This is a genomic window from Pseudomonas chlororaphis subsp. piscium, assembly GCF_003850345.1.
Lineage (GTDB): Bacteria > Pseudomonadota > Gammaproteobacteria > Pseudomonadales > Pseudomonadaceae > Aquipseudomonas > Aquipseudomonas piscium.
The window spans coordinates 6061237-6117001 of sequence record NZ_CP027707.1 but is presented as its reverse complement, the minus strand read 5'-3'; the positions used below and the strand labels follow the sequence as shown (position 1 = coordinate 6117001).

At 62.1% G+C, this 55765-nt stretch carries 53 protein-coding genes and 4 tRNA genes (2 of these 57 running past the window's edge); 30 read left to right on the top strand and 27 right to left on the bottom strand.

Annotated features, from left to right (window positions below; translation table 11 throughout):
- From C4K38_RS27750 to C4K38_RS27735, 4 genes are all read right to left on the bottom strand, one after another.
- Positions 1 to 86, bottom strand: partial view of a GreA/GreB family elongation factor gene (locus C4K38_RS27750; RefSeq protein WP_053281000.1) — the beginning only. Its footprint begins 409 nt before the window's first position; the window shows 86 of its 495 coding nt (coding positions 1–86); the start codon lies at positions 84 to 86; its stop codon lies off the left edge, out of view.
- A gap of 71 nt (positions 87 to 157) precedes the next feature.
- Complete coding sequence (locus C4K38_RS27745) at positions 158 to 514, bottom strand: hypothetical protein (RefSeq protein ID WP_053280999.1); 357 nt, start codon at positions 512 to 514, stop codon at positions 158 to 160.
- Positions 515 to 608: 94 nt separating this feature from the next.
- Positions 609 to 2462 (bottom strand): Lnb N-terminal periplasmic domain-containing protein, encoded by a 1854-nt coding sequence (locus tag C4K38_RS27740; protein ID WP_053280998.1) that lies wholly within the window; start codon positions 2460 to 2462, stop codon positions 609 to 611.
- 94 nt (positions 2463 to 2556) lie between these two features.
- Positions 2557 to 3045, bottom strand: coding sequence for a DUF3015 domain-containing protein (locus C4K38_RS27735; protein ID WP_053280997.1), 489 nt, complete (start codon positions 3043 to 3045; stop codon positions 2557 to 2559).
- A 273-nt stretch (positions 3046 to 3318) separates the two neighbouring features.
- On the opposite strand from C4K38_RS27735, the gene C4K38_RS27730 reads away from it, so the two are divergent.
- Positions 3319 to 5757, top strand: a complete 2439-nt coding sequence (locus tag C4K38_RS27730) for a Lon protease family protein (protein WP_053280996.1) — start codon at positions 3319 to 3321, stop codon at positions 5755 to 5757.
- Positions 5758 to 5966: 209 nt separating this feature from the next.
- Positions 5967 to 6278 carry a PA4575 family protein gene (locus C4K38_RS27725; protein ID WP_007924756.1) on the top strand — a complete coding sequence of 104 codons (312 nt, stop codon included), beginning with the start codon at positions 5967 to 5969 and terminating at the stop codon, positions 6276 to 6278.
- A gap of 32 nt (positions 6279 to 6310) precedes the next feature.
- On the opposite strand, the gene C4K38_RS27720 is transcribed toward C4K38_RS27725, so the two are convergent.
- Positions 6311 to 8143, bottom strand: coding sequence for a hypothetical protein (locus C4K38_RS27720; protein ID WP_053280995.1), 1833 nt, complete (start codon positions 8141 to 8143; stop codon positions 6311 to 6313).
- A 159-nt stretch (positions 8144 to 8302) separates the two neighbouring features.
- On the opposite strand from C4K38_RS27720, the gene C4K38_RS27715 reads away from it, so the two are divergent.
- The 3 genes from C4K38_RS27715 (at position 8303) to bamJ (ending at position 9975) form a co-directional block, all read left to right on the top strand.
- The gene (locus tag C4K38_RS27715) at positions 8303 to 8791 is read left to right on the top strand and encodes a TIGR00645 family protein (RefSeq protein ID WP_053280994.1); all 489 of its coding nucleotides are present in this window, start codon (positions 8303 to 8305) and stop codon (positions 8789 to 8791) included.
- Positions 8792 to 8926: 135 nt separating this feature from the next.
- Positions 8927 to 9229 (top strand): DUF6482 family protein, encoded by a 303-nt coding sequence (locus C4K38_RS27710; RefSeq protein WP_053280993.1) that lies wholly within the window; start codon positions 8927 to 8929, stop codon positions 9227 to 9229.
- Positions 9230 to 9357: 128 nt separating this feature from the next.
- Positions 9358 to 9975, top strand: a complete 618-nt coding sequence (gene bamJ / locus C4K38_RS27705; RefSeq protein ID WP_007924751.1) for a BamJ family beta-barrel-assembly machinery protein — start codon at positions 9358 to 9360, stop codon at positions 9973 to 9975.
- A gap of 98 nt (positions 9976 to 10073) precedes the next feature.
- Here the strand turns inward: bamJ and C4K38_RS27700 are convergent, their stop codons facing one another.
- The 3 genes from C4K38_RS27700 to C4K38_RS27690 form a co-directional block, all read right to left on the bottom strand.
- A complete protein-coding gene (locus C4K38_RS27700) occupies positions 10074 to 10346 on the bottom strand; it encodes a PA4570 family protein (protein ID WP_009045712.1) in 273 nt (90 codons plus the stop codon).
- 207 nt (positions 10347 to 10553) lie between these two features.
- Positions 10554 to 10895 (bottom strand): zinc ribbon domain-containing protein YjdM, encoded by a 342-nt coding sequence (locus tag C4K38_RS27695; RefSeq protein WP_053280992.1) that lies wholly within the window; start codon positions 10893 to 10895, stop codon positions 10554 to 10556.
- A gap of 145 nt (positions 10896 to 11040) precedes the next feature.
- Positions 11041 to 12009, bottom strand: coding sequence for a polyprenyl synthetase family protein (locus C4K38_RS27690; RefSeq protein ID WP_009045711.1), 969 nt, complete (start codon positions 12007 to 12009; stop codon positions 11041 to 11043).
- A 241-nt stretch (positions 12010 to 12250) separates the two neighbouring features.
- On the opposite strand from C4K38_RS27690, the gene rplU reads away from it, so the two are divergent.
- The 5 genes from rplU to C4K38_RS27665 all read left to right on the top strand — a co-directional run bounded on the left by rplU (position 12251) and on the right by C4K38_RS27665 (position 16018).
- A complete protein-coding gene (gene rplU, locus C4K38_RS27685; RefSeq protein WP_007924746.1) occupies positions 12251 to 12562 on the top strand; it encodes a 50S ribosomal protein L21 in 312 nt (103 codons plus the stop codon).
- 35 nt (positions 12563 to 12597) lie between these two features.
- Entirely contained in the window at positions 12598 to 12855 is a 258-nt protein-coding gene (gene rpmA, locus C4K38_RS27680) for a 50S ribosomal protein L27 (RefSeq protein WP_003228360.1), read from the top strand.
- A 195-nt stretch (positions 12856 to 13050) separates the two neighbouring features.
- A complete protein-coding gene (gene cgtA / locus C4K38_RS27675) occupies positions 13051 to 14274 on the top strand; it encodes an Obg family GTPase CgtA (protein WP_007924745.1) in 1224 nt (407 codons plus the stop codon).
- A gap of 150 nt (positions 14275 to 14424) precedes the next feature.
- Positions 14425 to 15543 carry a glutamate 5-kinase gene (gene proB, locus C4K38_RS27670; RefSeq protein ID WP_007924743.1) on the top strand — a complete coding sequence of 373 codons (1119 nt, stop codon included), beginning with the start codon at positions 14425 to 14427 and terminating at the stop codon, positions 15541 to 15543.
- Positions 15544 to 15553: 10 nt separating this feature from the next.
- Complete coding sequence (locus C4K38_RS27665) at positions 15554 to 16018, top strand: CreA family protein (protein ID WP_053280991.1); 465 nt, start codon at positions 15554 to 15556, stop codon at positions 16016 to 16018.
- Positions 16019 to 16171: 153 nt separating this feature from the next.
- Here C4K38_RS27665 and rpsT read toward each other — a convergent pair whose 3' ends face one another.
- Positions 16172 to 16450, bottom strand: a complete 279-nt coding sequence (gene rpsT, locus C4K38_RS27660) for a 30S ribosomal protein S20 (RefSeq protein ID WP_009050949.1) — start codon at positions 16448 to 16450, stop codon at positions 16172 to 16174.
- A gap of 253 nt (positions 16451 to 16703) precedes the next feature.
- Here rpsT and murJ point away from each other — a divergent pair, with 253 nt between their 5' ends.
- From murJ to ispH, 6 genes are all read left to right on the top strand, one after another.
- On the top strand, positions 16704 to 18242 hold the full coding sequence (gene murJ / locus C4K38_RS27650) for a murein biosynthesis integral membrane protein MurJ (protein WP_053280990.1): 1539 nt from the start codon (positions 16704 to 16706) through the stop codon (positions 18240 to 18242).
- A 129-nt stretch (positions 18243 to 18371) separates the two neighbouring features.
- Positions 18372 to 19316 carry a bifunctional riboflavin kinase/FAD synthetase gene (ribF, locus tag C4K38_RS27645; RefSeq protein WP_053280989.1) on the top strand — a complete coding sequence of 315 codons (945 nt, stop codon included), beginning with the start codon at positions 18372 to 18374 and terminating at the stop codon, positions 19314 to 19316.
- Positions 19317 to 19329: 13 nt separating this feature from the next.
- On the top strand, positions 19330 to 22161 hold the full coding sequence (gene ileS, locus C4K38_RS27640) for an isoleucine--tRNA ligase (RefSeq protein ID WP_053280988.1): 2832 nt from the start codon (positions 19330 to 19332) through the stop codon (positions 22159 to 22161).
- A complete protein-coding gene (lspA, locus tag C4K38_RS27635; RefSeq protein ID WP_025807545.1) occupies positions 22154 to 22666 on the top strand; it encodes a signal peptidase II in 513 nt (170 codons plus the stop codon). The genes ileS and lspA overlap by 8 nt, the downstream gene beginning before the upstream one ends.
- Positions 22667 to 22673: 7 nt before the next feature.
- The gene (gene fkpB / locus C4K38_RS27630; RefSeq protein ID WP_172833189.1) at positions 22674 to 23111 is read left to right on the top strand and encodes an FKBP-type peptidyl-prolyl cis-trans isomerase; all 438 of its coding nucleotides are present in this window, start codon (positions 22674 to 22676) and stop codon (positions 23109 to 23111) included.
- 123 nt (positions 23112 to 23234) lie between these two features.
- Positions 23235 to 24182, top strand: coding sequence for a 4-hydroxy-3-methylbut-2-enyl diphosphate reductase (gene ispH / locus C4K38_RS27625; RefSeq protein WP_025807544.1), 948 nt, complete (start codon positions 23235 to 23237; stop codon positions 24180 to 24182).
- On the opposite strand, the gene C4K38_RS27620 is transcribed toward ispH, so the two are convergent.
- The gene (locus C4K38_RS27620) at positions 24183 to 24707 is read right to left on the bottom strand and encodes a GspH/FimT family pseudopilin (RefSeq protein WP_053280987.1); all 525 of its coding nucleotides are present in this window, start codon (positions 24705 to 24707) and stop codon (positions 24183 to 24185) included.
- Positions 24708 to 24840: 133 nt separating this feature from the next.
- On the opposite strand from C4K38_RS27620, the gene C4K38_RS27615 reads away from it, so the two are divergent.
- The 7 genes from C4K38_RS27615 to thiO are packed head-to-tail and all read left to right on the top strand — an operon-like array spanning position 24841 to position 31583.
- Positions 24841 to 25311, top strand: coding sequence for a GspH/FimT family pseudopilin (locus C4K38_RS27615; RefSeq protein ID WP_053280986.1), 471 nt, complete (start codon positions 24841 to 24843; stop codon positions 25309 to 25311).
- Complete coding sequence (gene pilV / locus C4K38_RS27610; RefSeq protein WP_053280985.1) at positions 25308 to 25760, top strand: type IV pilus modification protein PilV; 453 nt, start codon at positions 25308 to 25310, stop codon at positions 25758 to 25760. Before C4K38_RS27615 ends, pilV begins: the two co-directional genes overlap by 4 nt.
- Entirely contained in the window at positions 25757 to 26467 is a 711-nt protein-coding gene (locus tag C4K38_RS27605) for a PilW family protein (RefSeq protein ID WP_053280984.1), read from the top strand. The genes pilV and C4K38_RS27605 overlap by 4 nt, the downstream gene beginning before the upstream one ends.
- An 11-nt stretch (positions 26468 to 26478) precedes the next feature.
- Positions 26479 to 26955 (top strand): pilus assembly PilX family protein, encoded by a 477-nt coding sequence (locus C4K38_RS27600; protein ID WP_231998589.1) that lies wholly within the window; start codon positions 26479 to 26481, stop codon positions 26953 to 26955.
- Positions 26942 to 30013 (top strand): pilus assembly protein, encoded by a 3072-nt coding sequence (locus C4K38_RS27595; protein WP_053280982.1) that lies wholly within the window; start codon positions 26942 to 26944, stop codon positions 30011 to 30013. The genes C4K38_RS27600 and C4K38_RS27595 overlap by 14 nt, the downstream gene beginning before the upstream one ends.
- 13 nt (positions 30014 to 30026) lie before the next feature.
- A complete protein-coding gene (locus tag C4K38_RS27590) occupies positions 30027 to 30428 on the top strand; it encodes a type IV pilin protein (RefSeq protein ID WP_025807536.1) in 402 nt (133 codons plus the stop codon).
- Between the two features lie 54 nt (positions 30429 to 30482).
- Positions 30483 to 31583, top strand: coding sequence for a glycine oxidase ThiO (thiO, locus tag C4K38_RS27585; protein WP_053280981.1), 1101 nt, complete (start codon positions 30483 to 30485; stop codon positions 31581 to 31583).
- Here thiO and C4K38_RS27580 read toward each other — a convergent pair.
- The 3 genes from C4K38_RS27580 to C4K38_RS27570 all read right to left on the bottom strand — a co-directional run bounded on the left by C4K38_RS27580 (position 31580) and on the right by C4K38_RS27570 (position 34572).
- Positions 31580 to 32908 carry a sigma-54-dependent transcriptional regulator gene (locus C4K38_RS27580; protein ID WP_053280980.1) on the bottom strand — a complete coding sequence of 443 codons (1329 nt, stop codon included), beginning with the start codon at positions 32906 to 32908 and terminating at the stop codon, positions 31580 to 31582. The two genes, thiO and C4K38_RS27580, sit on opposite strands and share 4 nt — an antisense overlap.
- A gap of 273 nt (positions 32909 to 33181) precedes the next feature.
- Positions 33182 to 33415, bottom strand: coding sequence for a PP0621 family protein (locus tag C4K38_RS27575; RefSeq protein ID WP_038575645.1), 234 nt, complete (start codon positions 33413 to 33415; stop codon positions 33182 to 33184).
- A 134-nt stretch (positions 33416 to 33549) separates the two neighbouring features.
- Positions 33550 to 34572 (bottom strand): outer membrane protein assembly factor BamD, encoded by a 1023-nt coding sequence (locus C4K38_RS27570; RefSeq protein ID WP_009050934.1) that lies wholly within the window; start codon positions 34570 to 34572, stop codon positions 33550 to 33552.
- Positions 34573 to 34724: 152 nt separating this feature from the next.
- Here C4K38_RS27570 and rluD point away from each other — a divergent pair, with 152 nt between their 5' ends.
- From rluD to C4K38_RS27535, 7 genes are all read left to right on the top strand, one after another.
- Positions 34725 to 35687, top strand: a complete 963-nt coding sequence (gene rluD, locus C4K38_RS27565) for a 23S rRNA pseudouridine(1911/1915/1917) synthase RluD (protein ID WP_053280979.1) — start codon at positions 34725 to 34727, stop codon at positions 35685 to 35687.
- Positions 35684 to 36409, top strand: a complete 726-nt coding sequence (gene pgeF, locus C4K38_RS27560; RefSeq protein WP_053280978.1) for a peptidoglycan editing factor PgeF — start codon at positions 35684 to 35686, stop codon at positions 36407 to 36409. Before rluD ends, pgeF begins: the two co-directional genes overlap by 4 nt.
- 130 nt (positions 36410 to 36539) lie before the next feature.
- Positions 36540 to 39104, top strand: coding sequence for an ATP-dependent chaperone ClpB (gene clpB / locus C4K38_RS27555; protein WP_025807527.1), 2565 nt, complete (start codon positions 36540 to 36542; stop codon positions 39102 to 39104).
- Between the two features lie 314 nt (positions 39105 to 39418).
- Positions 39419 to 39494, top strand: a tRNA-Asn gene (locus C4K38_RS27550).
- A 9-nt stretch (positions 39495 to 39503) separates the two neighbouring features.
- Positions 39504 to 39580 (top strand) — tRNA-Pro (locus C4K38_RS27545).
- 5 nt (positions 39581 to 39585) lie between these two features.
- Positions 39586 to 39661: transfer RNA gene (locus tag C4K38_RS27540), tRNA-Lys, on the top strand.
- 93 nt (positions 39662 to 39754) lie between these two features.
- A tRNA-Pro gene (locus C4K38_RS27535) sits at positions 39755 to 39831 on the top strand.
- A gap of 328 nt (positions 39832 to 40159) precedes the next feature.
- Here the strand turns inward: C4K38_RS27535 and C4K38_RS27530 are convergent.
- The 14 genes from C4K38_RS27530 to C4K38_RS27465 all read right to left on the bottom strand — a co-directional run.
- Positions 40160 to 42652: a fimbria/pilus outer membrane usher protein gene (locus C4K38_RS27530; protein ID WP_053280977.1), complete on the bottom strand. Its 2493-nt coding sequence runs from the start codon at positions 42650 to 42652 to the stop codon at positions 40160 to 40162.
- Between the two features lie 109 nt (positions 42653 to 42761).
- Positions 42762 to 43487, bottom strand: coding sequence for a fimbrial biogenesis chaperone (locus C4K38_RS27525; protein WP_053280976.1), 726 nt, complete (start codon positions 43485 to 43487; stop codon positions 42762 to 42764).
- A 50-nt stretch (positions 43488 to 43537) separates the two neighbouring features.
- Positions 43538 to 44131 carry a fimbrial protein gene (locus C4K38_RS27520; protein ID WP_009045689.1) on the bottom strand — a complete coding sequence of 198 codons (594 nt, stop codon included), beginning with the start codon at positions 44129 to 44131 and terminating at the stop codon, positions 43538 to 43540.
- 646 nt (positions 44132 to 44777) lie between these two features.
- On the bottom strand, positions 44778 to 46076 hold the full coding sequence (locus tag C4K38_RS27515; RefSeq protein WP_053280975.1) for an NAD(P)/FAD-dependent oxidoreductase: 1299 nt from the start codon (positions 46074 to 46076) through the stop codon (positions 44778 to 44780).
- Positions 46077 to 46136: 60 nt separating this feature from the next.
- Positions 46137 to 46310, bottom strand: a complete 174-nt coding sequence (locus tag C4K38_RS27510; protein WP_009050926.1) for a DUF3094 family protein — start codon at positions 46308 to 46310, stop codon at positions 46137 to 46139.
- Between the two features lie 209 nt (positions 46311 to 46519).
- The gene (locus tag C4K38_RS27505; protein ID WP_007924708.1) at positions 46520 to 47149 is read right to left on the bottom strand and encodes a DUF1780 domain-containing protein; all 630 of its coding nucleotides are present in this window, start codon (positions 47147 to 47149) and stop codon (positions 46520 to 46522) included.
- Positions 47150 to 47264: 115 nt separating this feature from the next.
- On the bottom strand, positions 47265 to 48671 hold the full coding sequence (locus C4K38_RS27500; protein ID WP_053280974.1) for a lipid II flippase MurJ: 1407 nt from the start codon (positions 48669 to 48671) through the stop codon (positions 47265 to 47267).
- Entirely contained in the window at positions 48671 to 49492 is an 822-nt protein-coding gene (locus C4K38_RS27495) for an acyltransferase (protein WP_025807516.1), read from the bottom strand. Before C4K38_RS27495 ends, C4K38_RS27500 begins: the two co-directional genes overlap by 1 nt.
- Positions 49489 to 50886, bottom strand: a complete 1398-nt coding sequence (locus C4K38_RS27490; protein ID WP_053280973.1) for an O-antigen ligase family protein — start codon at positions 50884 to 50886, stop codon at positions 49489 to 49491. Before C4K38_RS27490 ends, C4K38_RS27495 begins: the two co-directional genes overlap by 4 nt.
- Positions 50886 to 51989, bottom strand: a complete 1104-nt coding sequence (locus C4K38_RS27485) for a glycosyltransferase family 4 protein (protein ID WP_053280972.1) — start codon at positions 51987 to 51989, stop codon at positions 50886 to 50888. The genes C4K38_RS27490 and C4K38_RS27485 overlap by 1 nt, the downstream gene beginning before the upstream one ends.
- The gene (locus C4K38_RS27480) at positions 51980 to 53194 is read right to left on the bottom strand and encodes a glycosyltransferase family 4 protein (protein WP_053280971.1); all 1215 of its coding nucleotides are present in this window, start codon (positions 53192 to 53194) and stop codon (positions 51980 to 51982) included. Before C4K38_RS27480 ends, C4K38_RS27485 begins: the two co-directional genes overlap by 10 nt.
- A 25-nt stretch (positions 53195 to 53219) precedes the next feature.
- A complete protein-coding gene (locus tag C4K38_RS27475; protein WP_053280970.1) occupies positions 53220 to 54569 on the bottom strand; it encodes a glycoside hydrolase 5 family protein in 1350 nt (449 codons plus the stop codon).
- A complete protein-coding gene (locus tag C4K38_RS27470) occupies positions 54566 to 55747 on the bottom strand; it encodes a glycosyltransferase (protein WP_053280969.1) in 1182 nt (393 codons plus the stop codon). The genes C4K38_RS27475 and C4K38_RS27470 overlap by 4 nt, the downstream gene beginning before the upstream one ends.
- Positions 55747 to 55765: the 3' end of a GumC family protein gene (locus tag C4K38_RS27465; protein WP_053280968.1), read on the bottom strand. 1964 nt of this gene lie beyond the right edge of the window; 19 of the gene's 1983 nt are visible here — the last part of the coding sequence; its start codon lies beyond the right edge, outside the window; its stop codon occupies positions 55747 to 55749. The genes C4K38_RS27470 and C4K38_RS27465 overlap by 1 nt, the downstream gene beginning before the upstream one ends.

The window sequence follows — 55765 nt, the reverse complement described above, 5'->3', positions numbered from 1 at the left end:
TAGTTGGGTTGCGCGCTGATCTGCCGTTCCACGGGTTGGTCGGCCTGGGGGGCAGACAGTTCCTCATTGACGAAGGCTCGGCTCATGGGAGTTTTCCCGTAATGGAGTTTGGGCCATGGTCGCAGCCTTTTGGTTTCGGGCCATGTCTGAAAACGACTTACTGCGAGCGATAGGCTCGCGCGGCGTCGCGGTCTTTTTCCTGTTGCCAGGCACGTTCGCGTTCGTCCCAGTGACGCTGCCGATAGTCATTGCGATCCTGGTTTTCCAGCATGGCCTGGCACTGGCGAAAACCGTCGCTCCAGCCCTCGGCGTATTGCGGGTCCTTGAGGTAGCGCGGCACGTTCTTGCGAAATTCGCCGTTGATCGCCCCGGCGGCCTGGCGACCGCTGGCGCAGCCATCATCGAAGCCGTCGGCGAAGGCCGGTGGATAACCCTGCTTGAGCAACTGCTCGTGGGTCGTCTCACAACCGGCCATCAACGCCAGCAACGCTGCCACTACCGCATACCGCCACATCTCTGACTCCCGCACCGCTCAACGGCTGATAGAGAAAGTCTAGAAGGGGATTCGTCAGTGGTTTGTGAAAGCGCAGTAAGAATGCTACCGGGGGTCAGTAGTGGTACCACTTCAGTTCCAGCATCACCTCGTTTTCCGCCGTGGCCAGGTGGCTGAACTCGCGCTGGGCGCTCAGGCGCAGGCCCAGGTTGCGCGACAGCTCCCATTGCTGGTTGAGGCTCAGGCTGCGGCGCACCTCGCCGTTGGTGAAGTAATCGCCCTTGGCCTCGACGCTGAAGTTGCCCAGCGGGTTTTTCCACAGCAGGCCGGTGTTGAAGCCGGCCGCCGGGGTGATGAAGGCGGCGAAATCGGCGTTGTGCTCGACGCGTACGGTGCCCAGGGCGAAGCCGAGCATATTCTCGCTGAGCTGCCAGGTGCCGCCGCCACCACCGTTGACATGGCTGACCAGGGTTTCATCGTCGTGTTTGCCCGGCACCCGCTCCAGGCCCCCGGTGACCTGCCAGGACCAGGGTTGCAGCAGATCGTTGCGCGGCGTCAGCGAACGGATGGTCGCCAGGTCCAGTTGCTGCAGCTGCCAGTGGTTGCCTTCGTACTGGCGCAGCTTCATCTGCAGGATTTCGATCTGTGCGCCCAGGGGGAAACCTTCGGCGTTGTCGTTGAGGTCGTGATAGGCCATGCGCAGCCCGTATTCGCCAAAGGCCTGATCACCGCGGGTACCCACGCCGACCTGCCAGGTGCGCGACTCATGGCCGTCTTCCGGCAGGCCAGGGCGGGCGATGGACAGTTCGGGCGGCGGGTTGCGGTTGATCGCCCGCAACAGCTCGAAACTGCGCTGCGCCCGTTGCGGGTCGCGTTCCTGGCCGTTGGCCCGGTAGCGCTCAAGGCGATAGGCCGCATCGATGATCAGCGCCTGGCGGTCCCGTGACAGGGCCTTGAAGGCTGGCTCGTGCAACTGTTGCTGGTTGGCGCTGACCTTCAGCACCCATTGCTGTTCGTCGTTGCTCAGCGGCTTGGCGCGCTCCAGCAGCTCACGTTCGCGGGACGGGCGGTACTCGATCTTCTCCACCAGGCCGGCTTCCTTGACTGCCTTGACGGTGTCGGTGGGAATTGCCGTCAGCGGGAACTGTTCGGTCAGGCGCAGGCTGGGGCGTGCCACTTGCAGCAGTTCGAGCAAGCGGTAGGAGCAGTTCTCGTCGAAGAAGAAGTAGTCGAACTTGATCTGCTTCAGTTCCCAGACGTGCTCGACCATGCGTTCGGTTTCGGCCTGGGTCAGGTTCAGCCGGTACTCCCACAGGTCGCGGTTCTCCAGGCTGCGGTACTCCGAGAGCTTCTCCTGGTAGGGCACCAGGGCGAACAGCCCGGGGTAGCCGCCCATCAGGCCTTTCCAGGCGTAGAGAATGCTGTTGTCCGAGCCTTCGATATAGGCGCCGAAGTTGATCGCGTAGCTGAGCAGGGCGGTGTGGTTGCTTTGCACGTCGGCCTGGTCGATGCGCAGCAGGGTATGGCCGAACATCGACGACGGGCTGTTCAGGTAGGCCGCCGGGAAAATCATCACCGTGCTGTGGGGCGCGACGTCCTTGAACCACTGGTTGAACTCATTGCAGTCCACCGTCGGCAGATCGCTCAGGTTCAACTGGGCCTTGAGCCAGCGGGTGCGGGCGGGGTACACGCATTGGGCATGCTGGTTGCCGCTGCTGGCAGGGGCGTAGAGCGCGTCAAGGGTGGCCTTGAGCTCGGCGTCCGGGTGTTCGGCGCCGTTGCCGGCGAGGAAAAACTTCGGGTCGCTGACATAACTGCGCCAGCCACCGAGCTTGGCGGTTTCGTAGTGGCCAAGGGAAATCCAGAACGGATCGTTGGCCAGTTGCTGCAAACGTGAGTGGTCGATATGTGGCGCGGCGGACAGCGGGGCGCAGACACAGAGCGCCAGGGAGGCAAGGCGTTTGAGCATGGTGGGCAACTTGAGTCGGAAAAAACAAAGATCCGGGAGGGGTCATGTCCGAAAAACAAAAGCCCGCTCCTCGAAAAGAGCGGGCGGGTCGAGATTAAGCCGGGGTGGCGTACTTGGCCAGGCGTGCATCGTTTTTCAGCACGGCCAGGGTGTTGGTGTGCACATCGTCCGCGGTCACGTCGGCTTTGCTGAAGATCTGCTGGAAGTGCTCGTGGGTGACGGCGGCGAAGTGCGCGCGGTCTTCAGGAGCGACGCCCAGAACCACGGCGTAGGTGGTCAGCGCTTCGCCTTCACCTTTGGCCATGTCTTCGGAGAGCTCGTTCATCATGCCATTCATGGCAAACCAGGATTTGCCGCCGTAAGTCAGCGCGCTGTTGGTCGAGCAGCCGTTGGTGCCGGAAGTCATACCGAAGGTCGCGTTACCGGAGGTGCCGTTGGTGGTGGAGGCCAGGAAGTGAGCCGGAGTGCCGCGCTGCCCTTCGAACAGCAGGTTGCCCCACCCACAATCCGGACCGCCTGGCGCCTGGGCCATTGCATTGATGGAAACAGCGGTGAAGAGAGTACCGAGAAGAATCCGTTTCATAGCTTTGTTCTCTTTGTGTGCAAACCAATGGACAAGGGTTCTGGCCCATGTCGGCGCCAGTGGGCCGGTTATTAGTCCAGCCGCGCAGCTTGGAGTTTAGGCAGATTCCAAGGGTTCCGTGTTTTTTTGCATGACATTCCTTGAAATAGACGGTTTTTATGCTGTCTGCGTAGCGCCTGGGGTCTGTCCGCGCTTTCGCTTTCTCGCGCCTTGCCAGCCGCTGTACCCGGCGCCAGAATGCCCCATCTGCCCCGCCTGATGTAAGGAAGCCCGATGCCTGATCCTGTTGCTGCCAGCTTGCGTCTAGCGCCCGAAGCGCTGACCCGTCCGTTTTCCGCTGAACAGTTCAGCTTCTCGACCACCAATGATCTGGAGCCCTTTCGCGGTGTGCTTGGCCAGGAACGTGCGGTCGAAGCCTTGCAGTTCGGTGTGGCCATGCCGCGCCCCGGTTACAACGTCTTTGTCATGGGCGAGCCCGGCACTGGCCGCTTCTCTTTCGTCAAACGCTACCTGAAGGCTGAGGGCAAACGCCTGCAGACCCCGTCCGACTGGGTCTACGTCAACAATTTCGATGAGCCGCGCGAGCCTCGCGCGCTGGAGCTGCCTTCGGGGGCCGCGGGTGCGTTCATCAGTGACATCAACGGCCTGATCGACAACCTGCTGGCGACCTTTCCGGCAGTCTTCGAGCATCCCTCCTATCAACAGAAGAAAAGCGCCATCGATCGCGCTTTCAACCAGCGTTACGACCGTGCCCTCGATGTGATCGAGCGCCTGGCGCTGGAGAAGGACGTCGCGCTGTACCGCGACAGCAGCAATATCGCCTTCACCCCGATGATCGACGGCAAGGCGCTGGACGAGGCCGAGTTCGCGCAATTGCCCGAGGCCGATCGCGAGCGTTTCCATGAGGACATTTCCGTCCTGGAAGAGCGCCTCAACGAAGAGCTGGCGAGCCTGCCGCAGTGGAAGCGCGAGTCGAGCAACCAACTGCGTCACCTCAACGAAGAAACCATCACCCTGGCCTTGCAGCCGCTGCTGGCGCCGCTGTCCGAGAAGTACGCGGAAAACGCCGGTGTGTGCGGCTACCTGCAAGCCATGCAGGTGTACCTGCTCAAGACCGTGGTCGAGCAACTGGTGGACGACAGCAAGACCGACGCCGTGGCCCGCAAGCTGCTGGAAGAACAGTACGGCCCGAGCCTGGTGGTCGGTCACCCGGCCAGTGGCGGCGCGCCAGTGGTGTTCGAGCCGCACCCGACCTACGACAACCTGTTTGGCCGCATCGAATACAGCACCGACCAGGGCGCGCTCTACACCACTTACCGGCAGCTGCGTCCGGGTGCCCTGCATCGGGCCAACGGCGGTTTCCTGATTCTCGAAGCCGAGAAGATGCTTAGCGAACCCTTTGTCTGGGATGCCCTCAAGCGTGCCCTGCAATCGCGCAAGCTGAAGATGGAGTCGCCGCTGGGCGAACTGGGGCGCCTGGCCACCGTGACCCTGACCCCGCAACACATCCCGTTGCAGGTCAAGGTCGTGATCATCGGTGCCCGCCAGCTGTACTACACGCTGCAGGACCTGGATCCGGACTTTCAGGAAATGTTCCGCGTGCTGGTGGATTTCGACGAAGACATCCCGATGGTGGACGAGAGCCTCGAACAGTTCGCCCAGCTGCTGAAAACCCGCACCTCTGAAGAAGGCATGGCGCCGCTGACCGCGGACGCAGTGGCGCGCCTGGCGACCTACAGCGCCCGGTTGGCGGAACACCAGGGGCGCTTGTCGGCGCGTATTGGCGACCTGTTCCAGCTGGTCAGCGAGGCGGACTTCATCCGTCACCTGGCTTCGGACGAGATGACCGATGCCGGGCACATCGAACGGGCGCTCAAGGCCAAGGCCACGCGCACCGGGCGGGTCTCGGCGCGGATTCTCGACGACATGCTGGCGGGGATCATTCTGATCGACACCGATGGTGCTGCCGTGGGTAAGTGCAACGGCCTGACGGTGCTGGAAGTGGGCGACTCGGCCTTTGGTATTCCGGCGCGGATTTCCGCCACGGTGTATCCGGGAGGCAGCGGTATCGTCGACATCGAGCGCGAGGTCAATCTCGGCCAGCCGATTCACTCCAAGGGCGTGATGATTCTCACCGGCTATCTGGGCAGCCGTTATGCCCAGGAATTCCCCCTGGCAATCTCGGCGAGCATCGCCCTGGAGCAATCCTACGGTTACGTCGACGGTGACAGTGCATCGCTGGGCGAGGCGTGCACGCTGATCTCGGCCTTGTCGAAAACCCCGCTCAAGCAATGCTTTGCCATTACCGGATCGATCAACCAGTTCGGCGAGGTGCAGGCGGTTGGCGGGGTCAACGAGAAGATCGAAGGCTTCTTCCGCCTCTGCGAAGCGCGGGGCCTGACGGGCGAGCAAGGCGCCATCATTCCTCACGCCAACGTCGCCACCCTGATGCTCGACGAGAAGGTGCTGGCGGCGGTCCGCGCCGGGAAATTCCACGTGTATGCCGTGCGCCAGGCTGACGAGGCCCTGAGTCTGCTGGTCGGCGAGCCCGCGGGCGAGCCGGATGCGGATGGCCAGTTCCCGGAAGGCAGTGTCAACGCGCGGGTGGTGGAGCGTCTGCGGGTTATCGCGGAAATGATCAGCGAGGACGATCTCAAGGAAGCGGAAAAAGAGCAGGCGCAAGAAGCATTGGCGCAAACCAAGCCGGCATGAGCCATGCCGCGGCGAGGGCTCGGCCTTCGTCGCGGCGCCGGTCCGCTGGCGTCAATTTTGCGAATAGACCATTCGGCGCCTGTTCAGCCGGTCAACTTTGCTTCTCAGTCTTTTCTTCCTATTCTCAGGGCAGGAGAACGACAGTCGTCACTGGATCGAAACAGTCTTCACATGAGGGCTGAATACCGGATCTACCGAGGGTCGCCGCCATGTCGCGCAACCTCTGCCTTACCCGCCAGTGTCTTGGCCTGGTCACCCGTATCGAGTGCAGTATCCGCCCGCTGGCGGGAGATAACGGAATGTGGACCCTACTGTTCGCGGCTGGAATGGCCGGTGAGCAACCTTCGGCCATCAAGGCCCAGGGACCTTTCTGCGGTCCCAGCGTGGCCGAATCCATCCTTGATTCCATCGTCGAAAGCCTGACCACCCACGGCTATGAGCTGGCCGACGACCCGCAGATCTGGTGCCTGCACCTTCAGGCGCAACTACGGCAGATCAATGGCGAACGCTGCCGCCATTGACGCGATTTCCCGTTTCCCCCTACCGCTGAGTCCTACTCGGCGGGTGGTGGGTTCTCCAGCTTGTCGAGCTTGACCTCAAAGCCATATTCGACGGTGTTGAGCTCGCTGCGCTGGTAGGTTTCCAGTTCGCTGGGCTGCCCATAGAAGTAATGCACGTCGAACGAGGCCGGACCCTTTGCCGGCGCCTCATGGCTGACCGCAAGAATTTCCTTCAAATACTGGCCGCTGCCGTCCTTGGCATAGAAGCGCCAGGCCTCGGCCGGGAACAGGCGTTGGTCGACGATCAGCGCATTGCCCCGCAGCTCCAGCCCTTTGGGCAGTTGGCTGACCGGCAAGGCTTTCTTCTCGATGCTGGCCAGAAACAGTGGGATCGCACCGACGGCGTAAGCCGGGGTTTCCGGAAACAGGGTCAGGTCGTAAGTGATCGAGCTACGCAACGGATCGACCTCGACCGCCTCCGATGGCAGTTCGATGGGCTCGCCGCGTTTGCCATTTTCGTTCTGGGTGAAGAAGGTCACCGGGCTGTCGCTGGTAGAGAAGGACGTGCCCAGCAACTCGTCATTGAAGGTTTTCGGGTGGTCGAACTCGATCCGCGCCGCGCTGGCGTCCTCGGTGGATTGATGCACGACCACGCTTTTCTTCAAGGTTTCTTCGTCGAGGTTGGCGCCCTTGAGGTAGTTAGGCGCCTGATCGTCATACACCACTACCGGCATGGGCAGGGGCTGGATCTTGCTGTCGGTGGTCAGAGGGTCGAAGCGGCGCACCGGCAGATTGAGGTCTTTACGGGTGACGGTGGCAGCGGAGAAATCCAGCACGTTGACTTCGAGCTTGTCGATCAGGCCGTTGAAATACACCTTGGTGTAATGGCTGTGCTGCTCGCGCTCGAAGGTTTTGCGCTCCTCTTCAAGCTGCTGCTCGAACGCTTGGCTCCAGGCCTTCTGCTTCTGCATTTCGGCGAGCTGCTTGGCGTAGAAGGCGATCTGTTGGCTGTTCTCGTTGATCGAACCGGAGCGCGAAAGGATCTGGCCGGTAGTGTCGCGTGCCTGCACTAGCAATGGGTTGAGCGGTGTCTCGCTGAGCTCGGGCGGCAGTGGGGCGCTGTTGGTCAACTCGATTTCGGCGCTGTTCTTGTCCAGGGACAGCAGTTTCACGCTGACGTTCTTGTCGCTGCGTTGCTGGCCGATATTGGCCTTGCTCAGCTCGAAGGTGAGAACCTGATGTGGCGCGATCACTTCGGCCTTGCCTTGCAGCGTCACGGGTTGGGGCTGGTTCTTGTTTTCGATTTCCAGGCCTTCGATGAATGGGTAGGTCACCGTCAGGTCATCCGGATTGGTCAGGTTGGAGCTGGACGGGCTCAGCTGGATGCCGGGATTGGTTTCCGACCATTCGGGCTGGAAGGCGATGACCTTGCCGTTGCTCAGGGTCACGGACTGCCATTCCAGGCCATGGGGGAATGGGAATTGTGCCGGCATGTTGAAGCTGAAGGGGAACACCGGCTGCAGGTCGGTCAGGTAGTCGGAATTGGAGGTCTTGCGCAGTACGAACAGACCGTTGAGGTAGGTGTCGACCAGGGCCTGCGGGCTGGGGTAGTGCTTGAGCAGGGCCAGGGCGTCATCGCCGTATTCGGTCTCGATGGGCTTGTTCTTGAGCCGCAGTTGCGCGCGTTCGAGCAGTAGCAGCGAACCGCCCAGGTCGGCGATGGCGTCCTTGAGCTTGGGGTCCTGGATGGCGTCCAGGGATTGTTCGAACTGTGCGGTTTTCTGTTCCAGGCTGACTTGCTGCTTCTCGTCGCTGGGCGAGCAGCCGCTGCTGAGCAGTACCGCGATACACAGGCCGGTACCCGCCAAAGGCAATCGCAAATCCATTCTCCAGGCTTCCTGTCCGATGTCATTGAGCTGTTCAAGTGTTTCCGACACTAGCAGAAAACGCTTTGGCAGACGCGCAGGTAATGGATTTGGTTGCGGTTTATGGGCTTTTGGCCGGCTGATATACTCGCCGCCGTTTTCAGACCTGTGTGAGATTCAATGGAACGTTTTATCGAGAATGCAATGTACGCCTCGCGCTGGCTGCTGGCGCCGATCTACTTTGGTCTGTCGTTGGGGCTGCTCGCCCTGGCCTTGAAGTTCTTCCAGGAAGTCTTTCACGTCATTCCCAACGTGTTCTCCATGGCCGAGTCGGATCTGATCCTGGTGCTGCTGTCGTTGATCGACATGGCGCTGGTGGGCGGCCTGCTGGTGATGGTGATGATCTCCGGCTACGAGAACTTCGTGTCTCAACTGGACATCGACGAGGACAAGGAAAAGCTCAGCTGGCTGGGCAAGATGGACTCCTCCTCGCTGAAGATGAAGGTGGCTGCGTCCATCGTGGCGATCTCCTCGATCCATCTGCTGCGGGTATTCATGGACGCGAAGAACATCGAGCCGCAGTACCTGATGTGGTACGTGATCATTCACATGACCTTCGTGATTTCGGCTTTCGCCATGGGCTATCTGGACAAGCTGACCAAGCACTGATCGCCTGATCACCGCTGTAGCCGCGCCGCCCGGCCGTTGTGAAACGGACGGGCGGCGTCGTTTGTGGCTTGTGCTTTTACCGGCCGAGGCATATCCCTGTAAAAGTCACGGGCTTGAACTGCGCGAGGTGCACTCATGAACCTGCACGAGTTGAATGCTTATGCCGTCGCCGGAAAAATCGACGAGCTGAACCTGATCTCTCTCGAAGGCGGCATCTATCTGCTCGAGGCACGGATGCATGGGGCGGCCTACCCCTTGAGCGACGCCCACGGTCAGATGTTGCATCTGCGTTCGGTGGAGCATGCCCGGGAAGTGCTGCACGCCTTTCCCAAGTTACCCTTCAACCTGATCCACGCCTCAGTGCATGACGAGATGTGCGGCCTCTCGGCCGATAGCGATGACAGCCTGCGGGTGCCCCTCGCCGTCCGCTCGGTCTGACAGGCGGGACGCACGTTCATCGCCGTGGCATCTGTGCTAGTCTGCTCGCCCTTTTGGTTCCGGGCGTCCCGGGATGCGCTGTGTACGCACGGCGGATTTCCGAGCCGTCCGCACAGCGGAGCAGTGTCATGTCCGAAGTAAATCTGTCCACCGACGAAACCCGCGTCAGCTACGGTATCGGCCGTCAGCTGGGCGACCAGCTGCGTGACAACCCGCCACCGGGCGTGAGCCTGGACGCCATCCTGGCCGGCCTGACCGACGCGTTCGCCGGCAAGCCTAGCCGTGTAGGCCAGGAAGAAATGTCCGCCAGCTTCAAGGTGATCCGCGAAATCATGCAGGCCGAAGCCGCTGCCAAGGCTGAAGCCGCTGCCGGCGCGGGCCTGGCTTTCCTGGCTGAAAACGCCAAGCGTGAAGGCATCACCACTCTGGCCTCCGGCCTGCAGTTCGAAGTGCTGACCCAGGGCGAAGGCGCCAAGCCATCCCGTGAAGACAGCGTGCGTACCCACTACCACGGCACCCTGATCGACGGCACTGTGTTCGACAGCTCCTACGAGCGCGGCCAGCCTGCGGAATTCCCGGTCGGCGGCGTGATCGCTGGCTGGACCGAGGCGCTGCAACTGATGAATGCCGGTAGCAAATGGCGTCTGTACGTGCCGAGCGAGCTGGCTTACGGCGCGCAAGGCGTGGGCAGTATCCCGCCGCACAGCGTTCTGGTGTTTGACGTCGAGCTGCTCGACGTTCTGTAAGCCTCAGCTGCCGGGCTGAGCGTGCTCGCGATCCATGTGCCGTGTTTGCGGTGCACGGATCGTGAGCAGGTCTGCCTTGGCAGAGGGTTTAGGCGGGGTCATAGGCGTATTTTTGCGCTCAGGCCTTGCCCTTCGGCTGTTCCGGCAGGGCGCAAGGCCCGTGCATAGCAGAACAGAAACAGGTTGCGTACCAGTTCCTTGAGCACCACCGGCTCGCTGGAACTCAGGCCGTTGAGGTCCAGGTCGCCCTGATCCTGCAGCTCGTTCAAGGCTTCTTCTTCCAGTACCGCACAGACTTCCCCGGTTTCCCGATGCAGGATTCGCAGGTAAGGGTGTGGGCGGTCCAGCCATGCGTCGATCAAATAAGTCATGAGTCTCATCTCCTTGATGGGTTTCAATGAGAATAATTCTTATTCAATGAATAGCAAGTACCTATTGGCGGTTTCTGCTTTTTTCTGTGTGGAAATTGTTGTGGGTCAAAAGGGCTGGCCTTTTGATATGTGGCGGGAAATGAGGGGAATTTGGCAGGGGCGGGGAGGGCTTCACCCCGTGCCTGGCACGGGGCGATAGCCGGAATATCAGACCTTGCGAACGAACTCGGACTTGAGCTTCATCGGGCCGATACCGTCGATCTTGCAGTCGATGTCGTGGTCGCCATCGCACAGGCGGATGTTCTTGACCTTGGTGCCGACCTTGACCACCAGCGAGGTGCCCTTGACCTTGAGGTCCTTGATCACGGTGATGGTGTCGCCGTCTTGCAGGACATTGCCGACCGAGTCTTTTTTCACGGTTTCATCGGATGCGGCCTCGGCCTCGCCATTGGCGGACCATTCGTGGGCGCATTCCGGGCAGACCAGTTGGGTGCCGTCTTCATAGGTGTATTCGGAATTGCATTTCGGGCAGGGTGGCAACGTGCTCACTAAGGCTCCTCGGATTCAGGAAGGCTAAAAAGCGCACATTATATAAGGTTTTGCACGGGGAAGGGGGATCGCGGGGGATTGGGCGAGAAAGCATCGCGAGCAAGCCCGCTCCTGCGCAGGGCAGGAGCGGGCTTGCGATCGAATTTTAGTGCGTGCGGGCTACAGCGAATTCGCTCAGTTCCACCAACGCGTCGCGGTATTCGCTCGGCGGCAGGGCTTCCAGGCAGGCGATGGCGCGAGCGACATAGTCGCGGGCCAGTTGCGCGGTGTAGTCCAGGGAGCCGGAGGCTTCCACGGCAGCGCGAATGCTTTCCAGATCCTCGATACCGCCTTTCTGGATCGCCTGGCGCACCAGGGCCGCCTGTTCCGGCGTGCCTTCGCGCATGGTGTAGATCAGCGGCAGGGTCGGCTTGCCTTCGGCCAGGTCGTCGCCAACGTTCTTGCCCAGGGTTTCCGCGTCGCCACGGTAGTCGAGCAGGTCGTCCACCAGTTGGAAGGCCACGCCCAGGTGATCGCCGAAGGTGCGCAGGGCTTCGCTCTGCTCTTCGGTGGCGCCGGCCAGGGCGGCGGCGCTGTGGGTCGAGGCCTCGAAGAGCATCGCGGTCTTGCCGCGGATGACTTCCATGTAGGTTTCTTCGGTGGTACTGGCATCTCGGACTTTCGACAGCTGCAGCACTTCGCCTTCGGCAATGATGCGGGTGGCTTGGGAAAGGATCTTCATCACCGGCATCGAGCCCAGCTCGACCATCATTTCGAAGGAGCGCGAGTACAGGAAGTCGCCCACCAGCACGCTCGGGGCGTTGCCCCACATGGCGTTGGCGGTCGAGCGGCCACGGCGCATGCCGGACATGTCGACCACGTCGTCATGCAGCAGGGTGGCGGTGTGCAGGAATTCGATGGTGGCGGCCAGCAGGCGCAGGTCGTCGCCTTCGCGACCCAGGGCCTTGCCACATAGCAGCACCAATAAAGGACGCAGGCGTTTACCCCCGGCCGAGGTAATGTAGTCGCCGATTTTCGATACCAGCGGTACTCGGGAGGTCAGCTGCTTCTTGATGATGCCGTCGACGGCGCTAAAATCGTCCGCCACCGCGCGGTAGAAAGCTTGGGGTTGCATCAGCGACAGGTGCTCCAGAAGGGTTGCGCGGCATGCTAGGACCCACGTCCGGGGCTGTCAAGGCGCGATGGACGGCCCCTTGCATCGCCAAGACAGCTTGCGTACAATCGCGCACCCTGAACTTCCTGGGCAGCACCTGCCTTACGCAATTGCACTTGGGCCGTTCCAGCCCCATGCAGCCATGCCAGCCAATACCTCTTCTTATAAAGAGCTGGGTGAGCAGGATTATCGGAGAAATACCATGTACGCAGTAATCGTTACCGGCGGTAAGCAATACAAGGTCGCTGAAGGTGAATACCTGAAGATCGAAAAACTGGAAATCGCCACTGGCGAATCCGTGACTTTTGACCGCGTTCTGTTGGTTGCCAATGGCGACGACGTGAACATCGGCGCACCTGTTGTTGCTGGCGCAACCGTCAAGGCTGAAGTGATCTCCCAAGGTCGTCACGATAAAGTCCGCATCATCAAGTTCCGTCGCCGTAAGCACCACATGAAGCGTATGGGCCACCGCCAGTGGTTCACCGAGATCAAAATCACCGGTATTCAGGCTTAATTTCAGCCTAATTCCTCACTAGGAGAATTGAACTCATGGCACACAAAAAAGCTGGTGGTAGTACCCGTAACGGTCGCGACTCAGAAGCCAAACGCCTTGGCGTGAAGATGTATGGCGGCCAGGTCATCAAGGCCGGCAACATCATCGTGCGTCAGCGCGGCACCCAATTCCACGCTGGCTACGGCGTTGGCATGGGTAAAGATCACACCCTCTTCGCGAAAATCGAAGGCGTGATCAAGTTTGAAGTAAAAGGCGCCTTCGGTCGTCGTTACGTGAGCGTTGTCGCAGCTTAATTGCGCGATCGCTGGAAAAGCCCTGTCTTGCGACGGGGCTTTTTCGTTTGTGGGGTGAGTCTCTTGCAAAACTGTTTGTATGGGCTGCCAGCGCTGGATGTTATGGCCGTTGATCGGGGTCGCTGCGCTCATTTTTGCAAGAGTCTTATGTCTTAGTGTTTTTCGGCTCGCCCGTGCGGCGAGAGGCGTTTTGTTATGAAGTTCGTTGATGAAGTTTCGATCCGAGTAAAAGCTGGCGACGGCGGCAATGGCTGCATGAGTTTCCGTCGGGAAAAGTTCATCGAAAACGGTGGTCCGAACGGTGGTGACGGTGGTGACGGCGGCTCGATCTACATGATCGCCGACGAGAACCTCAACACCCTGGTGGACTACCGCTACACCCGCCATTTCGACGCCGAGCGCGGCTCCAATGGCGGCAGTACCGATTGCACCGGCAAGAAAGGTGAGGATCTCGAGCTGCGCGTACCGGTCGGCACCACGGTGATCGATGCCGGTACCCAGGAAGTGATCGGTGACCTGACCAAGGCCGGTCAGCGTTTGCTGGTGGTGCAGGGCGGTTGGCACGGTCTGGGTAACACCCGTTTCAAGTCCAGTACCAACCGTGCGCCGCGCCAGACCACTCCGGGCAAGCCGGGTGAGCAGCGTGACCTCAAGCTGGAGCTGAAAGTGCTGGCGGATGTTGGTCTGCTGGGCTTGCCGAATGCCGGTAAGAGCACCTTCATTCGCTCGGTGTCCGCAGCCAAGCCGAAAGTGGCCGACTATCCGTTCACGACCCTGGTGCCGAACCTGGGCGTGGTCAGTGTCGACCGCTGGAAGAGCTTCGTGATCGCCGACATTCCGGGCTTGATCGAAGGCGCTTCGGATGGTGCGGGCCTGGGTATCCGTTTCCTCAAGCACTTGGCGCGTACCCGCCTGCTGCTGCATCTCGTGGACATGGCGCCGCTGGATGAAAGCAGCCCGGCCGATGCCGCGGAAGTGATCGTCAACGAGCTGACCAAGTTCAGCCCGTCCCTGGCTGAGCGTGATCGCTGGCTGGTGCTGAACAAGTGCGACCAGATCCTCGAGGAAGAGCATGAGGCGCGGGTCAAGGAGATCGTCGATCGCCTGGAGTGGACCGGTCCGGTATATGTGATCTCGGCCATTTCCAAAGACGGTACCGAGCGCCTGAGTCGCGACATCATGCGTTATCTGGAGGATCGTGCCGATCGTCTGGCGGCCGACCCGGCTTATGCCGACGAGTTGGCAGAGCTCGATCAGCGCATCGAGGACGAGGCGCGTGCCCAGCTGCAGGCTCTGGACGACCAGCGTGCCCTGCGCCGCAGTGGCGTGAAGAGCGTGCATGACATCGGCGACGATGACTGGGATGAAGAAGATGTGGATGACGAAGATGGTCCGGAAATCATTTACGTCCGCGACTGATTCGTTGCAGTAAACTACAAGCGCCGCTCACTGAGCGGCGTTTTAGTATCCAGGAAACGTAGTATCAAGAAGCTTAGTATCAAGAAACGTAGCCACGAATAACTTATGGGCGCGCTCGGTCGCGTGGCTCTCAAGCTAAGGTTGAAGAAGATGCGGAGTAAGGTGACAGGTGCGCAGCGCTGGGTCGTGAAGATCGGCAGCGCACTGCTGACGGCGGACGGCAAAGGGCTGGATCGCGCGGCAATGGGCGTTTGGGTCGAGCAGATGGTGGCCTTGCATGAGGCTGGCGTCGAGCTGGTATTGGTTTCCTCCGGCGCGGTCGCGGCCGGCATGAGCCGTCTGGGCTGGACCGCACGACCGAGTGCGATGCATGAACTGCAGGCGGCCGCGGCCATTGGTCAGATGGGCCTGGTGCAGGCCTGGGAGTCGAGCTTTGCCGAGCATGGCTTGCATACCGCGCAGATCCTGCTGACCCATGACGACCTGTCCGATCGCAAGCGTTACCTGAACGCCCGCAGCACCTTGCGTGCGCTGGTCGAGCTCAAGGTGATTCCGGTCATCAATGAAAACGACACCGTGGTTACCGATGAGATCCGCTTCGGTGACAACGACACCCTGGCGGCCCTGGTGGCCAACCTGGTCGAGGCCGATCTGCTGGTGATTCTCACTGACCGCGACGGCATGTTCGATGCCGATCCGCGTAACAATCCCGATGCCCAGCTGATTTACGAGGCGCGCGCCGACGATCCTGCGCTGGACGCGGTGGCGGGCGGTACCGGTGGTGCGCTGGGGCGCGGTGGCATGCAGACCAAGCTGCGCGCGGCGCGCCTGGCGGCCCGCTCCGGGGCGCACACCATCATTGTCGGTGGGCGTCTGGAGCGCGTGCTGGATCGCCTGAAAGCGGGTGAGCGCCTGGGTACCTTGCTGTCGCCTGAGCGCGGCATGCTGGCGGCGCGCAAGCAATGGCTGGCTGGGCACCTGCAAACCCGTGGCACCCTGGTGCTGGACGATGGTGCGGTGTCGGCCTTGTCCCAGGGTAACAAGAGCTTGCTGCCGGTGGGGGTCAAGCTGGTTCAGGGCAGCTTCCGCCGTGGTGAAATGGTGGTGTGCGTGGCGCCGGACGGGCGTGAAATCGCCCGCGGCCTGGCCAACTACAGCGCCCTGGAGGCGCAAAAAATCATCGGTCAGTCCTCTGATGCGATTGTCGGTTTGCTGGGGTACATGGCCGAGCCTGAGCTGGTTCATCGTGACAACCTGATTCTGGTCTAAGGAAAAACCAATGCGCGTAGCAAAAGGATTGTTGGGGTTGCTGCTGGCGATGCCGCTGCTGGCCTCCGCTGAAGAGATCGGCCAGGTGTCGACGGTGTTCAAGTTTGTCGGGCCCAACGACCGCATTGTGGTCGAGGCTTTCGATGATCCGAAGGTGGAGGGCGTGACCTGCTACCTGTCGCGCGCCAAGACCGGTGGCGTGAAGGGCGGGTTGGGACTGGCGGAGGATCGCGCCGAGGCCTCCATCGCTTGTCGCCAGGTCGGCCCGATCAGCTTCAAGGGTGAGCTCAAGGATGGCGAAGAGGTGTTCAAGGAGCGCACTTCGTTGGTGTTCAAGACCATGCAGGTGGTGCGTTTCCTCGACAAGAAGCGCAATACCCTGGTGTATCTGGTCTATAGCGATCGGCTGATCGAGGGCAGTCCGCAGAACGCGGTGACGGCGATTCCGATCCTGCCTTGGGCGCAGAACCCGTAACGGCCTTCAAGGCTTGCTCCTGCAGTGGTTATGCCCTGCAGGGGCTGCCGGTCGATGTTCGATTGCTTGTGGTAATGGTTCGGTAGTCAAAAACAGCAAATCGCAGGCAATAAAAAACCGACCCTGAGGTCGGTTTTTTAACAAGCGTGTCGCTTAGGCTGCAGCAGCAAGCTTCAGAGCCTTGATGTGGCCATTCAGGCGGCCTTTATGGCGAGCAGCTTTGTTCTTGTGGATGATGCCTTTATCGGCCATGCGGTCGATAACTGGCACGGCCAGAACATAAGCAGCTTGCGCTTTTTCAGCGTCTTTTGCGTCGATGGCTTTAACTACATTCTTGATGTAGGTACGAACCATGGAACGCAGGCTGGCGTTGTGGCTGCGACGCTTCTCAGCCTGTTTTGCACGTTTTTTGGCGGAAGGTGAGTTGGCCACCGTCGAGCTCCTCGAAAGACTTTTTGGGAAATAGCAAACAAAATAGGCCGCGAATCATGCCGATGAGTTGAAGGCTTGTCAAGGGCAGCTGATGCGTTCCGCTGAGTGGTTGGATCTGAAGAGGCGGGATATTTATTTCCGGCGCTTGACCTGTAAACTCGCGAGCTTTGGCTCTGTGCTGTTGCGGCGCGGAGTATCGCACAAGTGGGCGCATTGTTCGCCTGCTGTTTATCTACAGGCAAAAAACCTTTTCATGAACTTGCTCAAGTCGTTGGCCGCTGTCAGCTCTATCACCATGATTTCCCGGGTTCTGGGGTTCGTGCGCGATACCATCATTGCGCGTACGTTCGGCGCCGGCATGGCGACGGACGCCTTCTTCATCGCCTTCAAGCTGCCCAACCTGCTGCGCCGCATCTTTGCCGAGGGCGCCTTCTCCCAGGCCTTTGTGCCGATCCTGGCGGAATACAAAAGCCAGCAGGGTGAGGAAGCGACCCGGACCTTTATTGCCTATGTCTCCGGCCTGCTGACGTTGGTACTGGCACTGGTCACGGCGCTGGGGATCCTTGCCGCGCCCTGGGTGATCTGGGTGACGGCGCCAGGTTTTGTCGATACCCCGGAAAAATTCACGCTGACCACCGATCTGTTGCGCGTGACCTTTCCTTATATATTGCTGATCTCGTTGTCCTCGCTGGCGGGGGCGGTCCTCAATACCTGGAACCGCTTTTCGGTCCCTGCGTTCGTGCCGACATTGCTGAACATCGCCATGATCGTCTTTTCGGTATTCCTGACACCTTATTTCGATCCGCCGGTCATGGCCCTGGGCTGGGCGGTGCTGGCGGGTGGCCTGGCGCAGTTGCTGTATCAGCTGCCGCATCTTAAGAAGATCGGCATGCTCGTGCTGCCGCGCCTGAACCTGCGCGACACCGGGGTCTGGCGGGTGCTGAAGCAGATGCTGCCGGCCATTCTCGGGGTCTCGGTAAGCCAGATTTCGTTGATCATCAACACCATCTTCGCCTCGTTCCTGGTGGCCGGTTCGGTATCCTGGATGTATTACGCCGATCGCCTGATGGAGCTGCCTTCGGGGGTTTTGGGTGTGGCGCTGGGCACTATCCTGCTGCCGACGCTGGCCAAGACTTACGCCAACAAGGATCGGCATGAATATTCGCGGATTCTCGATTGGGGCCTGCGCCTGTGCTTCATGCTGGTGCTGCCTTGCGCGCTGGCGCTGGGGATTCTGGCCGAGCCACTGACGGTATCGCTGTTCCAGTACGGCCAGTTCAGCGCCTTCGATGCATCGATGACCCAGCGTGCGTTGGTCGCGTATTCGGTCGGCTTGCTCGCGATCATTGTGATCAAGGTGCTGGCGCCGGGCTTCTATGCCCAGCAGAACATCCGTACCCCGGTGAAAATCGCGATTTTCACCCTGATCGTCACGCAACTGCTGAACCTGGCGTTCATCGGTCCGCTGAAACATGCGGGCCTGGCGCTGGCGATCAGCGCCGGGGCCTGTATCAACGCTGGTTTGCTGTTCTATCAACTGCGCAAGCAGCAGATGTTCCTGCCGCAGCCTGGGTGGGGCAAGTTTTCCCTCAAGCTGATCGTCGCGGTGAGCGTGATGACGGCGGTGCTGTTGGGGCTGATGCAGTTCATGCCGGCCTGGGACCAGGGCCACATGCTTGCGCGCTTCCTGCGTCTGGGCGTGCTGGTGGTGGCGGGTGTGGTGGCTTATTTCGGCATGCTGGCGTTGCTCGGCTTCCGCCTGCGCGACTTCAATCGCAAGGCGTTGCACTGAGGTCCTGGGGCACTTGAACACCGGCGAGGCAGTGGTTTTGTCGGTTCGATCACTTTGGCGCGTGCTGTTGCCTGTCACCGGCCGTCGGGTGTGGTTATAATCGACCACTTTATGAGCAAGAAGCGCGTTATGCAGCTGGTCCGAGGCCTCCACAACCTGCGCCCCCAGCATCGGGGCTGTGTCGCCACTATTGGCAACTTCGACGGTGTTCACCGTGGTCACCAGGCTATCCTGGGCCGGCTGCGTGAGCGTGCGCTTGAGTTGGGCGTGCCCAGCTGCGTGGTGATATTCGAGCCGCAGCCGCGCGAATTCTTTGCTCCGGATACCGCTCCGGCCCGTCTGGCACGCTTGCGCGACAAGCTGCAGCTGCTGGCCGAGGAGGGCGTCGACCGGGTCCTGTGCCTGGCGTTCAACCAGCGTTTGAGCAAGCTCAGCGCCAGTGAATTCGTCGAGACCATCCTGGTCGACGGCCTGGGTGTGCAGCATCTGGAAGTCGGCGACGATTTTCGCTTCGGTTGCGACCGGGTTGGTGACTTCGATTTCCTGCAAAAAGCCGGCATCACCCACGGCTTTACCGTCGAGGCCGCGCAGACCGTCGAACTGGATGGCCTGCGCGTCAGCAGCACCCAGGTCCGCAATGCGCTGGCGGCTGCCGATTTCGTATTGGCCGAGCGTCTGCTCGGTCGCCCGTTCCGCATCGCCGGGCGGGTCCTGCACGGGCAGAAGCTGGCGCGCCAGTTGGGTACGCCAACCATCAATGTGCAGCTCAAACGCCGTCGTGTACCGCTGTCCGGGGTGTTCCTGGTCAATGTCGATATCGACGGCAAGACCTGGCCGGGCGTTGCTAACATTGGCGTGCGGCCGACGGTAGCAGGTGATGGCAAGGCCCACCTGGAAGTCCATCTTTTAGATTTTGCCGGCGATCTGTATGACCGGCGTTTGACGGTGGTTTTCCACCACAAGCTGCGTGAAGAGCAGCGTTTCGCCTCTCTGGAGGCGCTGAAGACGGCGATCAATGCGGATGTCGCCGCCGCCCGTGCCGAAGTTGCACGTATCCATAGCGCCAATCGCTAATGAAGAGCCTTAAATGACCGACTATAAAGCCACGCTAAACCTTCCGGACACCGCCTTCCCAATGAAGGCCGGCCTGCCTCAGCGCGAACCGCAGATTCTGCAGCGCTGGGACAGCATTGGCCTGTACGGTAAGTTGCGCGAAATTGGCAAGGATCGTCCGAAGTTCGTTCTTCACGACGGTCCGCCCTACGCCAACGGCTCGATTCACATCGGTCATGCGGTCAACAAGATTCTCAAGGACATGATCATCCGCTCGAAGACCCTGGCGGGCTTCGACGCGCCTTATGTTCCGGGCTGGGACTGCCACGGCCTGCCGATCGAGCACAAGGTCGAGGTCACCCACGGCAAGAACCTGTCCTCGGACAAGACCCGTGAGCTGTGCCGCGCCTACGCCACCGAGCAGATCGAGGGCCAGAAGGCCGAGTTCATCCGCCTGGGCGTGCTGGGCGACTGGGCCAACCCGTACAAGACCATGGATTTTGCCAACGAAGCCGGGGAAATCCGTGCCCTGGCGGAAATGGTCAAGGGTGGTTTCGTGTTCAAGGGCCTCAAGCCGGTGAACTGGTGTTTCGACTGCGGTTCGGCCCTGGCTGAAGCGGAAGTCGAGTACCAGGACAAGAAATCCTCGACCATCGACGTGGCCTTCCCGATCGCTGATGCAGACAAGCTGGCCGCCGCCTTTGGCCTGGCCAAGCTGAGCAAGCCGGCTTCGATCGTGATCTGGACCACCACTCCGTGGACCATCCCGGCCAACCAGGCGTTGAACGTTCACCCTGAGTTCAACTACGCCCTGGTCGATGCTGGCGACAAGCTGCTGGTCCTGGCCGAAGAGCTGGTGGAGTCCTGCCTGGCCCGCTACAACCTGGAAGGCTCGGTCATCGCCACCGCCCCGGGTTCGGCGCTGGAGCTGATCAACTTCCGTCACCCGTTCTACGATCGTCTGTCGCCGGTCTACCTGGCTGAATACGTCGAGCTGGGCGCCGGTACCGGTGTGGTTCACTCGTCGCCAGCCTACGGTGAAGACGACTTCGTGACTTGCAAGCGTTACGGCATGGTCAACGACGACATTCTCAACCCAGTACAGAGCAATGGCGTATACGCCACCTCGCTGGAGTTCTTCGGCGGCCAGTTCATCTGGAAGGCCAACCCGGCCATCGTCGACAAGCTGACTGAAGTCGGTGCGCTGCTGCACACCGAAACCATCAGCCACAGCTACATGCACTGCTGGCGCCACAAGACCCCGCTGATCTACCGCGCCACCGCGCAGTGGTTCGTCGGCATGGACAAACAGCCGACCAGCGGCAACACCCTGCGCCAGCGCGCGTTGCAGGCCATCGAAGAGACTCAGTTCGTTCCGGCCTGGGGCCAGGCGCGCCTGCACTCGATGATCGCCAACCGTCCGGACTGGTGCATCTCCCGTCAGCGCAACTGGGGCGTGCCGATCCCGTTCTTCCTGCACAAGGAAAGCGGTGACCTGCACCCACGTACCGTCGAACTGATGGAAGAAGTGGCCAAGCGCGTCGAGCACGAAGGCATCGAAGCCTGGTTCAAGATGGACGCGGCCGAGTTGCTGGGCGATGAAGCCCCGCAATACGACAAGATCAGCGACACCCTGGACGTCTGGTTCGATTCCGGTACCACGCACTGGCACGTACTGCGCGGCTCGCACCCGATGGGCCACGCCAGCGGTCCGCGTGCCGACCTGTACCTGGAAGGTTCCGACCAGCACCGCGGCTGGTTCCACTCGTCCCTGCTGACCGGCTGCGCGATCGATGGCAATGCGCCGTATCGCGAACTGCTGACCCACGGTTTCACCGTCGACGAGAACGGCCGCAAGATGTCCAAGTCCCTGGGCAACGTGATCGCGCCGCAGAAGGTCAACGACACCCTGGGCGCCGACATCATGCGCCTGTGGGTCTCGGCCACCGACTACTCCGGTGAAATGGCGGTTTCCGACCAGATTCTGCAGCGCAGCGCCGACGCCTACCGGCGTATCCGCAACACCGCGCGCTTCCTGCTTTCCAACCTGAGCGGCTTCAACCCGGCCACCGATATCCTGCCGGCCGAGGAAATGCTCGCCCTGGACCGTTGGGCCGTGGACCGTACCCTGCTGCTGCAGCGCGAGCTGGAACTGCACTACGGCGAATACCGTTTCTGGAACGTCTACTCCAAGGTGCACAACTTCTGCGTGCAGGAACTGGGCGGTTTCTACCTGGACATCATCAAGGACCGCCAGTACACCACTGGCGCCAACAGCAAGGCTCGTCGTTCGTGCCAGACCGCGCTGTTCCACATCTCCGAAGCGCTGGTGCGCTGGATCGCGCCGATCCTCGCCTTCACCGCCGACGAGCTGTGGCAGTACCTGCCGGGCGAGCGCAACGAGTCGGTGATGCTCAACACCTGGTACCAGGGCCTCAGCGAGCTGCCGGAAGGCTTCGAGCTGGACCGTGCCTACTGGGAGCGGATCATGGCGGTCAAGGTCGCGGTCAACAAGGAAATGGAGATCCAGCGCGCGGCCAAGGCCGTCGGTGGCAACCTGCAAGCCGAAGTGACCCTGTATGCCGAAGAAGCGCTGAGTGCCGACCTGGCCAAGCTGAGCAACGAGCTGCGCTTCGTGCTGATCACCTCCACCGCCAGCGTCGCGCCTTTCGTGCAGGCCCCGGCGGATGCTGTGGAAACCGAAGTCGCCGGCCTCAAGCTGAAAGTGGTCAAGTCGAGCTTCGCCAAGTGCGCCCGTTGCTGGCACTGCCGTGAAGATGTCGGCGTGCACCCTGAGCACCCGGAAATCTGCGGCCGCTGCGTCGACAACATCAGCGGCGAAGGCGAGGTTCGTCACTATGCCTAATGCCGCGGGCCGTTTCGGCCGTCTGGGCTGGCTGTGGTTGAGCGTGCTGGTGCTGGTCATCGACCAGGCCAGCAAGCTGCACTTCGAAAGCTCGCTGTCGATGTACCAGCAGATCGTGGTGATCCCGGATTACTTCAGCTGGACCCTGGCCTACAACACTGGTGCGGCGTTCAGCTTCCTGGCCGACAGCTCGGGCTGGCAGCGCTGGTTGTTCGCCCTGATCGCGGTGGTGGTCAGCGCGGTGCTGGTGGTCTGGCTCAAGCGCCTGGGGCGCAACGAAACCTGGCTGGCGGTCGCCCTGGCACTGGTGCTGGGTGGCGCGCTGGGTAACCTGTATGACCGCATCGCCCTGGGCCATGTGATCGATTTCATCCTGGTGCATTGGCAGAACCGCTGGTATTTCCCGGCGTTCAACTTCGCCGACAGCGCCATCAGCGTGGGTGCGGTGATGCTTGCGCTGGATATGTTCAAAAGCAAGAAAACCGGAGAAGCCGTTCATGACTGAACAGGTATTGGCTGAACAACGCATCGGCCAGAACACGGAAGTCACTTTGCATTTCGCATTGCGCCTGGAGAACGGCGACACGGTGGACAGCACCTTCGACAAGGCCCCGGCGACCTTCAAGGTCGGTGACGGCAACCTGTTGCCAGGTTTTGAAGCGGCCCTGTTCGGCTTCAAGGCGGGCGACAAGCGTAACCTGACCATCGAGCCGGAAAACGCCTTTGGCCAGCCGAACCCGCAAAACGTGCAGATCATCCCGCGTTCGCAGTTCCAGGATATGGAACTGTCCGAAGGCCTGCTGGTGATCTTCAACGATGCGGCCAATACCGAGCTGCCAGGTGTGGTCAAAGCTTTTGACGACGCCCAGGTGACGGTTGACTTCAACCATCCGTTGGCCGGTAAAACCTTGACCTTTGATGTCGAGATCATCGACGTTAAGGCGCTTTAAAGGCATCGCCAGCCGGCTTGCGTCTACAGTCTCCCCAGGGGTGCTGTAGGCGCGAGCTGGCGTGCGAGCAATCGCGAAGCGGTTGCACCGAATATTCCTTGCCCGCAAGACACGAGGCACAGCATGCAAATCAAACTCGCCAACCCCCGTGGCTTCTGCGCTGGCGTGGACCGCGCGATCGAAATCGTCAATCGCGCCCTGGAGGTCTTCGGGCCGCCGATCTACGTGCGTCATGAAGTGGTGCACAACAAATTTGTCGTCGAAGACCTGCGCGCTCGCGGAGCGATCTTTGTCGAGGAGCTGGACCAGGTGCCGGATGACGTCATCGTGATCTTCAGCGCCCACGGCGTTTCCCAGGCCGTGCGCAGCGAAGCGGCGGGCCGTGGCCTGAAAGTCTTCGACGCGACCTGCCCACTGGTGACCAAGGTACATATCGAAGTGGCCCGCTACAGCCGCGACGGTCGCGAATGCATCCTGATCGGCCATGCCGGCCACCCGGAAGTCGAAGGCACCATGGGCCAGTACGACGCCAGTAATGGCGGCGCGATCTACCTGGTGGAGGACGAGAAAGACGTCGCCAACCTGCAGGTGCGCAACCCTGAAAAGCTGGCGTTCGTGACCCAGACCACCTTGTCGATGGACGACACCAGCCGGGTCATCGATGCCCTGCGCGAGCGTTTCCCGGCCATTGGCGGGCCACGCAAGGACGATATCTGCTACGCCACCCAGAACCGTCAGGACGCGGTCAAGCAACTGGCCGACGAATGCGATGTGGTGCTGGTGGTGGGCAGCCCGAACAGCTCCAACTCCAACCGCCTGCGTGAGCTGGCCGAGCGCATGGCCACGCCGGCGTACCTGATCGACGGTGCCGAGGATATGCAGCGCAGTTGGTTCGACGGCGTCGAGCGTATCGGCATCACCGCCGGGGCTTCGGCTCCCGAGGTGCTGGTGCGGGGCGTGATCGAGCAATTGCACGCCTGGGGCGCCACCGGTGCCGACGAACTGGCCGGCCGCGAAGAAAACATCACCTTCTCAATGCCCAAAGAGCTGCGCGTTCGTTCGCTGCTCTGATCAGCCCTGCCTGTCGCATAACGCCTGCGCGGCCTTGTCGCTGCGCAGGCTGACCCGCCCACTGCGAGAAAGCACCACCTGGTGTTGGCTCGTTCCCGGATCGGCCGCGCAGATGTGCAGCGTCCCGGCCTGAAAGGCGCCGCTGGGCAGCTGCGGATCGCCCAGGCCACTGAAACGCACGAAATGCTGCACCGGGCGATTGCCGACAATCGCCACCCGGGCGTCCACGCGGCGTTCAAGCAGCACCGGGTTATCGCTGTCCTGCGAACCCTCGCCACTGATATCCAGAATGATCCGCCAGCCCTGGCTCCAGTCGTCGTTCAACCCGTGAATGACCGTCTGCTGCTGGCGCAGGATGGCTTCGGTGCGCGCATTGCGGATACCGCTGGCAAGCATCTGCGCGGCATCCAGCCGGCGTGCCGACTGGAATAACTCCCCGAATGAGGTGGTGGCGAACAGCATCAGCAGGCTGGCGAGCGCCAGGCCGACGATTATTTCGATCAGGCCGAAACCCTTCTGCAGCATGGTTCTCCCTCCATGGAGCGCGACAGGTCCGGACAATCCTTGTCCGGCCATTGAGCAAAACCGCGAACCCTCGGTCTATGAAGGTTCGAAGTGCTAGAGCCAGTTATAGCCGCTGGCCGCTCAAGGGGATGGCATGCGTTACCGCACAGAGGGGTTCACGCTGATCGAATTGCTGGTGGCCCTGGCAGTTTCGGCGGTTTTGTTGACCCTGGTGGTTCCGGCGTTCAGTCAGATGGCGCAGCGCGCCAAGGCCGACAGCGACATCAGCGAACTGCTGCGCAGCTTGAATTACGCGCGTCTGGAGGCGATCGACAGCGGCTTGCCGGTTCACCTGCGCCCGGCTGCGGTGGATTCGGACTGGAGCCGGGGGCTGTCGATTTATCAAGGCGACGGAACGGCGACGAATGTATTGCGGGTTGTTCCCGCGGTCAGTCGCGGCGCCCGGCTGACGCTAACCTCTGAATTCGACAGCATCGGATTCAACGCGCTCGGCGGCGTATCGGCAGCGGTCCCGCCGGTCATGACCTATGTGCTGGGCGGGCAACACAGGACGATCACGCTGTGCCTGAACGGACGGATAGCGGTAGGCGGGGAGTGCAAATGACGGGCAGGAGCGTGCAGGCCGGGATGACGCTGATCGAGGTGCTGGTGGCGGTGCTGATTCTCGGCGTGGGCCTGCTCGGCGCGGCGGCGGTCCAGCTCAATGCCCTGCGCTACACCGACAGTGCATTGATGACCAGTCAGGCCAGCTTCATTGCCTATGACATGCTCGATCGCATCCGCGCCAACAGCGCCGCGGACTACACCGTGGCGGCGCCCGATACCGGCAATTTCAGCGTGGTCCGGGACCAGGACCTCTATGACTTCAAGCGCAATATCGAGAGCTTTGGTGGGCCGACCGCCGAGGGTCATATCAGCCTCAAGCAGGGTGTGTTCACCATCAGCATCACCTGGGATGACTCCCGCGCCGCCCATGCCTCTGCCCAGCCTGAAGGCTCCCGCAGCTTTGTCTTGAGCAGCCGGGTGGCGGTGGATCCGGGGGGCAAGCAATGAGGCGCGGGGACCGAGGCTTCGGCCTGATCGAGATGCTGGTGGCGCTGGCGTTGAGCCTGATCGTGGCCTTGGGTGTGACGCAGATTTTCATCTCGGCCAAAAACACCTACCTCAGCCAGAACGCCTCGGCCGGCCTGCAAGAAGACGCGCGCTTCGTGTTGAGCAAGATGCTCCAGGAAATACGCATGGTCGGCATGTTCGGCTGTCTGCAGAGCATCGCCGATTCCAGCACCGCCTCGGACTTCGCCGGCCATGCACAAACACCGATCCGTTGGGACAACGTCAACCACCGGCTGACGCTGGTCACGGCCGATATCGGCGACAGCGGTGGCGCCCCGACCTGGACCGTGTTGAGCGATTGCCGCAACAGCGCCACCGCCTACACCGGAGCCCGCAAGGCCCCCACGGGGCAGCAGGCGTTTGCGGTGCGGCGCCTGGTGTACAGCCTGAAGAACGATCAACTGCTGATGGGCACCGGTACCGGCTCCAGTCAGGCGGTGCTGGTGAACAATGTCAGCGCTTTCGATGTGTCGTTCGGCATCGCCAGCACAGCCACGGATGTCGCGGCCTCCAGTTACAGCCGCGATCCAGGCGACCCGGCGCGGGTCCGCAGCGTGCGTTTGAGCCTGACCCTGAGCGATCCCCAGGCGCGCGTGCGGCCGCAGACGTTCAATGTGGTGGCCGCCTTGCGTAATCGCCTGTTGTGAGTGAGTTGCCGATGACTTCGTATCGAACGGCTCCGGGGGCGCAGCGCGGCATGGCGCTGCTGATGAGCCTGGTGTTTCTGTTGCTGCTGACCTTGATCGGCATTTCGTCGATGCAGAACGCCACCTTGCAGGAAAAGATGTCCGGCGGCCTGTGGCTGCGCAACCAGTCGTTCCAGGCGGCGGAGATGGCCCTGCGCATTGGCGAGAGCGCGGTGCAGCAGGACAGCTATTCGTTGCTGGTCTGTACCAGCGGCCAGTGCGCGCCACCCGGCGAATCCGCGGTCATCAGCGCCGCGGGCCATAACAGTCATTCGGGCGTGACCTGGATCGCTACCGCTAACGGCTTTTACGGTGTGCAGAACATCGGCACGACGCTGGGGGCGGTCAATGTGCCGAGCAACACTTCGGCGACCCTGTATCGGGTGACTGCCGTCGGGTTGGCTGGCCACTCGCGCAGCGTGCTGGAGAGCGTCTATGCCAAGTACTGAAAGGCCTAGAGGATTGCTGGCTGGCGCTTTACTGGGCCTGTATCTGAGTGCCCCGGCCTACGGCTTCACCCCGGCCCAGGCGCCCTTGGCGAATGCGGCGGCGGTGGCGCCGAATGTAATGCTGCTGCTCGACGATTCGCAGAGCATGAGCAGCATTGTCTATGCCCCGGGCTTCGATCCCGGGCTGGCGCGGGCGCCGGTCCGGCCCTGCCGGATGCAGGCGGGCGAATGCCTGTCTGGAGCCAGTTTGAGTACAGAGTCGATTGCCCTTTCAACGCTGAGCCAGGCGGGCTGCGCCAGCGGTTATGTCGGGTTCTACCGCGACAATGCCCGGCCACAGTGCCTCAAGCTGCCTGATCCGGCAGGGCGTGGCAGCACCCGTTATTCGGCTGCCTATTTGGCCTATCTGCTTGCCCTGGCCGACGGCCGTGACCGCGACTTCACCGATGGCTCGATTCCCGTTCAGGACCGGATGAACCTGGTTCGTGAGGCCGCCAGCAGTCTGGTGGCTGACAACCGTGCGCTGCGCATCGGCCTGGCGAGCTTCAACCCGCCAACGGGCGGCGATTTGGCGCCGGGTGGGCGCATCGTGCGCGCCATCAGCGATCTGGCACCGGTCGGCGATCAGGTCAGCCAGGCTCAGGCCGACAGCAACTACCAGGCATTACTGTCCGCTATCGGTGGGCTCAGGGCCTCCGCCGAGGCGCCGCTGGCGGAAACCTATTACGAGATCAGTCGTTATTTTCGTGGCTTGACGCCTTACTACAACAGCACGCCGTCCACCTATGGCAGCCCGATCGAGTATCGCTGCCAGCGCAATTACGGCCTGGTGGTGACCGATGGGCTGCCCAGCTACGACCACAGTTTCCCCTCCCGTGAACCCCAGGGGGCTACCCGCCTGCCCGATTGGGACGGGGTGCCCAATGACGGCATTAATCCCGGCGGCAACGAGGAGGGCAGCAGCCTGTATCTGGATGACATCGCCAAGCTGGCGGTGGATATCGATATGCGTGCAGCAGGCCTGGATATCGCGGGTAAAAGCTGGGATTCGGCGGGTTTCGCGCAACAGCATATGAATACTTACACCATCGGTCTCAACGCGCAGTACCCGATGCTGGTGGATGCGGCAACCTATGGTCGGGGCAAGTTCTATCCGGTGACTGACAAGGCTGGGCTCGATGTCGCACTGGCCTCGGCCCTGGGCGAGGTTTCGGCTTCCGCGGCCCAGGCAGGCAGTGCCACAGCCGGTGCCGCCGGGCTGGCCAGCGGTTCGAGTTATTTCCAGGCATCTTATGATCCCGTCGATTGGCACGGCACCATCAGGGCATACGGCATCAGCCCCGCCGGCGCGATCGATACCGGTTCGCCGCTATGGAGTACGGACTCGACGTTAGTACCCAGTGCGTCGCCCGGGATCTTCCAGACCTGGAACAGCGCCAACCGGACCGCCGTTGCCTTGCGCCATGACCAGTTGTCCGGCGCGCAGCAGGCCGTGCTCGCTCAGAACTTGCCTCCCGGCATCACCGCGGCCGATCTATTGGCCTGGAGCCAGGGGGTGAACCGGGCTGGGCTCAAGGTGCGTACCCTCCTGCTGGGGGATATCGTCAACTCGCCGCTGGTCATGGCGGCGCCGACCGCGCAGGACGCCGCCGATCTGCAGGGCGACAGCGGCTATAGCGCCTACCTGGCGAGCAAGGCCCAAGGCATGACCCCGAGCCTGCTGGTCAACGCCAATGACGGCCTGCTTTCGCTGATCGACCCGGCGAATGGCCGGCGTCGCTACGCCTATATGCCTTCCAGTGTCTTACCGCTGCTGCAGCACATCACCGATCCCGGTTATGCCAATGGCGATCGTCACCGGTTCTTGGCCGATGGTCCGGTGGCGGTAGTCGATGCCCAGCTCGGCACGGCCTGGGCAACCCTGGCGCTGGCGGGCACGGGGGCCGGCGGCAAGACGTTTTACGCGGTGCAACTGTTTGGCCAGGCCGGCAATACGCCCCAGGCGCTGTGGGAAATCGCCGCGCCTGGGGTAGCCGATATCAACCACCCGCTCAATGATCTGGGTTATGCCTACGCCCGCCCGGAAGTGGCACGCTTGGCCGACGGGCGCTGGGCGGCCTTCATCGGCAATGGTTATGGCAGCCATTCCGGGGTGGCCGCCCTGTATGTGGTGGATATTCGCGACGGTTCGCTGATCAGGAAAGTCCTGGTCGACGGCAATGGGCAGGAGAACGGCTTGTCTTCGGTGAAGTTGCGGGTGGACAGCCAGAATGTGGTCCAGGCGGCCTATGGCGGCGATCTCCAGGGGCATCTGTGGAAGTTCGATTTGAGCGCTCCGGCGCCGGACAGCTGGGGCCCGGCCTTTGGCGGCGCTCCGTTGTTCAGCGCTCCCGGTGGCGCGACTCAGCCGATCACAGCGCAGCCGTTACTGGTGGATCATCCCGAGGGCGGCAAGCTGGTGCTGTTCGGTACCGGCAAACTCAGCGAACTGGCCGACAAGCGCAACAAGGATGCCCAGGGCTTCTACGCGGTCTGGGATGCCCCGGGCGGGGTGGGCCGGGTTACCGTGGCTGATCTGCAGGCGCAAGCGATCACCGGGCTGTTTGCCGGCAGTGCGGGTTCCTATATCACCAGCAGCCAAGCGGACGTCAGTTATCCGACCGAGAAGGGCTGGTACCTGCCGCTGGGAGAGGCGTCGAGCGGTGAGCGGGTCATCAACCCGGCCACGCTGGTGGCGGGTCGCATTGTCTTCAGCACCGCGGCTGTCGAGGCGGGCGATCCTTGTTCCAGCGCGGGCAACGGCAAATTGGTCGAGCTGGACGCATTCAGCGGTAAGATGCTCGATGACGCGGTGCTCGACACCAATGGCGATGAAGTGGTCGATGGCCTGGACGCGCCTTCCAGTGGTGTCATCTTTACCGGCGGCATTCCTGCGTTGAGCGGTGTCCTTAACCGCGCTACCCGCAAAATTGTCAGCGATTCCGGCGGCGGTATTGCCTCCCTGGTCGAGAAACCGGGCGGTGGCAGCCGCCGCATCATGTGGCGACAAATACAGTAAGTGAGAGTGAGGCATGCGTAGATCCAACCAAGGTTTTACCCTGATCGAAATCATGATCGTGATTGCGATCATCGGGCTCGTCGTCACCCTGAGCCTTCCCAGCATCACCGAGTACGTGAAGAAAACCCATCGCACGCAGATTGCCGGCCTGCTGTCGGAACAGGCGCAGAGCCTCGAGCGCTTTCATTCCAAGGGCGGTGTCTACAGCAACGCTCCGGGCCTCAGCACCGGCAACGATGACTACAGCATCACGCCAGTCCTGGCCGACCAGAGCTTCACCCTGACCGCGACGCCGAAAAGCGAGAGCATGATGGCCGGCGACAAGTGCGGCGAGTTCACCCTTGGCCACACCGGTGCCATGGGTAACAACAATATGGCTGACGGGGTGACCAGCAAAGACTGCTGGGGACGCTGAGCAACCTTCTCGGGTGCTGGCGGTGCCCGGTGTTTTTTCTTCCTGGACTGGACTATGGCAAAGCAACAGCAAGTGGTGATTGTCGGCGGTGGAGTGATCGGCCTGCTGACCGCGTTCAACCTGGCGTCCGCCGGGCAGCAGGTGGTGCTGCTCGAGCGCTCGAATGTCGGCCAGGAATCCTCCTGGGCCGGTGGCGGGATCGTCTCGCCGCTGTACCCCTGGCGCTACAGCCCAGCGGTCACGGCGCTGGCGCATTGGTCGCAGGATTTTTATCCACAGCTGGCCGAACGCCTGTTCGCCACCACCGGGGTCGATCCCGAAGTGCACACCACCGGCCTGTATTGGCTGGACCTCGACGACGAAGCCGAAGCGCTGGCCTGGGCCCGGCGCGAACAGCGGCCATTGAGCGCTGTGGATATCTCGGCGGCCCATGACGCGGTGCCGGTGCTGGGCGGCGGTTTTTCGCGGGCGATCTACATGGCCGACGTGGCCAACGTGCGCAATCCGCGCCTGGTCAAATCGCTGAAGGCCGCCCTGGCGGCGTTGCCGGCGGTGACCATTCACGAGCAGTGCGAAGTCAGCGGGTTTATCCGCGAAGGGGAGCGGGTCCTCGGGGTACAGACCTCCCTGGGCGAAATTCGTGGCGATCAGGTGGTGCTGGCGGCAGGGGCCTGGAGCGGCGAATTGCTCAAGAGCCTCGGCCTGGCATTGCCGGTGGAGCCGGTCAAAGGCCAGATGATCCTCTACAAGTGCTCCTCGGAGTTTCTTTCCTGCATGGTCCTGGCCAAGGGACGTTATGCGATTCCCCGGCGCGATGGCCACATCCTGATCGGCAGCACCCTGGAGCACGAAGGCTTCGACAAGACCCCGACCTCATCGGCCCTGGAAAGCCTGAAGGCTTCGGCCATCGAACTGATCCCGGCGCTGGCGCAGGCCGAGGTGGTGGGGCATTGGGCGGGGCTGCGTCCGGGCTCGCCCGAGGGCATTCCCTATATCGGCCCTGTCCCGGGGCTGGCTGGGCTGTGGCTGAATTGCGGGCATTACCGCAATGGCTTGGTCCTGGCACCGGCGTCCTGCCAGCTGTTCGCCGACCTGATGCTGGGACGGGAGCCGATCATCGATCCGGCGCCTTATGCGCCCAGTGGGCGAATCTAATCCAGGCCGAGTTTCTTCAGCCTGTAGCGCATCGAACGAAACGACAGGCTCAAACGCTGGGCCGCCGCGGTGCGGTTCCAGCGGGTGTGCTCCAGGGCCTGGAGGATCAGCCGGCGCTCGACTTCTTGCAGATGTTTCTCAAGGTCGATCACCTGTGCCGGGTCGGGCGCGATGGCCGGGTGGGCGCCGTTTGGCGTCAGGCGCAGATCGCGTGCTTCGATTTGCCGGCTCTCGCACAGGGTGTGCGCCCGTTCGAGCAGGTTCTCCAGTTCGCGCACATTGCCGGGAAAGTCGTAACCCTGGAGCGCCAACAGTGCGCTTGGCTGAAGCCGTGCCAGCTGTTGGCCGTCGCCCTGCGCCAGGCGCTCGAGGATGGTTATGGCCAAGGGTTCGATATCGTCCTTGCGTGCCCGTAGCGGTGGCACCGGCAGCTCGATCACGTTCAGGCGGTAGTAGAGGTCCTGACGAAAACGCCCGGCACGCACTTCCGCCTGCAGCGCCTTGTGGGTGGCGCAGAGAATGCGCGCATCGACCTGGACCTCCTGCTGCCCACCGACACAGCGCACGGCCTTCTCCTGGAGCGCACGGAGCAATTTGACCTGCATCGCCAGCGGCAGATCGGCCACCTCATCGAGAAACAGGGTGCCGCCGTGCGCTGCCTGGAACAAACCGGGCTTGTCTTCGATGGCACCGCTGAAGCTGCCTTTGCGATGGCCGAAAAACTCGCTCTCCATCAGTTCCGGCGGAATAGCTCCGCAGTTGATCGGCACGAAGGCGCGGCTGGCCCGTGATCCCTGGTCGTGGATGGCACGGGCGACCAATTCCTTGCCGCTGCCGGACTCACCGCTGATATAGACCGAGGCCTGACTCTGGGCCAGTTTGTCGATCTGTCCGCGCAGTTTGTGCATGGCGGCCGAATCGCCGAGCAAGGGGCCGGTAGCAGGGGGCGCTGGCGTCGATCCGAGCAGGGCGCTGTTCAGCAGTTCGCGCAAGCGGGCCAGGGCCACGGGTTTGCTCAGAAAGTCGATAGCACCGGCCTTCAGGGCCTGGGCCGCGGCTTCCTGGCGGGCGCAGGTGCTGAGTATTGCCAGCGGCATTCGCAGCCGACGGTGCTGGATATGCTCGAGTAATTCCAGCCCTGTGCCGTCGGGCAGATGCAGGTCGCTCAGGCACAGGTCGAAACCCTCCCGGGCCAGCCAGCGACGCGCTTCGCCCAAGGTGCGGGCGCTGCGGGTATGGCGTTGCATCCGGCCGAGGCTGATTTCCAGATATTCGCGAATGCCTGGATCGTTATCGACGATCAGGACTTTTTGCCGTGGGCTCATGCCGCTTACTGCTTCATCCGTGAGCGAAAGAGGTGCGAGAGCACCCGCCATCCTGGCGTGTCCTGAAGTCTAGGCAGGCTTGAGACTGTTCGCCCCGCTCAAGGCCGGGCTGTTTGGCCGGGTTCAGGATGCTGCGCAGGGGGAGAGCCCCGGTTTCCCGAGGGTTGCCGGTCGGAGGTGAGGGGAGGAGGGGGCGACGGTTTTTTGTAGCGAATTATTCAGCGATGCAAACAACGTGCTTTTGACGTTATATGCACCGCTGTCGGTCGAGGCTCAGCGCTCGCGGGAGATCGGGCCTTGCTCCAGGTGGGCCTGGCTGCAATACCACTGCTGCTCAAGGCTCAGGGCCCGGTCACGGGGCAGGTGCACGCCGCAATGGGCGCAGCGCACCATCGGCGTGGTGCTGGGTTCGCGGGGCGCAGCGGTGCCGGAGGCGGGCTGCTTGAATTTGCGCCAGAGCCATACCGCAGCGGCAATCAGGGCGATCCAGAACAGTAAACGAAGCATGGTAGCCAGCTATGTGAGTGAGGAACCGGCAGTTTAGCCAAGCTCATGCCGGGCGCACAGTGTAATCAGCGCTGAAACCCGCGGACAAAAAAAGGGAGACTCGAAAGTCTCCCTTTTTGGTAACCGCGGCGGTGTCAGTCGAACACGCCGAAGGTCATGTAGCTGAACCACGAGCGGTCGCTGTTGTTGCCTTCGGCTTCGTGCTGTTCTTCTTCGACAGCGTCGCCATTGGCGTCTTTAGGCTTGAGCTCGGCCGGAATCGCGTCCTTGGCGTCTTGGTATTGCTTCATCACGTCCTGGTTGGCGCGGGTTTCTCCCGGCGGCAGCGGTGGACGGGACTCGATCAGGCCCAGGGTGGCCTTGCTCAGCCAGGAGCGGTTGTCCGCCTCGGCGACCCGTGGCACGAACTGGCCGTCGACCAGGCTCGGGTGATCGGGGTAGTTGAGCTTCAGGGTTTCCAGGCTGGTAGCGGCCAGTTCGTCCAGGTGCAGACGCTGGTAAGCCTCGGTCATCACTGCCAGGCCATCGGCCACCGACGGGGTTTCCTGGAAGTTTTCCACCACGTAACGGCCACGGTTGGCGGCGGCTACATAGGCCTGACGGGTCAGGTAGTAGTCGGCCACGTGGATTTCGTAGGAGGCCAGCAGGTTGCGCAGGTAGATCATGCGCTGCTTGGCGTCCGGCGCGTAGCGGCTGTTCGGGAAGCGGCTGGTGAGCTGGGCGAACTCGTTGTAGGAGTCGCGGGCGGCACCCGGGTCACGCTTGGTCATGTCCAGCGGCAGGAAGCGCGCCAACAGGCCGACGTCCTGGTCGAAGGAGGTCAGGCCCTTGAGGTAGTAGGCGTAGTCCACGTTCGGGTGTTGTGGATGCAGACGGATGAAACGCTCGGCGGCGGACTTGGCGGCTTCCGGCTCGGCGTTCTTGTAGTTGGCATAGATCAGTTCGAGCTGTGCCTGATCCGCGTAGCGGCCGAACGGATAACGCGACTCCAGGGCCTTGAGCTTGGCGGTGGCGCTGGTATAGCTGTTGTTGTCCAGGTCGGTCTGCGCCTGCTGGTACAGCTCGACCTCGCTCAGGTTTTCGTCAACGACTTCCTTCGATGAGCAAGCAGCGGTCAGTGCGAGGATGGCGATCAGCAGCAGGTGTTTCACTTGCATGGCGGCTTGCGTCCCTATGACGGCCGCTGTCTTGGGCGGGGCCGTCCTGTTATGATGAGCGCCCCGTTGAAAAAGCCTCGGGGCAAAAGACGCCGTATTTAACCACAAGCGCGCAGCCGAAACCAAAGGCTGTGCCGACGCCTAGTCTGAGCATGTCCGATAAAATTGAACTTCGCGCAGAGGTGCCGTCCGAACTGGGCGGCCAACGCCTCGATCAAGTCGCCGCCCAATTATTCGCTGAGCACTCGCGCTCGCGCCTTTCCGCCTGGATCAAAGACGGCCGCCTGACTGTGGATGGAGCGGTTATCCGCCCGCGAGACATCGTCCATGGCGGCGCGGTTCTTGAGCTGACCGCCGAGCAGGAAGCTCAGGGAGAATGGATCGCTCAGGACATCGAGCTGGATATCGTCTATGAAGACGACGATATCCTGGTCATCAACAAGCCTGCCGGCCTGGTGGTCCACCCCGCCGCCGGTCACGCCGATGGCACGCTGCTCAACGCCCTGCTGCACCATGTCCCGGACATCATCAATGTGCCGCGCGCCGGCATCGTCCACCGCCTGGACAAGGACACCACCGGTCTGATGGTGGTGGCCAAGACCATTCAGGCGCAGACCCAGCTGGTTGCCCAGTTGCAGAACCGCAGCGTCAGCCGCATCTATGAATGCATCGTGATCGGCGTGGTCACCGCCGGTGGCAAGATCAATGCGCCGATCGGCCGGCATGGCCAGCAGCGCCAGCGCATGGCCGTGATGGAAGGTGGCAAGCAGGCCGTCAGCCATTACCGCGTGCTCGAGCGTTTCCGTTCCCACACCCATGTGCGGGTCAAGCTGGAAACCGGTCGTACCCACCAGATTCGCGTGCACATGGCGCACATCAACTTCCCGTTGGTCGGCGATCCGGCCTACGGCGGTCGCTTCCGCATTCCGCCGGCGGCGAACCCGACCATGGTCGAATCCCTGAAACACTTCCCGCGTCAGGCGCTGCATGCGCGTTTCCTGGAGCTGGATCATCCGACCACTGGTGAACGCATGAGCTGGGAATCGCCGCTGCCGGAAGACTTCGTCTGGCTGCTGACCCTGCTCAAGCAGGATCGCGAGGCCTTTGTCGGATGAGTGACTGGCTGATTCCTGACTGGCCCGCGCCGGCCGGGGTCAAAGCCTGCGTCACCACCCGTGCGGGCGGCGTCAGCCTGGCGCCGTTCGACAGCCTCAACCTGGGCGATCATGTCGATGACAACCCAGAGGCGGTGGCCGAAAACCGCCGTCGCCTGACCGATCGTTTCTCTATAGAGCCAGCCTGGCTGAAGCAGGTTCACGGCATTGATGTGGTCGAGGCGGATCCGTTCGTCGTCGCCACCGCCGATGCCAGCTGGACGGCCACGCCGGGCATCGCCTGTAGCGCCATGACCGCCGATTGCTTGCCGGCGCTGTTCTGCGACCGCGCCGGTACTCGTGTGGCAGCGGCCCATGCCGGCTGGCGCGGGTTGGCGGCCGGGGTGCTGGAGGCGACACTCGATAGCCTGAAGGTTGCGCCTGAGGATGTACTGGTCTGGCTGGGGCCGGCCATCGGTCCGCAAGCCTTCGAGGTCGGGCCGGAAGTCCGTGACGCGTTCGTCCGGCACCTGCCGCAAACCGATCAGGCCTTTGTGCCGAGCCACAATCCCGGCAAGCTCATGGCTGACATCTATACACTGGCCCGCCTGCGCCTGGCGGCATACGGCGTCACGGCCGTGTATGGCGGTGGTTTCTGCACTGTGAGCGATCCACGTTTCTATTCCTACCGCCGCAGCTCGCGTACCGGGCGCTTCGCTTCCCTGATCTGGCTGGAACGCTAGACTCTTCTGACCTGTGTCAAGCTCGACAGGCTTGAATCTTCCAGAATCGACCGCATCTACAGGGGTATCTGGCAGGTTTCTCTATTTAGGTGTGTCCATCGCTCCGACCTGCTCAAAAGGAAGGTGACTAATGCGTATAGACCGATTAACCAGCAAGCTGCAGCTGGCATTATCCGACTCTCAATCCCTGGCGGTCGGCCTCGATCATCCGGCCATCGAGCCTGCACACTTGATGCAGGCCCTGCTCGAACAGCAGGGCGGTTCGATCAAGCCGCTACTGATGCAAGTGGGCTTCGACGTGAACAGCCTGCGCAAGGAGTTGAGCAAAGAGCTCGATCACTTGCCAAAAATCCAGAACCCCACCGGCGACGTGAATATGTCGCAGGATCTGGCGCGCCTGCTGAACCAGGCCGATCGCCTGGCGCAACAGAAAGGCGACCAGTTCATCTCCAGCGAGCTGGTGCTGCTGGCGGCCATGGACGAAAACAGCAAGCTCGGCAAATTGCTGCTGGGCCAGGGTGTCAGCAAGAAAGCGCTGGAAAATGCGATCAATAACCTGCGTGGCGGCGAGGCGGTGAATGACGCCAACGTCGAGGAGTCGCGCCAGGCCCTGGATAAATACACCGTCGACCTGACCAAGCGCGCCGAAGACGGCAAGCTCGACCCGGTGATTGGCCGTGACGACGAAATCCGTCGGACCATCCAGGTGCTGCAGCGTCGGACCAAGAATAACCCGGTGCTGATCGGTGAGCCTGGCGTGGGTAAAACCGCGATTGCCGAAGGCCTGGCCCAGCGCATCATCAATGGCGAAGTGCCGGACGGCCTGAAAGGCAAGCGCCTGCTGTCCCTGGACATGGGCGCGCTGATCGCTGGTGCCAAGTACCGCGGCGAGTTCGAAGAACGCCTGAAATCCCTGCTCAACGAGCTGTCCAAGCAGGAAGGGCAGATCATTCTGTTCATCGACGAACTGCACACCATGGTCGGCGCCGGTAAGGGCGAAGGTTCGATGGATGCGGGCAACATGCTCAAGCCGGCCCTGGCCCGGGGCGAGCTGCATTGCGTCGGCGCCACCACGCTCAACGAGTACCGCCAATATATAGAGAAGGACGCAGCCCTCGAGCGGCGCTTCCAGAAAGTCCTAGTGGATGAGCCGAGCGAAGAAGACACCATCGCCATCCTGCGTGGCCTGAAGGAGCGTTATGAGGTGCACCACAAGGTGGCGATCACCGACGGCGCGATCATTGCCGCGGCCAAGCTCAGCCATCGCTACATTACCGACCGGCAGCTGCCGGACAAGGCGATCGACCTGATCGACGAAGCCGCCAGCCGTATCCGCATGGAGATCGACTCCAAGCCGGAGGTGCTGGACCGTCTGGAGCGGCGCCTGATTCAACTGAAGGTTGAATCCCAGGCCCTGAAGAAGGAAGACGACGAAGCGGCGATCAAGCGCCTGGAGAAACTCCAGGAAGAGATCACCCGCCTGGAGCGCGAATACGCCGATCTGGAAGAAGTCTGGGCCTCGGAGAAAGCCGAAGTGCAGGGTTCGGCGCAGATTCAGCAGAAAATCGAGCAGTCCCGTCAGGAACTGGAAGCCGCGCGCCGCAAGGGCGACCTGAACCGCATGGCCGAGTTGCAGTACGGGGTGATCCCGGACCTGGAACGCAGCCTGCAGATGGTCGACCAGCATGGCCAAAGCGAGAACCAGCTGTTGCGCAGCAAGGTGACCGAAGAGGAAATCGCCGAAGTCGTGTCCAAGTGGACCGGTATTCCGGTGTCGAAGATGCTCGAAGGCGAGCGTGACAAACTGCTGAAAATGGAAAGCCTGCTGCACCAGCGCGTCATCGGCCAGAACGAAGCCGTGGTGGCGGTGGCCAACGCCGTGCGGCGTTCCCGCGCCGGGTTGTCCGATCCGAACCGGCCAAGTGGCTCGTTCATGTTCCTCGGCCCGACTGGTGTGGGTAAAACCGAGCTGTGCAAGGCGCTGGCCGAATTCCTTTTCGATACCGAAGAGGCGATGGTGCGGATCGATATGTCCGAATTCATGGAGAAACATTCCGTGGCTCGGTTGATCGGCGCGCCTCCAGGCTACGTCGGCTACGAGGAGGGCGGTTACCTGACCGAGGCGGTGCGGCGTAAGCCTTATTCGGTGATCCTGCTGGACGAGGTCGAGAAGGCCCATCCAGACGTGTTCAACATTCTGCTGCAGGTGTTGGAAGACGGCCGCCTGACGGACAGTCATGGGCGTACCGTGGATTTCCGTAATACGGTGATCGTCATGACCTCCAATCTGGGTTCGGCGCAGATCCAGGAGCTGGTAGGGGATCGCGAAGCCCAGCGGGCGGCGGTGATGGATGCGGTGTCGACCCATTTCCGTCCGGAGTTCATCAACCGGATCGACGAAGTGGTGATCTTCGAGCCATTGGCCCGGGATCAGATCGCCGGCATCACCGAGATCCAGTTGGGTCGCCTGCGTGGCCGGCTGGCCGAGCGCGAGCTCAAGCTGGAGCTGAGTGGCGAGGCCTTGGACAAACTGATTGCCGTGGGTTACGACCCGGTCTATGGCGCGCGTCCGCTCAAGCGAGCGATCCAGCGCTGGATCGAGAACCCGCTGGCGCAGTTGATTCTGTCTGGCAGTTTCCTGCCGGGGGCCACTGTGACGGCCAAGGTGGAAAACGACGAAATCGTCTTCGCCTGAGCCAAATAGGGCGTCGTTATGAAGGAGGCCTCGCATTGCGAGGCCTTTTTTTGCATAGGGCGTTGAACTGTAAGGCAAAGGCTTGTAAAGTGCGCCCCGCAGTACGTCACCCCAAGGCTTTTTCCTCCCCGAGGAAAAAACTGAAATAAGTTGCAAATCATTGTCTTGAAAGCAATTTAGGGGGTTGACAGAGGTTTTTAAGATTGTAGAATAGCGCGCCTCAGAGACACGAACGTAGCGATACGGGCAGGGTCAACGAGGAGGCTTCTAGAAATAAAAGCCTGCTGTAAAAGTTGTAAATTGAAATGTTCAGTTCCGTGATAGCTCAGTCGGTAGAGCAAATGACTGTTAATCATTGGGTCCCAGGTTCGAGTCCTGGTCACGGAGCCAATTTCAAGCCGGGGTATAGCGCAGTCCGGTAGCGCGCCTGCTTTGGGAGCAGGATGTCAGGAGTTCGAATCCCCTTACCCCGACCATATTTGGGTCGTTAGCTCAGTTGGTAGAGCAGTTGGCTTTTAACCAATTGGTCGTAGGTTCGAATCCCACACGACCCACCATTTTTGAAACCAGTTCGCTGGAATCGAATCTTAAGATCAGACGCCAAAAGCTCTGTTCGCAGAAGGCGCCTTTAAAAGGTGTCTTTTTTTTACCGGGGTATAGCGCAGTCCGGTAGCGCGCCTGCTTTGGGAGCAGGATGTCAGGAGTTCGAATCCCCTTACCCCGACCATACTGAAAAATCCTCGTATCGAAAGATACGGGGATTTTTTTTGCCCGAAATTCGGCGTCGGTTGTGTCTTTGGCGCGATGCAAAAAAATGCCCCGATCATTCGGGGCATTTTTGTTTGGGGAGATTTGTTCAGTAGGTATCCCTTGGCGCCCCTTGTTTCGCCGCTGTACGCTGCCTGGCGGACATATTCGATGTAGATGAGGTGAGCAGGGGGATGTACTGGCTGGGAGCGCTGGCTTGGCCAGGCTCATGCCAATAAGCGCAATGTGGGAGTGATCAGATTATATCTCTGTGGCCAGCCCCTCGTTGCGAGGGGCGTCTACGGTGTTCACAAAGCCCGGCAAAGGCCATCCACGCGTTCGTAAGCCAATTCCTTGTTTGCTGCCGGTAGTGTGTAGTCCACTGTGCAGGAGCCCTCGGCCCAGCGAATCTCCAGTCGGCCCTTGTCGGCAACGCCGAAGACCAGCAGGCGCGACAGGTTGTCGACCATACCCAGGGGCTTGCCTTCCTCGTCGTACCCTTGGGCGCCGAAGGGGATGGTGCTGCCTTGCTCCGCGCGCAGGACGAACTGCAGGCGGCGACCGGTCTGTGCGGCGTAAGTTGTCTTGACGATGGCGCCACGGGTCGGCACCAGCACCTTGGAGGTTTCGTTGATCTCGGTATCGGTCCCCAGGGTCTGGGTGTCCAGGTTCACCCAGTTGTAGCGATAAGGCTGCATATAGGGCACCACCGCGTAACCCTTACCATTGGTGCGTACGCCGTTCCAGCCGGATACCCCGACGCCATCGACATCTGGAACTTCCAGTAGGCCGAAGGTCTCGCCAAGTGGCTGGCCAAGGGTGATTCCACCGCTATGCACCAGCAGGGAACCAGAAGCACCCAGGTCGATATGCTTGTCATCGCGACCCTGGCTGTAGCCACCACGCAGCTTGGCGACGGGGGTATCCCAGTCCAGGCCGGCGCCGGCTGTACTGCCGTTTCTTTTGCTGTGGCCGGCCTGTGCCGAGTAGCTGAGGGTGGCCTGGTCGTCCAGGTAGCCGGACACGTTCGACTGCAGCGAGGAGTCGCCCTTGCTCGAGCTGATGGCGTTGCTGGAGAGGCGGTGAGAACTGCTTCTCCCTCCCAGCGGCAGGCTGATGCTGGCGGTAAGTTGTGTATCCGAACCACCGTTCATGGGGTCGCTCTGGGTGCGTGACACCGCCAGGTTGTAGCTGACGCTGGCAATGCTGCTGCCATAACCAAATTGCCAGTTACGCGTACGGCCCTGCTGATTCCAGTAGTTGGTTTCATCCATGCTGAGGTACAACGAGCCTCGTTGTGACAGGCTCTGGTTCACCCGGAGGTTGATTCGGCTCTTTTGGGCGCTGAAGCCGGCACGGTCCTGATACATGAGGTCGTCCACGTGCTGGCTGAAGCTGCGATAGCCTTCGGTGGAATAGCGGTAGCCGGCCATGGTGAAGGTGGTATCGGTGGCGTTCAGCGTCTTGGAGTACAGGAAGCGCGCACTGTGACCCTTGTTGCTCCTGCCGTTCTGGGTCTTCGATTCACTGCTGGTGACGTCGAAAGAAATACCGCCGAGGCTGGAGTTCACGCCCGCACCAATGTTGACGGCGCGATAGTCTTGCGCGAGCAGCGCGCCGCCATAACCGGTGAGGTTATCGGTCACACCGTAGACGGCTGTGCCCTGGGTGAACGACGGCGACGGTTGGTCGTTGGAGCGATATTCACCGGCGGTGACGCTGTAGCGAAGGTTGCCGCGCCGGGTCATGACCGGCTGGTAGGCATAGGACTGCTGATATTCGCGTACCCGGCCATCTGCTTCGATGATCTTGATCTGCAGGTCACCGTTGGAACCGCTGGGATAGATGTCAGTGAACTCGAAGGCGCCAGGCGGCACCGACGCGGAATAGATCACGTAGCCGTTTTGCCGTACTTCTACAGTGGCATTGGATTCAGCGATGCCACGGATCACGGGCGCGTAGCCGATCTCGTTGTCAGGCAGCATACCGAGGTCCGAAGCGATCTGTGCACCGCGAAAACGCACGCTGTCGAAGATCTCGCCTGGGGTGTACAGCTCGCCCAGGGAAAGCTTGCCTTTCAGGCGCCGGACATCGCGCTCCAGATAGGTGCGGTTGCTCTTGAACTCGCTTTTTGTACCGGTACCGCCGGTCAAGGCGGATTCGTTGCGAAAGCGCCAGCCGGCGATATTGAAACCGTTGCGCAGGTTCAGGTTGTGGTAGTCGCTCTTCCTGCCCTGGTTGGTATTGCGGTTGAAGTTGGCCTGGTAGTCGCTGTAGAAGGCCGTGATGCCGTCGTCCCAAACCGATGGGTCGACGTAACCGCGGGAATAACGCTGGACGTATGCCTGCGGAATGCTGAACTGCAATGCCAGGTTGGTGACGTCGAAGTCCACCGCGGCGCCGGCGATCTGGGCGCTGACGTCGAACGGCTGCTCATCCTTGGCGTCCGCGGCGATGAGTCCATCCTGCTGGGCTTTGCCCGCGTTGAGTCCAAGCTCTTTGAGCAGCCCGAGCGAGATGGCGGGTTTGACCTGTCCGGAGGCATCGGCGGCGAAGGTGATTTCCTGGCGCTTGATCAGCACGTTGTTCAGGTAGAGGTCAACGCTGTAGGTGCCTGGCGGAACTGCACTGCCTTTCTCAAAAAACTTGAGGTCCACCGGAGTGCCCTCCATTTTCAGAAAGGAGTCGGCGAACTCGGCCTCTGCGGCGGACAGCTTCGAGGCCAGCCCCAGTGCCATGAGGCAGGTCGCGCACGCCCGTCGGGCGATCCTGAAGCTGAGCTCTCTCTGAAGAATGGGCATGCGGAATCCTTTCGATCGTGCATCGGATGTCCGAGGCACTGACCTGATTAAAAAGTCGGAGATAAAGCGGTGCGCTCTAGCGAGCGACACGAGTGATGGCTGTTTTCCGTTAGTTGGAAAGTTTGCTGGTGACTCGGTCCAGCCCGCCGTAATCGTTGATGCTGTCGAATTCCACTGTTGTGGCTCCGGACCTCATGCCAGCCGAGCCTTTGATCTCGACGGTGCGTGTTGCTCCTGGTGCCAGCATTTCTGCGGTGGCGGTGCCCTTGTCCTTGCCATTGCGCAGCGTCACGGTGCTACCAGAAAAGGACACGTGGTACGCGGAAGGGTTGGTCACGGAAAGCGCGGCTTTGCCGTTTTGTTCCACCAGCTTCCATTGCAGGCTCTTGGCTGCATTCGCCGCGGTGTCCGGCAGGTTGGCCGGGCGGTAGAACAGTTTCACGCGCTGCCGTATGGCGATCTGCAGAGTGTTCTCGTCCTTGGCTTTTTGCGGAATCTCCTGCACGGCCAGCCAGAACACGGATTCCTTGTCGGTAGGCAGCCCCTGGCCTTGATAGAGGATGCGCAGGATCTGCTGCTTGTTGCCTCCAAGGCGAACCAGGGGAGGGGTAATGGCGAACGGTACGTCGGTCGCGGGCCCGTTGGTGTCTGGCTCGACCCAGGACTGGACCATGATGTCATTCGAGCCTTGGTTCCTGACGACGACGGACGTTTCCTTGGCTGGCGCAGCGAAGATGACGCGTGTGCCATCCAGCGTAATGCCGGCACTGGCCATCGACGCAAAAAGCGTCATCGCGCTGGCGAGCGCAAGACGTGTCAATAGTGAGGCTTTCATAGCGGCTCCAGGTCGGAGGGAGGGGCGCAGGCCCCTCCCTTTGGCGCGGGTTACTCGTAAGTCAAGGTAAACGGCAGGGTGCCGTTCGCAGGACCTGCTTTGATCGGCGAGCCGTTCGCCACATAACCTGCACGCAGGTTCAGGTTGGCGGTGTAGGTGGTGGTTTCACCTTCTTTGTTTGCTACCAGTGCGCCATCGATGGTTTCGTTCGCGCCGAGGTTCACCAGCTTGTTGCTGCTGTTGTAAAGACCGATACCCACGCCTTCTGCGCCACCGGTGACTTTCAGCAGCGAGACGTTCTTGCTGTCGATGCCGGAGCCACTCATCGGGTCGAACTGCAGCTTGACGGACTTCAGGCCCTCTGCGGTGCCGCCGCAATCCAGGTTCAGGTTGATGCCCTTACCGCCGACGATGCCGCCTTCTGCGGAGCCAGCGAGCGAGTCGCTGCTGACCTTGCCGAGGTTGACGTCGATGTTCTGCTTGCCCTTTTCACCACCAACGTTGGTGCCGGAACCGCCGTCGATTTTGCAGGAGGCGGCGACGATGTCACCGGTGAAGTTGATAGTGCCATCTGCCGCGAGAGCGGAAGTGCTGACCGCGCCAGCGATAGCCATGGAGATGATGCTTTTGAGAAGTTTGGACATTTCATGTACCTGCTAAAGTTGGAGGTGCAATCTTGTGTCTTCACTTCGGTCGTTACAATAAGACCATTCTTAAACTATTGATTGTTCTATGGCTTTGAATGACTGCTAATACTTTTTTGCCTGATAATATTTCAATAAGAAGATTCTTAAAATTTGATCGGATAGCATAAAATTGTCGGAATGCCTGTCGGCAGCTAAACGGGATGATCGCCGCCAAAATCTTCTATTTTTTTATATAAGCAGCTGTTTTTAATGGGTTAATCCTTGTGTTGGTCAGGTTTTAGTCGAAGGTTTAAGCGTGCGGGACAAACTATCAATGCAACTAGATAGAGCATGAGTGGCGTCTTGAATACTATCGGGCCCGCTATCTACATAACGCAGTAAGAGGTGGCGCGGAGGTAGGCGTATGTATTCGGTACGCCCGGAGGGAGCAACTTTTGGATGTGGGGGCTAAGTCAGGCGGCTCTTCTATTTTAGAGTTAAGACTAATCTTAAAGCTGCTCGGAAAGTTGGAGGTGGGGTGCGGGAAATATCTAAGAGCTTCGATCTTTAACAGCCTGCCTGTTTGCCTGAGTCCGTGTTGAACAGGGCGCAAAAAAATGCCCCGATCGCTCGGGGCACTCTGTCCTGGTCTACAGGCTCAGATTCAGTGCAGCTTGAGGCGTGGCTCGGTGCCGCGGCCGATCCGGCTGCCGAGCATCAGCATGGCGGTGCGGAACGGGCCGTAGAGCGCCATCTGGTGCATGCGGTACAGCGACACATAGAACATCCGCGCCAGCCAGCCTTCGAGCATCACGCTGCCGGTCAGGTTGCCCATCAGGTTGCCCACGGCGGAAAAACGCGACAGCGAAATCAGCGAACCGTAGTCGGTGTATTTGTACTCCGGCAGGGCCTTGCCTTCGATGCGCAGTTTCAGCGACTTGGTCAGCAGCGATGCCTGCTGGTGAGCCGCCTGGGCCCGCGGCGGAACGTTGCGATCGGTGCCCGGTTGCGGACAGGCGGCGCAGTCGCCAAAGGCGAAGATATTCTCGTCGCGGGTGGTCTGCAGGGTCGGCAAGACTTGCAGCTGGTTGATGCGGTTGGTTTCCAGGCCGTCGATGTCCTTGAGGAAACCCGGTGCGCGAATCCCGGCGGCCCAGACTTTCAGGCTGGCGGCAATTACCTGGCCATCGGCGGTGATCAGGCTGTCGGCGGTCACCTCGCTGACCGCGGCATTGGTCATCACCTTGACCCCGAGTTTTTCCAGAGTCTTGTGTACCGGCCCACCAATCCGCTCCGGCAGGGCTGGCAGTACCCGTGGCCCGGCCTCGATCAGGGTGATGTGCATGTTTTCCGGTTTGATCCGGTCCAGGCCGTAAGCCGCCAGCTCATGGGCGGCGTTGTGCAGCTCGGCGGCCAGTTCGACGCCCGTGGCGCCGGCACCGACGATAGCCACGCTGATCTGCTCGACCACATCGGTCTGCCCGGCGTGGGCGCGCAGGTAGTGGTTGAGCAGTTGCTGATGGAAGCGCTCGGCCTGCTTGCGCGTGTCGAGGAACAGGCAGTGCTGGGCGGCGCCCTGGGTGCCGAAGTCGTTGGTGGTGCTGCCCACGGCGATCACCAGGGTGTCATACCCCAGCTCGCGGGCCGGCAGCAGCTCCAGGCCGTTTTCGTCGTAGGTGGCGGCCAGCTGGATTTTCTTCTGCTGACGGTCGAGCCCGCTCATGCGGCCCAGCTGGAACTCGAAGTGGTTCCATTTGGCTTGGGCGACATAGTTGAGTTCGTCTTCGGAAGAGTTCAGCGAGCCGGCAGCCACTTCATGCAGCAGGGGCTTCCAGATGTGGGTCAGGTTCGCGTCGACCAGCATCACACTGGCGGTACCGCGCTTGCCCAGAGTCTTACCCAGACGGGTAGCCAACTCCAGACCGCCGGCGCCGCCGCCAACGATGACAATACGATGAGTCATGGGGATATCTCGCAAGGCTAAAAGAAATCGGTACGGTTACCCGAGCGAGCGCGATGCAGCTCATAGCGTCAGGTAACTGATAAGTCGGCTCAGCAAGCCCAGGCCAATGGTGATGGTCACGACTATCACGAGGAGCATCCACGGCCGGAAGGGCCGGCGCTCGACTCGGTGCTGGGCCAGTTGCAGGTATTCTTCGACATGGCGTTGGTCGTCGGGGTTCAGGCGGCTGGTCATAAAAAGCCTCGTCAGCTAGACGTTGCGAAAAGTATGAAGGTTACAGCGCAGTGCCATCTTGTCGGGCTATGCGGCATGGAACGGAGCGTAGCTGCTCGCGGATGCGGACCTTGTCATCGCGCGAGTGATTGCGCTTTGTAACACTCGCAGGGTGTTTGCGCCATGCCACGATGGCCTGAAGGGGGCCGGGAAATTCCGCTCCAGGCGGCCTACAGGCTGATACCGACGTCGAAGAGGATGCTGCGCCCCAGGTTGCCGCGCAGGAAGTCCGGCGCGTCGGGATGGGCGAACAGCACGCGGGCGAAGGTCGGCCCGACCAGCGACAACGAGCGCCAGCCCTGGCGCAGATACTCGGTCGGTGGCGGGAAGTGGCTGTTGAGGTCGAGCACTTCGCGCTTGAGGCTGGCGAAGGCGATGATGTCCAGCTCCCCCAGGTCCATGCCACGTTCTTTGTAGTTGTGGGCTTTCTTGCGCAGGGTCGGGGCCAGCCTGAGCAACAGTTCGTTGGCCGGAATGCGCTTGGGCTTGGCCTCGCGCCGCACCAGTTGGCTGAGGGAGAAGGCACTGCGGCGCCGTTGCAATTCGTCGCGCCATTCGTCGTTGAGGCGGCGGCCTTCGTCCAGCACGAAGAACACCTCGAAACAGGCTTCGCGAAACAGTACGTCCGGCGGTTCCTGCCCAGCGGGCGTGAACTCGTCGGCACGGTAGGGGATGTTCAAGCCTTGCAGCAGGCGTTGGCAGACCCAACGCTCACGCTCCCATTTGCGCGCATTGGACAGGAACGCATTGGCTTGTTCGGCCTGAATAGTGAGCAGGCGCAGGTAATCTGAGTCATCCATAGTCCAAGCTTAGCGTCCAAACGCTGATCCAAGAAATACACTCTGCCGGGTCGGCGGGGGCTGACTGCACTTATAACGGATAAGTGTGACATCAGGTCAACCCTCTGCCGCTCCTTCAGGCCCGCCAGGGTTTCAGCCAGAGGCCCAGGGCGATCAGCAGGAGCAGCCCGGCCACTGTGCTGAGCCCCAGTTGCAGCCAGACATTCAGCAGCGGATGCAACAGCAGCGCCGCGGCACCCAGCAGAATGGCGCTGACGGCCCAGCGCGCCGGCCAACTGATGAGGCTGAGCAACTGTTGGCGCTGCATCAGCAACAGGTTGGTCAGAATCACGCCGCCGAGGGCGGCCAGGGGAATCGCATTCAACCCCGTAATCAGCGGCAAGCCCGCCAGCAGCAAGGCGTTGAGCAGGCTGCCGAGCAGTTCGCAGTACAGCGGCGTTCGGGTATCGCCGGCGGCATAGGCGTAGCGCGCGAGCATGGCGTTCCAGGCGCCGAACACCAGGGACACGGCGAACCAGCCCAGCAGCGCTGGCAGCGGCCCGTCGGCGCTCTGGGCGGGTAGCAACCAGTGGATCAGCGCCGGGCTGGCGCCCACCAGGCCGAGGGCGGCTGGCAGGCTCAGCAGGGTCGCGGCGTCGAGCCCGCGATGCAACAGCCCCAGGCGCTGATCGCCGGACTTGCCGCTCATCAAACCGAGCAGGACCTGGTTCAGGCTCATCAAGGCAATCAACGGCAGGTTGATCAGCTTGCGCGCCAGGTTGACCCAGGTCACCGCGCCTTCGCCCAGGTAGCTGGCGACCACCCGTTCCACCAGCGCCAGGCCCTGGCTGGCCAGGTTGCTGGTCAGCAGCGGGCCGAGGCGCACGAGCAATTCACGGCTGGCTCCAACGTCCCCGCGGATCTGCCAGGGGCGCCAGCCGATTTGCCAGATCGCCGGCACCAGCGACAGGCACATCAGCAGGCTGCCGAGAAAAAACGCCAGCGAAAGGCCGGAGCCCAGGCTCGCCTGGCCGTAGAAAAACAGATAAAGCACCGGTGGCAGGTTGAACAGCAGCGAGCCCAGCCCCGGCAGGACAAAACGTTGCCGGGCGTGCAGCGGAATGCTGAACAGCGCATGCAGGAGCAGGCCGGGGATACAGGCGGCCAGGCTGCGCAGATTGGCGGCGGCTTCGGCCTGGGCTGCGCTGTCGAGCCCGGGACCGATCAGGCGGATCCACAGTGGTGCGCTCAAGGCCAGCAGGGCATACAGCCCCAGTCCCAGGCCCAGCAGGCGCGGACTCAGGCCGGCCAGCCAGGCGTGCTGGCGCTGGGCGTCGCGCTCCTGATAGAGCGGCAGGGCCGCGGCCGCCAGGATACCGGCCGCCAGGGTCATGCGCAGGGCTTCGGGAATGAACACCGCGACCAGGAAGGCATCGCTGCGGCTGCCCGCGCCCCAGGCCGCCACCAGCAGCCATTCGCGGGCAAAACCGGCGAGCAGCCCGGCGAGGGTCGCCAGGGTCAGTAGCAGGGTGCTGCCGAGCATCAATAGAACAGGGTGAACAGGCCTTTGCCACCCACCTTGTAGTTCAGGTCGTGAGGGCGCTCGCCCATGGGTTTGGCACCGCTGCCACCGATGATCTTGTAGGGGGGAACGGCCTTGGCCACCAGGGTGTTGGCGGTCACTACCGCCCCGCGACCGATATGCGAGCCATGGGCGATCAGCGCCCGGGTGGCGATCCAGGCGTAGTCATCGATGTAGATGGGCGCGGATATCGACCAGAACTCGGGGCTCATCGGGTCATGGCCGCCGGCGAGAATCAGCACGTGAGAGGCGATCGTCACATGATCGCCGATGATCAGCCCGGCCCGGGCGTCGACCTGACAATGCCAGGCGACCACGCTGTCATCGCCGATCACCAGGTTTTCCACCCCCAGCACCTCGGTGTTGCGCCAGATGGTCGAGCCCTTGCCGATTTTCGCGCCGCCCAGGCGTAGCCAGGCGATGCGCACGTGATGGCTGGGGATCTTGTTGATCAGGATGTTGTAGGCCTGTTCCCAGGCCCGCAACCAGCGGTCCTTGAGGGTGGCCAGGTTCTTGCCGTAGCGCGGCACCAGGGTGGTGGGGATGTCCTGCTTCAAGCGGCGATACAGGCTTCGGGCCAGGGGATGTTCGATGATCTGTTCGATGTCCACCGAGGAGATGCTGTAGCGCGCCTGCTCGCCGTCGCCCTCGACGAACAGCACGTCGTTGTTCAGCCCCCAGCTGTAGGCCTCGAGCAGTTCATCGTGGCTGACGCCCAGCTCCGAGGCCAGGGCAGGCAGGCGTTCCGGCAGATCCGCAGAATGGAAAATACGGTGTTTCATGCTTGGCGATCCTTGGGGTTGATGGGGGGGAGGGTGATGGCCGGGCGTAACCGGACCTGTTGCAGGCTCATGCCCATCAACAGCCAGAACAGACCGATCAGCACGAAAGTGAAGCTGAAGTAGTGGTCGAACAGACCCGTCAGCAACGCCGCCAGCAGGCCGGAAATGCAGCCCAGCCACAGTGCGTTGTCAGCGGTTATCTGACGGATCGGCGCCAGTGGGCGCACCTCGCGCCACCACATCAGGGTGACGGCGATGAACAGCAGCATCCCCGGAATACCGATCTTGTAGATGAAGTTCAGCCACAGGTTGGAGATACCCGGCAGGTCGGTGCCCGGTACCGGCGGATCGACCTTGAAGCCGATGCCCAGCGGGTAGCGCATCATCGCCTCGGGGAATTTCTCGTATTCCTCGAAACGTACTTCGGTACTGGCGTTGGTCGCCGAGAACATGGTCATCAGGCGTTCCTGCAACGGCGGATAGAACATCACCAGGGCCACCGCGAAAACCGCCCCGAGGCCGATGATCCGACCGCTGTAGGGCACGCGTTTGTAGGTCAGCCAGAGCAGCACCAGGGCCAGGGCCAGGATCGCCCCGCGGGAAATACTCAGCAGCAGCCCGGCGCAACCGAGGATCGCCACCGCCAGCCCCAGGGCCCGGCGCGCACCGGTCCGGGTCCAGCCGTAGAGCAGTGCCAGGGGAATGAACAACACCAGCACGCCGCCGGTGAGGTTGGGGTGAACCCAGGGCGATGCCATGCGCTGGTAGTTGGCGGAGAAGATGTCCTTCACCGCTTCCGGGTGGGCGTACTTGAGGTCGGTGAGGATCGGGATCATCGACATCGCGTTGCGCGACTTGATGAACATGCCGATCGACAACAGCAGCATCAGCAGAGTGCCCAGCAACAGGGCGATCACCACCTTGTCGCGGTCGGCATCGGTACGCAGCAGCAGCGGCACCATGAACAGCAGCGACAGGTTCATCAGCCAGCGCACCCAGTTCACCGGGCCGTTGCCATCGGCATGAATGATCAGCATGCCCCAGACAAAGGGAATGGCGCTGAACAGCATCAACCAGACCATGGCCCGTTCGGTGGGACGCCAGAGCATGAGGTTGCGGGTCTTGCCGATGAACGATTGCCAGAACAACCCGACCCAGGTCAGGCCCAGCACCGCTTCACTGACCGTGGTGCGAATCCCCAGTTGCAGCGTGGTGTAGGGGATGCAGGTGGCCAGCACGGCGAAGATCAGCAGGCCCCACAGCGGCTTGCGGATCAGCGTCAGGGTCACGGCCAGGCCGATCACCACGAAGATGACTTTTGCCGGTGGCAGGGCCCACAACAGAATCCCGAAGATCAACCCCAGGGTCAGGCCAATGAATTTTCCTGGCAGCATCAGTGAAAGAGCCCTGTGAGCAAGGTATTGAGGCGCTGGCGGTAGGTCGGCTCGGAAAATTGCCGGGCCCAGTCGCGCAGGGTGTCCGGATCCGGTCTGTTGCTGTCCTGGGCCTGTTCGATCAGTGCGTTGCGCAGGCTGGCGCGATCACGGGCATTGAAGCGTCGCGCGCTGGGCGGAGAGACCTCGTCGAGGGCCGAGCCCCTGGCCACCGCCACCGGCGTGCCCTGCCACAGCGCCTCGACCACCGGCAGGCCGAAGCCTTCGGCGTAGGAGGGTTGCCACAGGCAGTCGGCATGCTGGTACAGGGCCTGCAACTGCTCGTCGCTGACGCCATTGACCCAATGCAGGCCGGGCAACTGGCTCAGGTTCGCCGGCAGATCGCTGGCATGCCCGACCAGGACCAGCTCCGGCACTTGCGGGTTTTCCTGGCGGCAGCGCTGCCACTGCTCGATGAAGAACGGCATGTTCTTGCGCGGCTCCCGTGTCCCGACGGCCAGCCAGTAGCGCTCGGGCAGGCCCGCCGGCAGCGGACCGATGGCGCCCTGGAACTCTGGCACCAGGTTGTTCAACACACGAAACTTCGGCCGCGCCCAGGGAAACAGCCGGGCCGCTTCGCTGCAGGAAAACCGCGAAGGGCACCAGACTTCATCGGCGACCCAGATCGACCAGGCGATCGACACGGCATCGATCAGTCGATAGGCCAGGGCCTTGAGCTGCGAGCGGTGGAAGTTGCGCTGGGTCAGCTGGAACAGGTCATGCAGGATCAGCACATAACGGGTACCCGCCGGCTTGTGGCCGATGGGCAGGCCCATGTTGGCGGTGGCGATGTACAGGTCGACCGACTGCTCGCGAATGGTCGCCGGCAAGAATTTGCGTTCGAAGCGCAGGCGCACGCCGGGGCGTTGCACGCCATCGAGGGGGCTCGGCCAGGCCGGACAGAAGGCGGTCTGGCGTTGCTCATGCTCCAGTGGCGCTTCGCTCACCAGCAGCAATTCGGTGTCTTCACGGGCGCGCAGGGCCTGTTCCAGTGCCTTGACCTGACGGGCGATGCCCGAGGAGGGAGCGACCGTGGCCGGACGATAATCGAGGGCTACACGCATGCGGGATGCTCCTGTGTGGAGGGCAGAGTCCGGTAGATCTGTTCCAGTTCGTCACCGGCCACGGCCCAGTCGTGATACTGGCGGGCATACAGGCGGGCAGCGCCGGCCAGTTGGGCGGCGCGGGACGGCTCGCTCAACAGGCGAATCACGGCATCGGCCAGGGCCTGGGCATTGTCGCCTGCCAGGTAATGTTCCTCGGGGCGGATGGCCAGGCCCGAGGCGCCTTGTGCGGTGCTGACCAGCGGCAGGCCGGCGGCCATGGCTTCGAGCACCTTGAGCTTGGAGCCGCCACCCTGGCGCAACGGCGCGATGAACAGCGCGCAACGTCGTTGCAGATCGGGCAGGTCCGGCACGAAGCCGACCCACTCGATGCGGCTGTCGGTCCAGCGTTCGGGCCAACTGGCCGGCAAGGCATACCCGGCCACTGCCAGGCGCGCCTCGGGGCAATGGCTCCAGACCCGCGGGAAAATCTCGTCGAGCATCCATTGCACGGCGTCCAGGTTCGGTGCGTATTCGTAGTTGCCGACGAACAGCACCCGCTGGCTCTGCGGGTCGGCCGAGACCTCGGCAAAGCTGCGGCTGTCGACGCCGTTGACCACTACCTCGACCGGGGTACGGGTCAGCTGGCGCATGGCCCGGGCGTCGCTTTCAGTCACCGCGACCACCTGGCGGGCCGCGTCGAACGCCTTGCGTTCCCACTGCCGGCAGCGCCATTGGTCGTAGCTCACGAAAAGGCTGGCCCAGGCCGGGAAGCGGTCATAGGTCGCGCCGCCCAGGCTGGATTCGAGGTTGTGCTCGGTGAGCACGAAGTCCCGGCCGGCCCGCCGCAGCGGTTGCAGATAGGGTTGCAGGCTGTAGCTGTGCTCGACCTGGATCACATCCCAGGGCTCCTGCAGCAGGCTGTCGAAGCGCTCGCGCAAAGGACGCGACACGCCGTTGACCGTGGTCAGCAGCGGCCAGGGTGCGAACAGTCCGGCCAGCAGCGTGACCGGGTGTTTCAGTGGGCGCCGGGGTTCCACGATCAGGCGTTCCAGCCAGGGCTCGAGGGCGGCGCGGGTGGCGGCATCGGCCTCGGTCTTCGATTGCACCAGCAAGGTGATGCGGTGACCCCTCTCGCTCAAGGTCCGCAGCAAGTGAAACTGGCGAGTCTTGCCACCGCTGGTCATGGGCCAGGGCAGGTAGGGGAGAATCCAGAGAATCTTCACGTACGGCACTCCAGGTCGAGATCGATTACCACACGAGAATCTGCAGGGACGATTTCACGGTCGGCTGGATGCCGTCCGCGGCGTCGAGACTGGCCCGGGTTCCGCTGAGCGGATCGTAGAGCTCGGCCTGCTGCACCTGGGGCAAGCGGATGGTGCCGCCCTTGGCGCTCCAGAACATCAGCAGGCGCTTACCGTCGTCGCGGGTCCAGGACACGCTGTAGAAAGTGTCGGGCAGGTTTGCAAGCTCCGGTGTCTTGCCGGGCTTGAGGCGTGCGCCGGTAATCTCGAGAAACTGCGCGAGCGCCTTGTACACCGGCTTGGGTTCGCCGTTGAGGTCGAGCAGGCCGTAATGCTGGTCGCGGGCCGAGGCGCGCGAGTCGAGATCGGAAAGGGCGAAGAGGAAGATCCGCTCGTAGTCCTGATCGCTCATCAACGCCAGGCGGCGCAGGGTGTAGTCGGCCTGGCCGTCGACGCCAATCAGCCGCTGCATCTCCTTGGGCCCCGCGTAGCTCGACCAGCCCCACTCGGTGGCCCAGACCCTCTTCAGGCCGGCGCCGTGCAGCATGTCGTTGAGCTGCTTGCCGCGCAGCAGCACTTCGTTCTTGCCCGGCTCATCGCTTTCCGGGGTTTCCGAATACGGGTGATAGGCGGCGACCATGCCCAGGCTCTGCACGCCCAGTTCGCCGAGTTTCTCGAACATCAGCGCGTTGCGCTGGGTCGGCATCTGGCTGTAGTAGGCCATGCCGCCCATGACCTGGATCTTGTCCGGCGCCACCTGGTTCAGGGCTTGATGAGTTGCCAGCAACAGCTCGCCGTAGCCTTTGGCATCGGGTTTCGGCCGCCAGTTGTTGGGTATGTTCTGTTCATTCCACGCCTGCCAGGCGTCGATGTTCGGGTAACGCTGGGCCAGCATGGCCATGCGCGTGGCGAAGACTTTCGGATCCCGCGGCGGGTACTGATCCTGGAAGGGCCCACCCTTGGGGGCGGTGGTGACGAAGGGCGCCGAGCCCACCAGGTAGAACAGCGATTTGAGTTTCGAATCGCTCAGGGTCCGGTCCAGTTCGTCGAGGGTGCTGAGCTGGTAACCCTCTTCGGTGGGCTCGAGCCGATCCCAGTGCAGGTCGACCCGTACCCATTGCAGGCCGAGCTGTTTATAGGCGGCGATCTGTTTGCGGTATTGCTGCGGGGTGAACCACAGGAAGTGCGCGTTGACCCCCAGGTAGTCCTTCCACACCAGGGTGCGATCGGGGGCCAGGTTGATTGGCGTGGCATCGACCTGTTCGCTGAGCAGCAGGGCGCCGCCCACCGCCAGCGCGGCCACCAGCGGCAGATAGCGCAATAGAGGGCGACGTTCGAGGCCTGGTCGGGTCTTCATTTCGATCGCTCCTTACACACTTCATTGAACAGTTCGGCGAAGCGCCGCGCGGTGGCGCTCCACTCGCGCTGTTGCCCGGCTTCGCTGGCCCGCGCGGCCCACTGGCGCGCCAGTTCGGGCTCCAGCACCAGGCGGCTCAGGTGCTGGCTCAGCGCTTCGACATCGCCTTGCTGATAGGTCACGCCATTGCCGCCGGCAACCTCCTCGGCAAAGGCCCGGGCATTGGAGGTGATAACCCCGCGACCACAGGCATTGGCCCAGGACAGGGCGCCGCTGGTGCCGCGCATCTGGCCGAGCCAGGCGAGTTTTTTCGATTCCCGGTACGGCAGCACCATCACATGGTGGGCCTGGATGGTGCTGGCGATCTCGGCGGACGGCAGGTCCAGTTGCCAGTCCACCACATCGTCCAGTTGCAGTTCGCGAATGCGCTGGCGCAGGCCGTCGAGGTAGTTGCCGGCCGGGTCGAAGGTCATTTCCGGGGCGGTGCCACCGGCCAGCGTCAGGCGCACCTGACCACGGCACTGCGGGTTGGCCGCCAGGGTGCGGGCCAGGGCTTCGATCAGGTCCTCGATGCCCTTGCCGCGGTAGATGAAGCCGAAGTACAGCAGGCGCAATGGCACCAGCGGCGGCAGTTCGGCCGCGGGGATCGGCAGGTTGCCGTGGGCGATCACCGCCACCTGTTGCGGTTGCAGGCCCATGCGCTGGCGCAGGCAGTCGCCGCCCAGCCGGGTCAGGGTAATCAGCCGGCGCATGCCGCGGGCCAGGCGCCGTTCTTCGTGCAGGGTCAGCGGGTCGGCGAGCAGCGCCGCCGCTTGCGGCAGCGGGTGCGGCAGGCGTTCGAGCAGGGTCAGCGGCCAGAACAGCCGGGCGCGCCGCCAGATCAGGCGTTCCGGGTCATGCACGGTGGCCGTGCGGGGGATCCGCGGTTGTTCGGTGCTCAGGTAGTCGAGCGCCTGGAATTCGCCGAAGCGGCCACCCCCGAGTTCGGCGTGCACCAGGTCGACGCCCGTCCAGTCGAAGGCGCGCAGGCGCGTCAGCTGCTCCGCTGGATCGTGACAGCCGGCCAGCGGTGTCAGCACTTCGATGCCAAGGCCGCGCAGCGCATTGCTGAAATGCGCGGCGTAGTCGGCGATACCGGTCTGTTCCGGCGGCAGCGGGGCCAGCAAGGCGATACGCATCAGGCCGCACCGCGCCAG

Coding starts and splice junctions, on each gene's coding strand:
- C4K38_RS27710 (WP_053280993.1), top strand. CDS start 8,927: ATGAACCTGCACGAGTTGAATGCTTATGCCGTCGCCGGAAAAATCGAC.
- C4K38_RS27470 (WP_053280969.1), bottom strand. CDS start 55,747: ATGCGTATCGCCTTGCTGGCCCCGCTGCCGCCGGAACAGACCGGTATC.
- C4K38_RS27665 (WP_053280991.1), top strand. CDS start 15,554: ATGCGCGTAGCAAAAGGATTGTTGGGGTTGCTGCTGGCGATGCCGCTG.
- C4K38_RS27690 (WP_009045711.1), bottom strand. CDS start 12,009: ATGCAACCCCAAGCTTTCTACCGCGCGGTGGCGGACGATTTTAGCGCC.
- C4K38_RS27505 (WP_007924708.1), bottom strand. CDS start 47,149: ATGGATGACTCAGATTACCTGCGCCTGCTCACTATTCAGGCCGAACAA.
- cgtA (WP_007924745.1), top strand. CDS start 13,051: ATGAAGTTCGTTGATGAAGTTTCGATCCGAGTAAAAGCTGGCGACGGC.
- C4K38_RS27615 (WP_053280986.1), top strand. CDS start 24,841: ATGCGTTACCGCACAGAGGGGTTCACGCTGATCGAATTGCTGGTGGCC.
- C4K38_RS27720 (WP_053280995.1), bottom strand. CDS start 8,143: ATGGATTTGCGATTGCCTTTGGCGGGTACCGGCCTGTGTATCGCGGTA.
- pgeF (WP_053280978.1), top strand. CDS start 35,684: ATGAGTGACTGGCTGATTCCTGACTGGCCCGCGCCGGCCGGGGTCAAA.
- C4K38_RS27605 (WP_053280984.1), top strand. CDS start 25,757: ATGAGGCGCGGGGACCGAGGCTTCGGCCTGATCGAGATGCTGGTGGCG.
- C4K38_RS27510 (WP_009050926.1), bottom strand. CDS start 46,310: ATGACCAGCCGCCTGAACCCCGACGACCAACGCCATGTCGAAGAATAC.
- C4K38_RS27600 (WP_231998589.1), top strand. CDS start 26,479: ATGACTTCGTATCGAACGGCTCCGGGGGCGCAGCGCGGCATGGCGCTG.
- C4K38_RS27580 (WP_053280980.1), bottom strand. CDS start 32,908: ATGAGCCCACGGCAAAAAGTCCTGATCGTCGATAACGATCCAGGCATT.
- bamJ (WP_007924751.1), top strand. CDS start 9,358: ATGTCCGAAGTAAATCTGTCCACCGACGAAACCCGCGTCAGCTACGGT.
- C4K38_RS27740 (WP_053280998.1), bottom strand. CDS start 2,462: ATGCTCAAACGCCTTGCCTCCCTGGCGCTCTGTGTCTGCGCCCCGCTG.
- C4K38_RS27515 (WP_053280975.1), bottom strand. CDS start 46,076: ATGACTCATCGTATTGTCATCGTTGGCGGCGGCGCCGGCGGTCTGGAG.
- C4K38_RS27725 (WP_007924756.1), top strand. CDS start 5,967: ATGTCGCGCAACCTCTGCCTTACCCGCCAGTGTCTTGGCCTGGTCACC.
- C4K38_RS27520 (WP_009045689.1), bottom strand. CDS start 44,131: ATGTCCAAACTTCTCAAAAGCATCATCTCCATGGCTATCGCTGGCGCG.
- C4K38_RS27490 (WP_053280973.1), bottom strand. CDS start 50,886: ATGCTGCCAGGAAAATTCATTGGCCTGACCCTGGGGTTGATCTTCGGG.
- C4K38_RS27570 (WP_009050934.1), bottom strand. CDS start 34,572: ATGCAAGTGAAACACCTGCTGCTGATCGCCATCCTCGCACTGACCGCT.
- C4K38_RS27530 (WP_053280977.1), bottom strand. CDS start 42,652: ATGCCCATTCTTCAGAGAGAGCTCAGCTTCAGGATCGCCCGACGGGCG.
- C4K38_RS27700 (WP_009045712.1), bottom strand. CDS start 10,346: ATGACTTATTTGATCGACGCATGGCTGGACCGCCCACACCCTTACCTG.
- ribF (WP_053280989.1), top strand. CDS start 18,372: ATGCAGCTGGTCCGAGGCCTCCACAACCTGCGCCCCCAGCATCGGGGC.
- C4K38_RS27715 (WP_053280994.1), top strand. CDS start 8,303: ATGGAACGTTTTATCGAGAATGCAATGTACGCCTCGCGCTGGCTGCTG.
- C4K38_RS27525 (WP_053280976.1), bottom strand. CDS start 43,487: ATGAAAGCCTCACTATTGACACGTCTTGCGCTCGCCAGCGCGATGACG.
- ileS (WP_053280988.1), top strand. CDS start 19,330: ATGACCGACTATAAAGCCACGCTAAACCTTCCGGACACCGCCTTCCCA.
- C4K38_RS27485 (WP_053280972.1), bottom strand. CDS start 51,989: ATGCGTGTAGCCCTCGATTATCGTCCGGCCACGGTCGCTCCCTCCTCG.
- rluD (WP_053280979.1), top strand. CDS start 34,725: ATGTCCGATAAAATTGAACTTCGCGCAGAGGTGCCGTCCGAACTGGGC.
- murJ (WP_053280990.1), top strand. CDS start 16,704: ATGAACTTGCTCAAGTCGTTGGCCGCTGTCAGCTCTATCACCATGATT.
- C4K38_RS27500 (WP_053280974.1), bottom strand. CDS start 48,671: ATGCTCGGCAGCACCCTGCTACTGACCCTGGCGACCCTCGCCGGGCTG.
- thiO (WP_053280981.1), top strand. CDS start 30,483: ATGGCAAAGCAACAGCAAGTGGTGATTGTCGGCGGTGGAGTGATCGGC.
- lspA (WP_025807545.1), top strand. CDS start 22,154: ATGCCTAATGCCGCGGGCCGTTTCGGCCGTCTGGGCTGGCTGTGGTTG.
- C4K38_RS27575 (WP_038575645.1), bottom strand. CDS start 33,415: ATGCTTCGTTTACTGTTCTGGATCGCCCTGATTGCCGCTGCGGTATGG.
- proB (WP_007924743.1), top strand. CDS start 14,425: ATGCGGAGTAAGGTGACAGGTGCGCAGCGCTGGGTCGTGAAGATCGGC.
- C4K38_RS27620 (WP_053280987.1), bottom strand. CDS start 24,707: ATGCTGCAGAAGGGTTTCGGCCTGATCGAAATAATCGTCGGCCTGGCG.
- pilV (WP_053280985.1), top strand. CDS start 25,308: ATGACGGGCAGGAGCGTGCAGGCCGGGATGACGCTGATCGAGGTGCTG.
- rpmA (WP_003228360.1), top strand. CDS start 12,598: ATGGCACACAAAAAAGCTGGTGGTAGTACCCGTAACGGTCGCGACTCA.
- clpB (WP_025807527.1), top strand. CDS start 36,540: ATGCGTATAGACCGATTAACCAGCAAGCTGCAGCTGGCATTATCCGAC.
- C4K38_RS27495 (WP_025807516.1), bottom strand. CDS start 49,492: ATGAAACACCGTATTTTCCATTCTGCGGATCTGCCGGAACGCCTGCCT.
- rplU (WP_007924746.1), top strand. CDS start 12,251: ATGTACGCAGTAATCGTTACCGGCGGTAAGCAATACAAGGTCGCTGAA.
- C4K38_RS27730 (WP_053280996.1), top strand. CDS start 3,319: ATGCCTGATCCTGTTGCTGCCAGCTTGCGTCTAGCGCCCGAAGCGCTG.
- C4K38_RS27590 (WP_025807536.1), top strand. CDS start 30,027: ATGCGTAGATCCAACCAAGGTTTTACCCTGATCGAAATCATGATCGTG.
- C4K38_RS27735 (WP_053280997.1), bottom strand. CDS start 3,045: ATGAAACGGATTCTTCTCGGTACTCTCTTCACCGCTGTTTCCATCAAT.
- C4K38_RS27595 (WP_053280982.1), top strand. CDS start 26,942: ATGCCAAGTACTGAAAGGCCTAGAGGATTGCTGGCTGGCGCTTTACTG.
- ispH (WP_025807544.1), top strand. CDS start 23,235: ATGCAAATCAAACTCGCCAACCCCCGTGGCTTCTGCGCTGGCGTGGAC.
- C4K38_RS27475 (WP_053280970.1), bottom strand. CDS start 54,569: ATGAAGACCCGACCAGGCCTCGAACGTCGCCCTCTATTGCGCTATCTG.
- C4K38_RS27745 (WP_053280999.1), bottom strand. CDS start 514: ATGTGGCGGTATGCGGTAGTGGCAGCGTTGCTGGCGTTGATGGCCGGT.